Genomic DNA, 57671 nt, shown 5'->3' on the forward strand with positions numbered 1-57671 from the left:
TAATCTTCCTTTTGTTTGACTAACATTTAAAGCTACCTTAAATGTATATGAAAAAATAAAGAAACTAAATACGCCATTACTTATTAAACTTAACCAATATTTATCAGTTAATTTTCAAGTGTTTAAATTATATTTAAGTGCTGAATATAAAACAAATTCAGGAATAACACTAACAATAATTAAAAAATAAATAACAAAGTTTTGGATTGATTTTTTCTTTAATTTTATTAGACCAGCTATTGCAAGCGAATAAACAACAACTCTTATTATTAATAAACAAAAAATCGCTGAAATCGTTATTGTAAATGCTTTTAGTAACTCTTTATTTCACACATTTTGAAAACTATTTAGTGTAGGGGTTTTAATCGTAATAGAAACAACATCATTTTGGATATCAATATCATTTTTAAGAGCCGTTAATAATAAATAATAAAGTGGAAATAATATAATAATTCCAAAAAATATCAAAACAAAAACTTTAATTACTTCTTTAGTTATTAATTTCCACATATTTTTTCCTTATTAATTTTGTTTTAAAATATTTTAAAAATTTATAAACCCTTTTTAAATTTTTAATTCTAAATAAATATACAAAAAGCATTAACAAAATAGCATAAGCAAATATTAACATACTAGAAGCATAAGCTCTTGAAATATTATAGTAAAATCCTTCACCATCACCTATTCCTAAAAATCTTAAAATATAACTACTTACAGTAAAAGCTTGGTGTTTTTCATAATTAAAAGTAGATTCTAAAATTGCATTAGGATACAATAAAAAAGCAAATATAAAATTAGTGATAGTAATTGAAAATATTGTCACTTTTAATTCTTGAAAATAAACATATTTAATTTTTGATCAAGTTTTTAAATTATCTGTTTGCATTAATTTTTTATATTTTAAATTAGCTTTATTAATTGCAGCTGCAAATAAAATAATATTAAATGGTAAACTTCTTCAAACTTGAAACAAAACAAAGTATCAAACTATGTGAGTTTTTCCTGAAGTAAAACTGAATTTATTTTGAGCAAATAGTTTAAAAAAGACATTTTTTTCTCCAAACAAAAGAACAAAAGCAATACCAACTGCAAAACTAGATAAAAAAAACTGTGAATAAAATACTGTTAAAAATGCTGAACGAGCTACTTTTAAAATAAAAGACTCAATTAAAAAAGCTACAAAAAAAGAAATAATAAAACTAATAAAAGTTGCTACAAATAAAATAATTGTTGAATTTTTTATTGCTACTCAAAAATTATTGTCTTTTCAAACTCATTTAAAATTATCTAAACCTATTTTGGTAATTGTTAATTTATTTCTATAAGGGTGCGTTTCAAAAGCACCTTGCATTGATTGGATAATTGGTAAAATAGTAAACAAAATAATCAAAACAAAAAGCGGAATTAAATAAAATCAACCGACTCAATTTTCTGGATTTTTTAATCACAATTTGGTTTTACTAAACACGATTGCCTTCTTTTGAAAAGCGAAATACATCATCTTCTAAAAAGCTAATTTTTACTTCATCGTTTATTTTAAAATCTATATTTTTTGATAAAACATTGATTTCATAACCATTGAAATTAACAGTATAATTTACCGAATCTCCTAAATGTTTTGCAGAAATTATTTTAGCATTAGTTTCTTCATCAAAGGACATTGTAATTTTGTTATGACGAATATAATAATCATAATTTTCATCAGATTTTATCAAATTCACTTCTGGATAACCTATAAATTTAGCAACAAAAATATTTTGCGGGTCATTATATAAATCTTCAGGTGAAGAGTTTTGTGCTATTTTACCTTCATTCATTAAAATAATTTTATCCCCTAGCTTCATAGCATCTTGTTGATCATGAGTTACCATAATCATTGAAAGATTAAATTCTTTTTGTAATGAAACAATTCATTTAATGGTATTTTCTTTTATTTTTGCATCTAACGCACTAAAAGGTTCATCTAAAATAATAATTTTGCAATTTTTAATAATTGCTTTCGCAAATGCAACTCTTTGTTTTTGACCACCGCTTAACTGTGCTGTTTTTTTCTTTTCATAATCAAATATTTCTAATTTTGTACCTACTTCTTTTCATTGTTTTTTAAACATTTCTTTTAAGGATAAAATTTTAAAAAATGTTTTTATTTGTTTAAAATTTAAAGAAAAAGCATACAATCTCAACACAAAAAATATGTATTTAGAAAATATTTGTTGTGAATTATTAAATAAATTTATTAGTTTTTTAAATTTAATTTGGTTTTTTTCATCTAAAAAAGTTAATATTTCTTCACAAGCTTGAAGTCTTTTTTGTTTTACTCAATTCGGTGTATTTTTTGCACTAAGATAAACATTTAAAAATACCGAAATATTAGGATATACATTTTGTTCTTGCATGATATACCCAATTTCATATATTTTAGGATTATTTAGTACATCAATTATTCCTTTAGTGGGTTTTAAATAACCACTAATTAAATTTAATAATGTAGTTTTACCACTACCACTTGGTCCTAATAATACTGTAATTTTATCTTTTAAAATTTCAAGGTCATCAATATTTAAAATTGACTTTTTATCATATTTAAATTCCAAGTTTTTTATTTCAATTAAATTTTCATTTTTCATTATTTTTCTCTTAAAAATGGTGTAACTATCTTCATAAATTCTTCAAAATTTTCTTCAAACATCATATGTCCTGTTTTAGGGATATATGATGTTTTTATATTTTTTACATTGTCTTGAAAATATTTCAAACAAGTATCACGATCAATAACCCCATCTTTTTCACCTAAAACAAGTAAAGCAGGTACATTAATTGCATTTAATCCTGCTTCAATTTTATTCATTATTTGCATATTTGGCAAACTATAACCTAACTTCACAATTGTTTCATTATTAAAGTCATTTGCATCAAAAGATTCTTTGTTTTTTTTCATTCATTCTTTATCATTTGTAAATTTGCTAATATCGTAATATAATGCTTGTAAAAAATCTAAATATTGTTCAAAAGTTTTCGGAAAATAACTTTCTAAATAATCTTTTTGCTTTGCTAGAGATGTTTTATTCATAGGTGCTATATAAAGCATTTTTGAAAATAATTCTGGACGTTTTTTATATGCTAAAGAAATTGTTGCTCCACCCATACTATGACCAACTAAAATAACATTTTTTAAATTATTATCATCGATGAATTTAATTAAAATATCACTAAATGATTCAACACTTACTTCATCATAATCAAGTGGTTTTAAATTATTATTTCCAGGAAAAGAAATTGCATAATAATCATTTTCTTTTCAATTTTGTGCAAAAATATTAAATCTTGCGCAACTTGAATTAAAACCATGGACAAAAACGATTGGTTGTTCTGGTTTTTTATTATCTATAAATACATAAGGATATTTGTAATTTATCATATTTCTCCTTTTAATTATTTTTAATTTCACATATTAAAATGATATTATTTTTTTTAAAAAAAGTAAAAAAATGCCTTAAAAATAGCTAAAAATTAAGTTTTCATTTTTCTATTTTTTAAAAGATAAAAATCTATAACTTTTTTAAAAAATATGAAAATAAATTGCTATAATTTCTTAATTAATTGGAGAATACATGAAAAAAACAACAAAATTATTAATATTAACTACTAGTTTTTTAGCTTTAAGCGCAATTCCACTAATATTAACATCTTGTAAAAATGAACAAACAAATAAACCTAAAAATAATTTACAAATAAAAAAAGATACAGATAGCAATAATAAAGAAAAAAACACCGACTCAAAACAAAAAAATATTGAAAATAATAAACAAAATAATCAAATTGAAAACAAAAATACTCAACAAAATAATCAAGCTGAAAATAAAAAACCCCAACAAAATCAAGAAGAAATTGATTTTGAAAACATTTTTCAACAACTAAATTTAAGTTACAAAAATGCTCAAGATGTTTTCTTTGAAAATGTTTCTAGTGAAACAAATATAAATAGTTTATTATTTAATGAAATTGAAAATGTTAAATTAAATATTACAAACTGACAAAAAACAGAAAACTCATTGACAATAAGCTTAACATTAACAAAAAATAACCAAACTTCAAAAACATTTACAAAAGAATTTTTAAAATCTTCATTTAAACAACACACCAAATACAATTTTGAAGATTTAAATAATTTTGCAAGTTCTTTTACAGTAAAAAGTACCAAAAACACTGAAGATGCACTAACTGCTTTTAATAAACTTAAAGAAAATCCTTCAAATTTATTTTCTTATATAAATATTGGTCCTGAACTTTTTGATAAATATCAAATCCAAGCTGATTTTAAAAGTGCTAACGCAAACAATGGTCAAGGATATATAAAAAATATTTCTTTAGTGTTTACAAAACAAGAAAATCAAACTAAAAAAACCATAACCGTTAATGGTTTTAAAACAGCTAAAAAACAAACACAAACAAACTTAATTACAAAATTAGAATTAAAAGATGAAATAAAAGCACTATATCCTTCATTTGTTGGTTCGATGTTAGTTTTTAATGATAATAGTGCAAGTTTATTACCTCAACAAAAACAAGGAAACGATTTATTTAATTGAGAGTATTTTACAACTCACAGGGGACAAGGTTTATTTAAAAATAATTTAAATTTAAATTTCGCAATATTAAAAAATGAATTTTTTGAGGTAAATAAACAAAACAAAGAAAAATATGATTTTAAAATTGAAAAAGTAAAAGCTAATGATCAAAACGGAACATTAGGTATTGAATTAAAAATTACAAATATGGATGAACATAGTAATAATTACAACAAAACTCAATATGAATTCTTTGAATTTGAAGGATTAAGAACACTAAAATTAAAAGACAATAAACCTGAAGTATTTGACTTTTACATCCAGCAAGATGATTTAAAAGAAGCTTTAAATAAATATAAAATTATTGAGTTAGCTAATGAAAATAAAGAAAAATTAAACAATTTAAATCAACTAAATATAACTAATAAAATCGATAAAAATAAATTACAAGTTGTGAAAAACGCAATTTTCAATAAACTGAAATTAAGTACATTCAATTCATCAAATACTTATCAATTAACTGTAACTAATAATTATTTAAGTAACTTTAATTTCAAAAATAATAGCTCATCAATATATCCTTTATATTTAACAATTTCAAATAACATCATTAAAGACATTCAATTTAATTTAGTTAAAAATTCAAATAATTTAGTTGAATTAAAAGTTAATATAACATTATCTGTGTTTGGTTATGTTTCAAATGAATATAACGATTTAATTGAACAAGGAACAAACAATAACGAAATTACTTGAACAACTGAAAATTATGTAAATTTATAAAATAAAAGTGGCTTAGGCCACTTTTTTGATATCTATTTTTTTCCCATTTGTTCAGCAACTTCATCTGCAAAATTAACATGTTTAACTTCAATACCTTCACCAACTTCAAAACGTAGTGATGAAATTAATTCTAAGTTATTATCATGCATATATTGAGCAACTGTTTTTGAATCTTCCATTACAAATGGTTGGAAAACTAAAACATTATTTTCATTGTATGCTTTACGTAATTTACCTTGTAACATATCATTTTGTACTTTTTCAGGTAATTTATCGAATTTAGGATTTTCTTTTACTTCTGCTAATGCAGTTTCTTTTATTTTTGTTGCTAATTCTTCTGGTAATTGTGTTTCAAAATCATAAGAAGGATTTAAGGCAGCAACGTGCATTGCAACATTTCTTAATGATTCTTGATTTGAACCTTTAGCTAGAATAATTGTAGCAATTCTTTCGTTTGCGTGTGTATAAGTTGCAATAACTTCACCTTCATTTGGAGTTACTTTTTCAACTCTTCTTAAAGTAATTTTTTCACCAATTTTAGCTGTTGCATTGGTAATCATTTCTTGTAATTCTACGCCATCAACTTTTAATTTTAAAACATCTTCTAAAGTTGTAAATTCATTTTCTAATAGTAATTTTTCGATTGTAACTACTAATTCTTTAAATAAATCATTTTTAGCAACGAAGTCAGTTTCTGAATTTAATTCAAATACAACTGCATATTTATCATTGTGAGAAGCTTTTACAATACCTTCTGCAGCAATTCTTGAAGCTTTTTTAGCAGCCTTTGCTACTCCGTGTTCTTGTAGTCATTTAATTGCAGCTTCAATATCGTTATTTGTTTCTTCTAATGCTTTTTTAACATCTAAGAATCCTGAATTTGTTCTTTCACGTAATTCTTTAATTAATTTTAAATCTGCTGCCATTATTTTTCCTCTTTTTCTTCTTTAACTTCTTCAGTTCTTGGTTTTCTTACGAATCTTTTTGGTTCGTCTGAATTTTCTTTTTTAGGATCTTCAGGTAAAACTATATTTTCATCTGATTGGTATGCAAATAGTTGTTTTTCACCTCTACCTGAAGCAATAGCATCTGCTAAAACTGTTAAAATTAATGTTAATGATTTTACTGAAGCATCATTTGATGGGATTCCAAAATCAACATCATCTGGGTTTCCGTTTGTATTTAAAATTCCAAATACTTTAACACCTTTTTTTCTTGCTTCTTTAATAGCAATATCATCTACTAATGGACTTGCTACTATCATAATTTGTGGAGTTTGGTGCATGTAACGAATACCGTTTAGGTTTTTTTGTAATTTAGCGATTTTTTTATCAGCTTCTAAACCTTCTTTTTTGGTTCACCCTGGGTATCCTTGTGCTTGTCTTTGTTCTAATTCTTCTAATTTTCTAACACTTCTGAAAATTGTTTGTTGGTTTGTTAAAGTTCCACCTAATCAACGTTCACTTACGTATGGAGAATTAGTTCTTTTAGCTTGTTCTTCAATAATGTTTTTAGCTTGTTTTTTTGTTCCTACAAAAATAAATCTTGCTCCTTTTGAAGAAGCTTTTTGAATCATTTTGAATGCATATTCTAATGATTTTTGTGTTTTAGAAACATCAATAATGTGATTTCCGTTTCTTTTTCCATAAATATATGGTTTCATTTTAGGATTTCATACACTTGGACGACGTCCGAAGTATGTTCCAGCTTCTAATAATTTAGCACGTGAAATAATGTCTTGTGCTTGTTGTTTTACTTCTGTTTTTTCAACAGTTTTTTGTGTTGTTTGTTCCATGTTTTTTTCCTTTGTTTTATCGTCCTGCTGTTTCTAAATATTGGCATCATATACGACACACCCAATAAAATCCGCAACAGTGTTTAATTTCATTAATATATAAAAAGTACTTATAAATAAGTACTCTTTAATTTTAGCATATTATTTTTTTTCTTTAAGTTTTTTTATAAGTATATTAGCTAAGTTTTTATTATAGAAAAAATTATAATTGTATTTTTTTACATTGTTTTCATTGTTAATTTTTGTTTTTGAATACAGAGTAAATTTTTTATCAGTTTGGTTTTGTAATGGCTGCAACACAATAGATGAAACATTATTATCTATTGAAATTTCTTTATAAATATTTTCTATAAATGATGAAGATGAGTTAAGAATCATCAAAGTAAGTGTAATTTTTTTATATTGAGCTGAAAAATTGAAAATAATCATATGATCTAAATTATTTTCATAAAAATTTAATAAATAATTTTTAATGGTAGCATGAATATCTTCTGTTGTTATTTCAAGATCAAGAAAATAAATTCCCTGTTCGTGTAAATAACCCATGTATTCATAATTATCTTTTTTTAATCAATTTTGTAATTCAAATAGAAAATAATTATCTTCCATTGCAATATAAGAAAATCTTAATTTTTTTAAATAATCATACTTTTTGGGTCAAGTATATTGTTTAGAATTTTCAGATAAAAATTCAACTACATTTTCAAAATTATATAAATCTTCTGTAGGATAATCATTAAATGAAACTTGATATTTTCCAAATGGAGCAAGTAATTTAAAAAATGTTTTTAAACTATTTGCATAGTTAAGTGTTTCCATTGTATTATCAATAACAAAAGCTTCAAGATCATATTTTTTAGTTGTTTTGTTTAATTTTAGATCAAATTTTAAACCTTCAATAAGTTTATTGGCATCAATAGAAGCATAATCAGGAAGATAATTTTTTCTTGGTATTAAATGAACTTTAAAATTTTTATAACTATTTTCAATTCCTAATTTTATATGCATTAATAAAAGTGAATCATAAATGTTAAAATTATATTCAACTAATAATTCTCAGTTATTTTTATTTTTAAATACAGCTTTTCATTTAAGATTATCACTTCAACTAAAAGGATTTTCAAAAACAAAATCTTGTTTTATGGCAAATTTTCTTTCATATTTTTCTATTACGTTGTCATAAAATTCATTATTAATATTTTCATTAAAATTAGTAAAATCAGGAGCTGATGAAAATTTAGCAATGGTTTCTACCATTGGTAAAAAATGAATTGGTTTTTTATCTGAATTTTCAAAAATTAACTTTGAACTTTTATAAGCTTGATAATATTTATGTAAATGTAAATTATATTTTGTTAATAAATGGTAATATTCAAAATTTCTTTTATTGTATTTTTCAAAAGCATTGATTATTTTTAACATTTTTTCATCTTTTTGCATAATTTCATAAATATTAAACACAAAAGAAGCAATAAAATAAATTCCTAAAAGTTCTTCTTCAATATTATCTAAAATAATCTCTACTTCTGCATAGTTTTTAGACTTCATTAATTTTTTAATATTTGCAATGGTTTGTTCATCTAATTGAGTATATCTCTTTTGATTCATGGTTTTCCTTTTTATTAATTTTCTTCCGTTTCATCTTTATTTAATTCAATTCAACTATTTATCTTCATCATTCTATATTTTAAATAATAATCAGCTAATTTTGCATCAACGTTATTTTTTAAATATTTAGCTTTTTCTTCTGCTATTGCTTTAAATGTATTAATTGTTTGATTGTTGCATATTTCAGGTAATGGATAATCAAATAAAATACTTAAATCTTTAAATTCTGATTGTTTTGAGTAAATAATTTCTTTATTTGAAGAATTATTATATAAATTAACTTTTAATGTATTTATTTCATCATTTTGAGCACAAAAACTATTATTTAACATAGTTAATGAATCATTTCTTGCGTCAAACATTAAAACTTCAACTTGAACATGATTTTTATTTGTTTTGATATTTAAAATTTGGTAAGTTTCTTTTGAATATTCATTTACCCATTTTATGAAATTATTTTTAGTTTTTTCTACGTCATTTGTTTCAAAATCTAAATTTAAAACAACCAAGCCATTTCTATACAATAAATCAAAATAAAAATATTGATCGCTTATTTTATAAGTTTTTATAAAATTAGAAAAAATGTGTTTTTTTGTGTAGTTAAAATCTAAAATTTCACTTGAAACATCTTTTCAATCATGAATAATTTGGTTGTTTTTTAAATCGTTGAAGCTTCAAATTAAAAAATTTTGTAAACTTAGTAATTTATCGGTTTTTTTAAGATTTTCATCGTAAATTTTTATAATACTTTGATAATTTCCACATAATTTTAAATATAATGAAATGGTTTCTAAATATGCTAATTCATCTTCGTTGTTTAAATTATGATAAATTATTATTTTATGTCCGTTTATGTAATCTTTTTCATCAACATTAATTAAGATTTTTTTTAATATTTCATCTGTTGTTTGTTTGTTAACGATAGTAGGTATTGCATAAGGATTTGCAGAAATTATCATATCAATGTGATGATTTCTTAAAAAACTCTTTGCTAAATAAGTAAGTAAAATAAGTTCTCCGATTTCAAAATTAAAAGTTATTTTAGGTATTATTTGATTATTATCGTTTATTAATGAAACTTCTAAATCAGGGATTGTATTTATTGTGAAATTTAAGTGTTTATATTCTTTGTTGGTGATTTTATTTTCAAGTTCTTTTTTATAAATTTTTATTTCATTTAATAAAATTTTTGATATTTCATATATATAAGTTATAAAACTATGTCTAACATTGAAATAACTTGTAAAAGAATTATATAAACTTAATTGTGTTAAATAAAATTTATCATCTGGATAATTTTTTAATAAACGTAATAAAAAATATTTAGCGTTATAAAATTCATAATTTCGATCATATACAGCGCACATTAATTCATTATATGGTCTGTTGTTTTCAGGAACTAAATTAACAAGTGGTTCTGAATATTTTCTTGCTCTTTCTGGATAATTGTTGTTTAAACATATTCTAACCATTAAAACAACTAACTGTAAGTTGTGTTTGTATTCTTTTTCTAAAGTTTCAAAATATGCAAACAGTTTATCAAACTGTTTTTTTGTATCAAATTCCTGAATTGTTTTTTTTATCTGTTCTAAATTATTTTTATTAAATTGTTGATTCATACTAATACCTCATAATAATTAAAATTATAAGTTAAAAAATAAAAAAGCCAATTTATAAATGGCTTTTTGGTCACTTTTGTGAAATGGTGCGAACGAATGGACTTGAACCATCGACCTCACGATTATCAGTCGTGTGCTCTAACCAGCTGAGCTACGCTCGCATGTGAAAGTGGATATAATCCACTTATTATAATAATTAACGTTTTGAGAATTGTCTTGCACGACGCGCTTTACGTAATCCGTATTTTTTACGTTCTTTAACTCTTGCGTCACGTGTTAACATTCCAGCTTGTTTAAGATTTAAACGATATTCTGCATTTACTTCTAATAAAGCTCTTGCAATACCTAATCTAATTGCTCCTGCTTGTCCTGTTAAACCACCACCATTAACATTTGCTTCAATATCATATTGGTCAACTGTATCAGTTAATCCAAATGGTTGTTTAGCATCTTTTAATAAAATATCACTATTTAAATATAAATTTGCTTCTTTTTTATTAATTAGGAATTTTCCTGTACCAGGTTTAATGTATACTCTAGCCACTGAACTTTTACGACGACCTAATCCATAGTATCTAACATCTGCCATTATTTAACCTCGATTTGAACTGGTTGTTGTGCTTCATGTTTATGTTCACTTCCAGCATATACATATAAATTTTTAAATTGTTTTCTTCCTAATTTTGTGTGTGGTAACATTCCTCTAACTGCATTTTCAATTAAAGCTTCTGGTTTTTTTGTTCTTAAATCTTTAGCATTGATTTTTTTCAATCCACCAGGATATCCTGAGTGTGAGTAGTAAATTTTATCTTGTTCTTTATTTGCTGTAAGAACAACTTCTTTAGCATTTATAATGATAACATTATCTCCCATATCAACATTTGGAGTAAATGTAGGTTTATTTTTACCTCTTAGAATTGATGCAACCATTGCGCTTAAACGTCCTAAAACTTGGTCTTTAGCATCAATTACGTATCATTTTTTTTCTACTTCTAAGTGTTTTATAATTGTAGTTTGACGCATGTGCTTTTCCTTTTAATATCTTTATAATAAAATAATGCTTATTTATTATAACAAATTTTTTTAATATGTTAATAATTTTTTTAATTTTCATTTACTCTACTTAAAACATATATACAAGCTGTTTCAGCTCTTAGTATTGTTTTTGTGAGTTTTATAATTTTAAAGTTGTTTTGCAGCGCAAGGTTAACTTCAGAATCACTAAAGCCACCTTCGGGACCAATTACAAATAAACTATCACTCGGATATGATATTAAACTTGCAGCGCTAGATTTTTCGTGAGCTAGAAATTTATTTTTATATTCTAGTGATATTATTTTACCAAATTTTTCGCAATTATGCAAAAAAGGTTGTTTATTTCTAAAACTTTGTTGTGCAGCTTCAAAAATTATCTTCTCATATCTTTCTCTTTTTTTATTAAAATCTTCGACTTTATATTGACTAAACTCACTTGCAAATGGATAAATATCAGTAACTCCTAATTCAGTTGCCTTTTGTAAAACTAATTCAAAATTTTTTGGAACTATTAATGGAATTGCTAACGCTACTTGACTTTTAAATTCATGATCTAAATCAAGTGTGTCTATGATTTTAGCCATTTTATTTTCTAAAATACAAACATAAAATTTTTCTTCATATACACAAATAAATTGCTTATTAGTTTGTCTTGCAACTTTTATATGGTTTAGCGTTTCATCTGATAATATAAAATTTTTGTCATCATATTTTTTATCAACTATAAATCTCATCATGATAATAAGATTATACAAAAATCTATTATTTATCAGGTTTTTTAGTGTTTATTATTAATAATTTAAGTCATAAATTAATTACCGGAAATAAAAAATGGTGGAGATGCGGGGAGTTGAACCCCGGTCCACACATAAACTTACTTTAAAAATCTACAGTTTAGTCTATTTTTAATATTCTAATAAATATAAAATAGAACAAAATTTTTTATTAGAAGTAATATTATTTTCAATTATACCGCTATTACAAAAGCATAATCTAATCTCATATAACGACATTTACTACTGAGAATTAGTAAAGCGACTAGTATTTATTAAGCAAATAGTAGATTTTGTGATTTGTTTAACATAAAAGGTGAAACTTCTATGTTTTTGTTTTCGTTCTTTCCGTTTATTGAAAGCCTAGAAGCATTATGGTCTGCCAAACCACTGCATTTTAAAGGAGCTTATATCTGTCGAAACCATTACACCCCCAAAAGCAAAATAATTATAACATTATTTATAACTGTTAAGTATTTTTTTCATTTTCATTTCTTGTTCTTTTTTAATTATTTTTTGTCTTTTATCATGAATTTTTAAATGTTTAACTAATAAAATTTCAACTTTAATATGATTTTCTTTTCAATATATCATTGATGGAATAATTTGCAATGAAAGTTGATCTTTTTTAGACATAATGCGATAAATTTCATTTTTATGTAAAAGTAATTTTCTTGGTCTTTCTGAGTCACCTTTGACTAACATATATTGTGAAATATGCATATTATTAATTCACATTTCTGAATTTTTGATGCTACAAAAAGCATTTTTTAAATTTACATTACCTTGTCTTATGCTTTTTACTTCTCAACCTTCTAAACTAATTCCACATTCATATGTATCTAAAACATTATATTCAGATTTTTGAAACTTATTTTTTGCAATTATTTTCATAACACACCTAAACTAGTATTGCACTTATATTACCTTTTAATGGGTCTGTTTCAGTAATTTTAATTAAATAATTATTTCCTGCTAATATTTTTCTTGTTTTAGATTTAGCCTCTAAATTAGTAACTTGTATCATTTCCTCATTTTGCATATCTTCAAAACGAACTAAAATTGATGTTTTGTATTCTTGACTTTCAAAAAATATTCCAAATTTTTCAACTGAAACAACTGTTGCTTCAATTGTTTTATTGACAAATTTTTCAAAAAATTCTGATTTTTTTAAATCAACAACACTTCTTTCCACATTTAAAGCAACATTTTCTGATTCGCTATTTAATTCAGAAATAAGGTGGATTTTTTGACTTAGTATGTCTTTATCTTCTGCTTGTAGTTCTTTATTTGTAAAAATATAATTACGAATAAGTCTATGTAAAAGTAAATCAGGATATCTTCTTATCGGACTTGTAAAATGTGAGTAAAATTTACTTGCTAAACCAAAATGCCCAATATTTTGCTCAGAATATTTTGCTTTTTGTAAAGTTCTAAGTAAATACATTTTTATAAAATCATCGAATTTTACTTGTTTTAAGTTAAAAACCATTTTTGCAAATTCTCTACTATCACCTGAAAAAGGTACTTTAATATCGATATTTAAAAAGTTTAAAACTTGTTGTAAATTATAAAGTTTTTCATCAGAAGGAAGATCGTGGATTCGATAAATTGAAGGAATTTTTTTATCAAACATCATCTTAGCGACTGTTTCATTAGCTCTTACCATGAAGTCTTCAATCATTGTTTCACTAAACCCTGATTCTTTTAATTTAATATCAATTACATCACCTTCGTTATTCAAAATAATTTTAGGTTCAATAATTTCAAAATCAACATAACCTTCACTAATTTTTTGTTTTCTTATTAATATTGAAATTTCTTTTGCAACATTTAACATTTCATTAGTTTCATTATCAAAACTATGTTTGTTTTCATAAAATTCATTTACTTTTTCGTAAGTAAGTCTATGATCTGATTTGATTATTGAAGGATATATTTCAAAAGTTTTATTTAGCCCATTTTCATCTAAATCCATTTCTAAAGTTAAAGCCGCTCTTAATTCATGTGGATTTAAACTACAAATTCCATTAGATAATTCAAAAGGAAGCATAGGAATTACTTTATCGGGTAAATAAATACTTGTTCCTCTTTTTAAAGCTTCTTTGTCAATAAAACTATCTTCATGTACATAATGGCTTACATCAGCTATGTGTACTCATAACTTGTAACCTGAATTTGTTTTTATACAACTAATTGCATCATCAAAATCTTTTGTATCATTTCCGTCAATTGTAACAGTAAAAAGATTTTCTAAATTTTTTCTACCTTTATAATCTTCAATTGTTATTTCTTTAGGAAGATTTTTTGATTCATTTAATACTTCTTGTTCAAAATTAATGTCAACGTTGTTTTGTGCAATAATTTTTTTTTCAATTATTCTTTTATCGTCTGTTTTTCCAATGTATTCTAAAAATTCAAGATCTACTTTTCTTGCATTTTTTCTTGGTTTTAGTACTTTTACTTTTACAAATTGTTTTAAGTCGTAATAAAATTTTGTTGGTACATTTATAAAGAAATTTGCATTATCTTTTTCATCAGCGGCATCAAAAAATATTTGATCATTTTGATTTTTAATGAAATTACCCACAATAACTTGTTTTTTATGCTCAATAATATTTACAATATAAGCTCTATACAATATTTTTTCTTCTTGTGTGTAACTATATATTTCCACTTCAACTAAATCTCCATCTAAAACTGCATTTAGTTGAAAAGGTAATAATAATGCGGATTTATCTTCTTCAAAATCAACAAAACCTAATCTTTTAGATGAAATCGAAATATTATATGTATCTTTTATAATAAAGTTTAAAAAGAAATAAAAACCATCTTTGGTTTTTTCTATTTTATGTAAATCAGTTAGTTCAAAAATAATTTTTGATAAATCCTTGTTATCTTTTTTAGAAATATTAAGAGCTTTAGCAATTTCAATAAAATTTAATGGTTTAGATGAGTTTTTTAATAATTTTAAAATATTTTCTTTTATGTTTTCTACTTTAGTTAACATTAATTAAGGTAAGACCACTCTTAATACAATTGATAAAATTAATAACAAACTCCCTAGGGTTAACATAAAATATTTTAAAAACTTTTTAAACCCTTGTTCTTTTGAAACTTTAAATAAATCTAAATCACCGCTTCCAACTAATGCTCCACTAAATGCGTTAGAATCTGGCGACATAAGAAACGAAACAATTATTATTAAAATGCTAATTATTATTAAAATAACTAATAATGCTGCAGTCATAATATTCTCCTTATTTATTTATTTTTAAACTATATTCACTCAACTGAAATTCAGTAACTTCAGAAGGTGAATTTGATAGTAAATCAAGACCTTTTGCATTTTTTGGAAATGCTATTACATCTCTAATTGATTCACTTTTAGTAAGAATCATCAAAATTCTTTCCAACCCAAAAGCCATTCCACAGTGTGGAGGTAATCCATATTTAAATGATTTTAAGAAAAATCCAAATTTAGATTCTGTTTCCTTTGGACTTAATTTTAAGTGTTCAAACATTAGTTTTTGTAATTCATAATCATGAATTCTTACACTACCTGAACCTAATTCAAAACCGTTTAAAACAAGGTCATAACTTTGTGCTCTTACTTTATCATATTCTTTATTTTCTAAATGTGAATAAGTTGTTTTGTCAATCATTGTAAATGCATGATGTGCTGGTTCATATTCATTTAAATCTTCATTAAATTCAAACATTGGTCAATTTACAATTCAAAGGAAATTAAATTGATTATCATCAGCTAATTTAAATTCATCATTTAAATATGTTCTTATTGCACCTAATGATTTAACTACATCATTGTATTTTCCAAAACCAATAAATAAATATCCATTTTCAAAATTATTCTTAGAAAAAATATCACTTATTTTTTTATCGTCTAGTGAATTATTTAAATTGGTAATTGTTTTAATTTGTGTATCTTCAATTTCAACAACAATAAAATCTTTTGCTTGATTTTTTTTAGCTAATTCAAAAACTTTATCTATATTTAATTCAGGTTTTTTATCAAAATAAATTGCTTTATATGTATTTTGATCGCCGAAATTATCACTTATATCTTCTAAAAGATATTGATATCTTGTATCTGGCTTATCATTTCCATATTTATCTAAACTCTCAAAATAATCCATTCTTTTAAAAGGAATTTTTAATTCAAGACCAATTGAATTAAAAATATGTTTATAGTAATTTTCAACTAATTTAAATAAATCTTCTTTTTCAACAAATGACATTTCAAAATCTATTTGTGTAAATTCAGGTTGTCTGTCTTTTCTTAAATCTTCATCTCTAAATACTCTTGCTATTTGAAAGTATTTTTCAAAGCCAGAAGCCATTAAAAGTTGTTTATATAACTGAGGTGATTGTGGTAAAGCAAAAAATTTACCTTTTTTTCTTGTTGGAACAAGGTAATCTCTTGCTCCTTCTGGTGTAGATTTAGACAAAATAGGTGTTTCGATTTCTAAAAAACCTTCTTGGTCAAAAAATTTACGAGTTTCCATGGTTATTTTATGTCTTAATGCAATATTTTTTTGCATTTTTGTACTTCGTAAATCTAAAAATCTATATTGTAATCTTAAATCTTCGTTAGCAGATTCTTCTTTTGTTACTTCAAATGGAATTTGCTCTGAAGAATTTAAAATTTCATATTCAGAAACTAAGACTTCAATATCACCATTTTCAATTTCTAAATTTGCTTCTAGTCTTTTTTGTACTTTACCAGTTATTTTTAGTGCTGATTCTTTTGTTAATTTAGGATCTGAAACATTTTGGAAAATTATTTGAATAATCCCAGATCTATCACGCAAATCAACAAATAATTGTGATTTAAATTTTCTTTTTGTTGCTATTCATCCATATAATGTAACTTCAGAACCTTCCATTTGAGAAGTGACTTGATTATTAAAAATTGTTTTCATTGATTACCTCATTTATTTTTGTTTTAAAACTTTCAATATTTGTAAATGATAATTCTAATTCTTTATTTAAAGTTAAAAATTTAATTTTTATTTCATTAAATTGAGAACCTAATTCTTTGAATATTAACATTTTGGGTTTTAATCTATCTGACTTTTTAAACATTTTTTTAAGATTTAAATTTTCATAGTGAAGTTCAACTGAATATTCTTTTCTCAATTCCAGTGCAATGTTAATAATTTCATCTTTTTCATTTTCATTTAAATAACAAATAAGGATATCTAATTCATCGTCTAAGTTATATTTTTCTTGATTAAATAAAATAATTTCAACTAATCTTTCAACACCGAAAGCAAATCCTATACTACTTAAATCTGGTCCTGAAAATTGTTTTACCATTCCATCATATCTTCCACCAGCTAAAATGGTGCTTTTTGAACCTAAAGCTTCAGAAGTAGAAACAAATTCAAAAACAACATCATTATAATAATCAAGACCTCTTACAAGTGAAGGGTTTATTTCAAAATTAATATTATGTTGTTTTAATAAATTTTGTAATTTTTGAAAATCTGCTTGTTCTTGTTCTGATAAAAAATCAATTATTTGTGGTGCTTCAATAATAAATTTTTCGTTTGCTTGTTCTTTATCATCTAAAATACGTAAAACATTATTTTGTAGTCTATTTTTATTTATTTCGCTTAATTTGTCTTCGTGTTTTTTAAAATACTTAACCAATTCTTCATTGTATTTTTTTCTAGTTAAATCATTTCCTAAATTATTTATTTGTAAAATATAATTTTTAATTTGTAGTTGTTGTAAAAATGAATTAGCTAAAAACAGTATTTCAAAGTTTAGTTCTGGTGTTTTTGGTAACAAGTTTTCAACCCCACCTTGTCTAAATTCACGATAGCGACCTTTTTGTGGTCTTTCATAACGATAAATATTTCCATAATAAAATACTTTATGCACATGGTTTTGAGTTAATTTATTTTCAATAATAGCTCTTATTGCAGGTGCTGTTGCTTCAGGTCTTAATGCAATTGATTTACCACTTTTTGAATTAAAAACATACATTTCTTTATTAACAATATCACTAAATTCTCCGCTAGTTCTAACAAAAAGATCAGTAGTTTCAATTATTGGTGTTTCTAAATATTTGTAATTATATTTTTTTACTATATCAAAAAAAGTATTTTTAATAAACTCATAAGCTTTAGCTTCTTTTAAAAATATGTCTTTTGTTCCTTTTAATCTTTGATACATATGCATTCCTTACTTATTAAAATCATTAATTGACAAGAATTCTTGTTCTTCAATTTTTGAATCATTTCAATAAAATTCTTTTATTCTTCTATCTTTATTATGATATTTTCTTTGAATTAATAATTTTCAAATTACTGAAGTAAATGTAACATCTATAGTAAATAAACCAATAAGACCAATTAAGAATCCAGCTGGAATTAATAAATTGCTTTCACCAAATAAAATTAATGGTGGTATTGATGCTAATGTTGAAATAAAAATAATTACATAAAATTCATTAATTCTTTTTGCAAAAATTTTATTAAACATTTTTATTATTTCATCATTTGAAAAAATGTAGTTTCTTAATTGCGCATCTTTATGAGTGTATAAATTAATTTCAGATGAAGTGTTTAAGTGTGAAACAATTGTAATTATTGTTACTATGAAATAAACTACTACTAAATACTCATCGATTTGAACACGTAATGCAAATAAAGCTAACGTTGTAAATACTAACATAAAAATTTCTTTTATAAATAGGATAAAAGCACTGATTAGATCGTGTCTTATTGTTAAGTAAATTGCGATTAATATAAATGATGAAACAATTGGAATAAAACTTCAACCTAAGGAATTTAAAAATCCTCATGATGATCATTGATATGAAGCAACAGACACTGAATTCACATCAAAATTATTAATTGTTGCTAAAGTATCAAGAATTTGGTTTGTTGTGAAATTAAAATTGGTAGTAAATGAAACTAAAAATAGATTATTTAATTTTTGAGTTTCTAAAATAGTTGATTGAATATTTAAATTACTATTTTGTATTTTTTCATTAATAAGTGTTGCTGTGTTAAGATCAAATCCTAAATTATTGTTAGTTGTTAATATGTATGTTGCTTTATCAGAAATTGAATCTGATAATTTAATATTATTTAAAATATTTCTATTTGGAATAAATAATATAACAATAAATACAACTAAAACTACTGCAAACATTACAATTCTTCATTTTCAATGTTTAAAAATATCTGGATTATTATTTTTAAATAAAATATTTTTTGATTTTGCTGAAATTAATCATTTATATTTATCAAATGTTTCAATTCTAGTTATTAAATAGATAAATAAATTACCTAATAAAATTGTAATTACAGTTGTAAGAACCATAACTAAAAATAAAATACTTGAAAATGTTATAACAGGCAAAACACTTAAATAAATTGAGAATATTGATAAAACAACTAAAGTTGCAACAGTATCTAAGTTACTTAAAAATGTGATTTTTTGTCCTTTAGAAGCAGCTTTTACGACAGTTGAACCTTTATTTATTTCTCTTTTTATTTTTGACAATGTACGATTAATTAAAACAAATGAAATAATTATTGAAAGCACTATTCCAAACACTATTGATGGTGTTAAAACAGCTGAAAATGCAAAGATTATTGAAATTAATAAAATCGTCAATAAACTAATAAGCACAAAAATTATTGCACCTAATAAACGATATTTAATTGATAAAAATGCACCAATTAAAGCTAAAGTAACTGCAATAACAGTTGCTAAAATAAAGCTCCCTTTTGATGATACTTCATTAGGTACATAATCACTGACCGTTGATTTTACGTAATAACTGTTTACTAACGTTAAAGTAAATGGATTATAAGCAAAATTTATTTTAGAACTTAATTGTTTATCAGTATATGCTAAATGGTTATTTATTAAATAAATTTGTTTTGAACCTGCTTTTGGATTTGATAATGCAAAAGGAGTAATTGAAGTTAATAAATACTTAGATGCATTTATTTGATTTAACTTCAACACAGGTTCAGCTGCAGGAGTTTGATTGTTTGCATTTGGTGAAGGATTTACTGAATTTCCTATATATGCAAAATTAACAGGGTTTTGGTTTGCTCTGTTTCAGTCATCATTAAATTTTGTTTGTGCTATATTTACAAATTCTTCTAAATTAATTCAAATGTAAACTTTTTCACTGGAATTATAAAGATAGTAATCTAATAAATTTTTTCATTCTTTATTACCTTGTTCAGAAAATTCTAAACTAACTCTACCAGATCCAGAACCTGTATTTCAATTTGCAGGATTTGTAATAAAAGAAGGAGAAAAATTTTCTGATGAATTATCAGATATTAATCTTTCTAAACTTACACCACTATCAGAACCCGGTATAACAAACTTTCCTTTGTAAAATAATGGTGTTCCGTTTCGATCAGTAAAAGTTATAAATTGTTTTTTTGTTAATGTATTAATTAATTGATTTTTTTCATCATCAGTTTTTACATTATTATCAGTTACAGATATTAAATCTTGTGTGTAATTAATATCGTAGTTATGTAATGAACGCGAGAAAGTTAAAAAATCCTCAGTTTTTTTTATAACTTGTTGAGTTGAAATATTTTCCTCATGTTTATTTTGAGGATTATCTATTTTTAAAACAACTTTTGCACCATTATCAAATTGATTTGAATAATGAGCTGGATTTTTTAAACCAACAAATATACCGACGATTAATAAAATGAAAACGCTAAACATTGAAAAAAATGTAGCGAATCATCTTAATTTGTTATGTTGTTTTTTATTGTTGCTTGTTTTCATGTTTTAAATTATACAATATAAGCAAGATTTAAATATATAATATTTATTATTTCAAATGGTATTCATTTAAATAATTAACACCTTTTTCAGTAATTAATCTTCCTCTTGCTGTTTTTATTATAAATTTATGAAGAAGCAAGTAAGGTTCAACATCATTTATAATCGTTTGCCTATTTTCTTTTAAAATATTAGAAATACTATCTAAAGACACTGCTTTTTGTTCAAAAATATCTGCTAAAATCTTTAAATAATTAATTTGTAAATCATTTAAACCTAAATTGTACACCCCTAAATATTTAAAAGCTTGATTAACGATTTCTAAATTAATTTTTTCTTTATTTTCATATAAACAAAAATCATGAACTCTTTTTAATAAGTTATTTGCAATTCTAGGTGTTTGTCTTGCATTTTTTGCTATTTTTTTAATTGAAATATTATCAATTTTTATTGCATATTTCTTAGCGTTATTAATCAAAATTTGCTCAATTTCTTCAATTTTATACATATTCAATCTACCAATAAAACCAAATCTATCTTTTAATGGTTGTGATAACATATCAAAGTTAGTTGTTGCAGAAATTAAAGTAAATTTAGGTAATTTTAATCTCATGATTTTTTTGTCACCATCAACACCTAAAACAATATCAATACTTTGATTTTCCATAGCAGAATACAATAATTCAAACAAATTTTTATTAATACTGTGTATTTCATCTATGAAAATAATATTATTATCTTCTATACTAGAAAATAAAGTAATTAAGTCAGACTTTTTTTCTAAAAGTGGACCTTGAGCATAGACTATTTTTTGGTTTGTAGTATTAGCTATTATTTTTGCGAGTGAGGTTTTACCCAATCCTGGCGGACCATAAAAAAGAAGGTGATCTATAATTCTTTTTTGTTTGCTTGCAGCATCTATCATAACCATTATTGTCTTTTTTATATGATTTTGTCCAATAAAATCATCAAAAGTTTCAACATTAAATGACTGCATCGTGACTTGCTTGTGAAATTATTTTAATTGCTTCTTCAACTGATTTTTCCAAATCATTAACTGGATTTATTTTATCGATTGCATATTTAATTTGTTTTTGTTTAAATCCTAAAACTTTTAAGCTTTTTTCTAAATTTTTTAAATTTTCTGAAACGATAGGAGTTTCATTTTTATTAAAATTAAACTCGTTGTTTTGAGTATTATCATCTGTATTTTGAGTATTTTTTTCTAGTTTTTGTAAAATTCCTTCATATTTTAATTGAAATTCAAAAACTATTTGTCTTGCAGTTTTTGTACTTAAATAAGGTATCTCTGACAATTTTTCAATATTTGCAGTCGATATATAAATCATAATATTTTTTCAACCAACTGACAATATATTAATAGCTGTTTTTGGTCCTATACCTTGCACTGATAATAAATCCTCAAAAACAATTAATTCTCGGAAATTCCCAAAACCATATGTTGTTTTAAAATATTCAGAACTATATTCATGAATAAAAATTTTTGCAAATTCATCTTTTTTAAATTTTTCTACGTTAGGCATATAGATAATTTCACCAACACCGTTATTTTCTAAAATTAAATAATTTTTATTAATGTGAACAATTTTTCCATAAATGTATATTTTCATATTCCCTCCACCTATATTAAATAAGTATTTTTGGAGTTTTTTAAAACAAAGGAAAAAAATTAACACAATTTTAGGAATTTTTTTTAAAATTAAACAAAAGTGTAAAAAAAAGCAGCCGTAGCTACTTAAAGTTGATTATAATTGGAATTTTCAGTTTTTAACTTCATCCATATCTGTTCCATTTTCACGGATAAATTCTTTATGTGCAGATAATTTTTTATCCATTTCTTCAATGAAATCATCAGCTTTTTTACCATATACTGCAGCTGCTGCGGTTTTTGAAATATTAAATCTATCCATTTGACTCATTACTCTAATATCAAAACTAGTTGTTATATCTCCATTTTCACGATATCCATGAGCAAATAAATTGTGATTGTGACGACTGAAGAAAATATCTCTTAATAATCCTTCATAACCATGGAAAGCAAATACAACTGGTTTGTCTTTAGTAAAAATTTCATCAAATTCTTCATCACTTAATCCTCTTGGATCGATGCTTGGGTGTCTTAATTTTAATAAATCAACAACATTTACGTATCTTATTTTTAAGTTAGGATATTTTTTATTTAAATATGTAATTGATGCAAGTGCTTCAATTGTTGGTTCAGTTCCGCTTGATACCATCACTAAATCTACTTGGTTGTCTTTTGAAGTTGAAGCTCAATCAATAACTTTTAAACCTTTTTCTACTAATTCTTTTGCTTCTTCTACATTAAAGAATTGTTGTCTTGGTTGTTTAGATGCAACAATTAAATTAATTACATTTCTTTCTTTAAATGATTTATCTATTACTGCTAATAATGAGTTAGTATCAGCTGGTAAATATTCTCTTATGTAACGAGCATCTTTATCAGCTAAATGTCCTAATATTCCTGGATCTTGGTGTGTATATCCATTGTGATCTTGTTGGAATGCTGTACTAGTTGCCATAACATTTAAAGAAGGATAATCATTTCTTCATTCTAATTTATTAGCTTGTTTGATTCATTTCTGGTGTTGTGTTAACATTGAATCAACAACTCTTAAAAATGATTCATAACTTGCAAATATTCCGTGTCTTCCAGTTAAAACATAAGACTCTAAAAATCCTTCAGCTTGGTGTTCTGATAATTGACTGTCAATAATTCTTCCAGCTGGTGACATAAATTCATCAAGATCTTTATCTATTTTTTCAAGTCATTGACGACTTGTTACTTCAAAAGTTTTTCATAATCTGTTTGATTTTGTTTCATCTGGTCCAAAAATTCTGAAATTATCAGGATTTAATTTAATAATTTCTGCAAAATATTTACCTAATTCAATCATATCTTGTGCTTGTAATTCTGATGGTTTTTCAATATTTAAAGCATATTTTGTTCAATCAGGTAAGTTTAATAATCTAGGATTAATTCCCCCGTTTGTAACTTTATGTGTACTCATTTTTTTATCTTTTACAGGTGAAAGAACTTTAAATTCTTCTTTAAATTTTCCATCTTCAGTAAATAATTCTTCAGGTTTATATGATTTTAGTCATTTTTCTAAATCTGCTAATTTTTCTAAATTATTTGCATTAACAGGAATAGGAACTTGATGACTTCTAAAACTTCCTTCTAATGTTTCATTATTATATGTTTTAGGACCTGTTCATCCTTTTGGTAATCTAGCAATTAAAACAGGTCATTTAGGTCTTTTTGCTTGTTCAGCTGGATATTTACGAGCTTCTTTTTGAATTGATAAAATCTTTTCTATTGCTTCATCCATTTTTTTAGCCATAATTGGATGTAATTTTAGTGAGTCATTTCCTTCAACAAAAATTGGATCTCAACCTAGTCCTTCAAAATACATTTTTAGTTCTTTATCTGTTTTACGAGCTAAAATTGTTGGGTTAGAAATTTTACCTCCATTTAAATATAAAATAGGTAAAACTGCTCCGTCATTTACTGGATTTATAAATGAATTTGAAAATCATGATGCTGCTAGTGGTCCCGTTTCTGCTTCACCATCTCCTATAACTGTTGCAGCAATTAAATTAGGATTATCTAAAATTGCTCCTGTTGCATGTGCTAGTGCGTAACCTAATTCTCCACCTTCATGAATTGATCCTGGTGTTTCAGGTGCTGCGTGACTTGCTGTTCCACCTGGGAATGAAAAGTTTTTAAATAAATATTTTAACCCCTCAATATCTTGTGATGCGTTTTTGTATATTTCTGAATAAGATCCATCTAAATATGAATTAGAAATCATTACTTGTCCACCGTGTCCTGGTCCTTCGATATAAAACATATCTAAATCATATTTATTAATAACTCTATTTAAATGCGCGTAAATAAAATTTTGTCCTGGTATTGTTCCTCAGTGGCCAATTGGATAAACTTTGATATCTTCTGAAGTTAATGGTTTTAAAAGTAATGGATTGTTTCTTAAATAAATTTGACCAACTGATAAATAATTAGCCGCTCTAAATCAAGCATCCATTTTTAAAAAATATTCTTTTGTTGAAAAGTTATCTTTGCTCATATTTCTCCTTTATTTTTTATGTTGTTATTTTGTATTTTAATTTTATATGAAAAAGCTAAATTTATAAGTTTATTTTTTTATTTTTTTTATTTGTTAAAATATTTTTATGAAAATAAACATACAAGATTTAAAAGATAAACTTAAATATTCATACAGTCCATATTCAAATTTTAAAGTCGCAGCTTTAGCAATTGATGAAAACAATAATAAATACTACGGTGTAAATTGTGAAAATATTGCTTTTCCAAGCGGTTTATGTGCAGAAAGATCAGCTTTATTTTCAAGCGTTGTACATGGTGCAAAAGTAGGAACATTTAAAGAAATACATATTATAAGTAGTGGTAAAGATACTATTTTTCCATGTTCAGGTTGTAGACAAGTTATGCTAGAATTTATGGAACCTGAATCAATGGTTTATTGCTATGATAACGAAGGTAATTTGAACTTAGAAATAAGTTTAGAACAACTAAATCCATTTGGTGTTTGACCAAATACATTAGAGATAAATGAAAAGTAAATTTTTAAAAACACTTTTAATAAGTGGAATTTTAATACCTTCAGCAATACTTACAATATCATGTTCAACAAATACGGCCAACACAAAAGAAATTAAAGAAGATAATAAACAAGAAGAAACAAATAAACCAGCAACAATAACTAAAGAAATTAAAGAATTTATTGAGCAAATTGAATTAGCAATTAAAAATTCCAATGAATTTTCTTCAGAACAAAAAGAAGAATTAAATAAATTTTTAAATGAATATAAAAACAATCCAGATGAAAATGCAAAACAATTATTAGAACAAAAAACAATTAATTTTATTTTGCAAAACTTTAGTCAAACTAGACAAATCTTTTTACTTGCAAGTATTTTAGTTAGATTTGCAAACATAAAAAAAGATCCTGAATTTTTTGCTCGCCTTCAAAATGTTACAAAAAATTTCGATTCATTACAAAGCATAATTTCAATCATCAAAGAACCAAAATTAGAAATTAGTGAAGAGGATGCAAAAACATTTAATAATTTATATAAAACTGTTTTAGAAGAAATACAACTAAATCAATATATTTTAAATGATTCAACCATAAATCAATTAGTATTTAAACAAAATCCTAATTTTTCGTTATTTACTTTAACTGAAAAAGAAATAAAAGATATACAAGAAAGTGCAATATTTAATTTAGAAGACAATAATTTAAATTTTGAAGTATCACAAATTGTTGCAAAAAGCGATAATACAATAAAAAATCAACTTTCATTAAATATTAATCTAGAACGTGATTTAGAGATTTCAAAAATAAAGGATAATATTTTAGTTTATTCTGAATTTAAAACAATAGATGATGAATTTATTGAAGATAAAAATGATAATATCCAACTATCTCATTTTTATAATCAAGAATTTTTTAACAATAAATTTTTAATGTATTTAAGTATTAACGCTACTATATTAACTACACAAGATAAATTATTTACAATATATGAAGTACCATTTTCTATTGAAAACAACCAAATTATTAAAAAAACTAGATATATTTTTGACTCATATAATTTAAAAGACCTTCAAGGAATTGAATCTGATAAAGTATTAAGAGCATTAAAAGGAATTTATTTAGAATTTTCTAAAGATACAAATATTGATTCAATAATTGAATAAAATAAAAACAACTGCAAAGTAATTTTAGCGGTTGTTTTTTAAATAATTTTTTGATTTATAATTATTATACAAAGTTAAAAAAGGATGGCATAGTGAAAAAAAGTAAATTACTATCATGCGTGTTAATTACTCATCTTGTTTTTTTACCTGCTTTTGTTGTTTCTTGTTCATCTAATGAAAGTACAAAAAATTCAGAAAAACCACAGTTATTAAATAGTACTCAAATAGAACAAATTAAAACAAGTTTTCAATTTGATTTAACAACAGAAGGCAAAGTTTATTTGCAAGATAAAGGTATTAATGAATTAAATAAAATAATAGAAAATCTTAACAAACAATACAAAAGCGATGAAAACGCTAAATATAACAATAGTGGAAATAAAATTCAAAATGATGATACATTTAAAAAATATTTTTATTTACAAGTTGTTGATATAAAAAAAATAAGCAAAAGTCATGATATTGAATTTCACTTTATTATAAATAATCAAACAAAATTAATAGTTTTAGAATATACAGTTGTTTGTTATGATTTCCCTGCTCCTGAAATTAAAAACGAACAAAAACCATTAGAACTTGACTAACTTTATTCAATATTTTCAAAAATTTTATCATCAAAATTAAGACTTAAAATTTCAAACATTACATTGAAATCATTATCTAAATTTGTGTGATTTATATTATCGTAAATATTAGTTTTTGCTTCATTATATGCAGATTGAAAAATCTGTATTTTATTTTGATTTGCTAATTCATTTATTTTTAATAATCTTATTTTTATTTCATTAATAAGATTGATAATAGGAATTTTAGAATAACTAAAAAGATCGGTGTTTAAATTTTTATTTTCAATATTTTCTAAGTAAAATTGTTCAATTTCTTGTTTTTCTTGTTCGATGTTATCTGAAAATACTTTATTTTCTAAGTAAAAATTTATATCCGATAGTGTTGTTCTTGTTTTATCATATAAAAAAACAAATTCTCATAAATATTTGGAAATATTTTCCTTATTAACTTCTTCAAAATACTCATTATAAAATTCTTGTAGGTTTTGTTTTAAATTAGCTAAACTTTGTTCTTCGATTAATGCACTTAAGTTTTCACTTACATAGTGATATTTACTTGCTAATAAAAAATATTTTTCATTAAAAATTCTCATTGCATCTTTTATTTTTAGAGTTTTTTTAACGACTTTATTTTCAAAATATTCTTCTAAATTATCATTATTTTTAGCTAAAGTAGCAGTGTTTTGTGTATAACTTAAACCACTTATAGTTGCAATGCTAGCTAAAACCACAAAAGAACTTCAAATTATTTTTTTAATCATTTTTTAATACCTACTAACTTTATTTATTGTTTTGAAAATTTTTAAAACCTGTTAATTTTATGTTAAATGTATAAAAAGGTTGTTCGTTTTCAGTTTTAAAATCAAAGTCTTGTTCGTTTATAAATTTATACATTCCAAATGTTAAATTAATTACACCATTTTCTTGTTTATTAATATCTATTAATTCAATTTTTTTTATTCCACTATTTATTTGATTAAAATCATTTTCAAGAGCATATTCTAAAAGATAATTATTTAAATATGCTGTTAAAATTTTTAAATTAAAGTTGTTTATATCAAGATCATTTACATCTACTTCGTGCATGTTTTTTCAAAATAAACGTGTTTTTTCAATTGCGTGTGCAACTAAATCATTAAATAAAGGAGTTTTTATAAATTCCTGAATAGAAATACCAGTAAATTCAGGTGAATTTTGTTCTCTGAAAATAAAATAATCTTTACTTTCTAGTTGATTTATAGGTGCATTTTTTATCGCTAAACCTTTTAATAAATGACCATGATCATCAAAATTTGAACTTAAAAGAACATAATTTTTAGTTGTTTTATCTTTTTTTGTAACCTTAATTATTGCTTTTACAATCTGACCTGTTTTATAATAATCACTAAATTTAACATCAACTACTTCGTATTTTTCATCTTGCTCTTTATAAACATCAGGAACTTCTAATATAATTTTTTGCTTTATATTATTAAATAAATAAACTATTCCTCTTGAATTTCAAAACTCTAAACTATCATAACCTTTAATAAATGCATTTATATCAGTACCTAAATTAAAATCATCATCAACTTTAATTCTTAGATAAGGATTTTGAACATAATCATTAAATAAAGGCAGTGATTCATTTAAACCACTTTCACCGACTCCAAATTTTAAATTGGTTGCATAATTTCTAAAATTATTAATATAAAATTTCTTATTTTTAATTAAATCATTTATGATACTTGTATTATCAAATGTAATGATATCTTCAATTGAAAATTCAATGAAATCAAATGCATTTGCACCATTTTTTTTAATTTTTGCTTTTGATCAATCTATTTTTATTTTTTTTATATTTAAATTAAATTTATTAACATACAAAGTTAAAAAATTAACAAATGCATCGCGAAATTCTTTGTGATCATCATCTAATCAACTTGAGGCTTGAATATATTCGTTTTTAAAAAGAAAATTTAATAAATATGGTTGTGAATCTTGATTTTCAAGTGATTGAGATCTTAAAAAACCTCTATTTTTTGATAAATCATCTACCATTCTAAAAATAACAGTTTGAAAATCAAAAAAGTAAGGATCTCTTATTCGATAAAAATCATTATGTGTATATTTATTTGCTAGAAAATAAAATCAATAATCATTGTATCCACCAATATTTTTAATGTCATTAAAATCATATTCAGTAAAAAAAGGATCAATTAATCTAGGATTATATTTATTTTGTTCATTAATTTTTATGTTATTGAATTTTGTTGTTTCTTGCTTTCAAATTTTTGAAGTTTCAAAACTTGGAATGTATTCGCTTTTTAAATTAGAAAAAACTAACCCGCTGTAATTATCATTGGGTTTTGCATCTTTTAAATATATTTTTTTACCATTTTTATATGTAAATAAAAAGGGTTTAAAATTTTGTAAATTTGCTATCTGAGTTAAATTTAACCTTTGAAGATATTTATTTGTAGTTATTTTTTCATTTATTTCTACTTTATTTGAAGCACAAGAAATTAAAGAAATTGATGCAAAAGGACTAATAAGTGTTGTTAATAATAAATACTTCTTTATCATATTATTCCAATTATGAATTTAAAAATATTTCTCCACTACCTTCAGTTTGTCTACCGTCTAAACATTTAATTTTGTAATAAAAATATATGTCTCTTTTTTCTTCACTAAAAGCAAAATAACAAAAAACGTTATGATTTCCAATAAAATACTCTAAATTAGGAATATAAACATTTAATTTTTTTTGAAATTCAGGATTTTGTAATGTTAAAGGGGTAAAACTATAGTGTTCTTGACCTTTTATTTTATAATCAACAAATCATTCTCTGATTTTTTGTCATAAATTGTGAATATATTTATCTTTTTCAATTACACTAAGACTTTCATATTTCTGTCTTGCTTCTTTACTCATTGTTAAAGTAGAATTTGTTTTAACTTCAGCAACTCTTTGAACTAATTCTTCACCAATTAATCCTTCATCACGGTTAACATCATCATTGTTAATAATGTTTTTATTTACAACTGGTTCTGAAGTCTTTTTTTCATTATTACAACTAATTGTAACTAACGAAACTGACGCAATAGAACTCAATGCAACTGCACAAAGTAAAAATTTCTTTTTCAACATAATTTGCCTACTTTCAATTAAATTATACTTTTTTTAAGCCTGATTTACTCCTAAATTGCACGTTCGCTATTGAAATGCTAAATTTTATATATTATAATTAAGGTATATGTTATAGATTTTTTTGTGTCTATAATGTATTTTTAAACACCATAATAAGGAAAATAAAAATGAAGAAAAAAGTTAAAATTTTATTATCACTTGCAGCATTAACTCCATTAATGACTGTGCCAGTAGTTGCAGCATCATGTGATAACAATACAAATAAAACAAATACAGAAAATAAACAAGATACAGAAATTACAAATAATTACATGAAATATGAAACAACAAAACAATTTAGAGATTTTTTAGAAGGTACACACGGTAGAAAAGCTGGTAACATATATAATTTTCAAGAAGATTCTCTAAGAAAAGAAACAGTACAAGCTTGACTATATGATAGAGAAACCAAAAAATTTGGTGCTAAAGATCAAGAAGCAATAACGGGTTTTAAATTAGAAGATAATCAATCATTAACTAGTGAAATTTTTAAACCTCGTTTCAGTATAAACTCTGAAGCAGATAAAAATGTTGATATTTACGGAAGTTGAAGAGCTTATGAATATTTAGCAAAAACAATTAGTGACATGGGTTATACAAACCACACAGGTAATGTTATTACTTATCCAGATCAAAACGTTCGTTCTGATACAAATAAAGGAACAAAATGAAACGCTGCTGAACATACACACCAAGATGGAGCAGTTACAACATTTAAAAATGAAGATAAATATGCTGATTTAGTAACAAAAATGAATGAAGATATTACAAAAGATGGTTTTATAGTACAAGGATTCTTATACAATAACCAAAGCAAAAGTATTAATAATATAGGAAATAATATAATTGTTACAATTAATCCAACACAAGAAACACTAAAAGCTAACGAAAATAAAACAAAACAAATTAAAGATTTTTACATTGTTTCACACTATGACTCAATAAACAATGTAGGTCCAACAGGAATTTCATGAGGAGCAACTGATAATGGTTCAGGAGTATCAGTAAACTTATCATTATTAAAACATTTTTCAGATGTAAAAAATAGAGAACCATTAGCAGTAAGATTACACATTATTTTTGTAGACGCTGAAGAATTAGGTAAATATGGTTCAATAGCATTTGTAAATCAATTTTTAACACCTAATAGAGAAGGAACTGATTTATTAAGAAATTCTGTGGGAATGATTAACATGGATACAGTAGCTGGTGGAGATAGAATGTATGTTCACTCAGCCGATTCTCGTGAAACTAATGCAAATACAGCAACAACAATTAGAGATCAAATAAATGCACTTTCAAGAATCAGAAGTTTAAACTTAAATGATCCATCACAAGAATTAGAAATTCACCCTCAATTTACAGCAGGTGAATATAAACCAGGTGAAACAGGGGACTGATCAGACCACGCACCATTTTACCAAAAAGCTAACTTGCCAATAGCATATATAGAATCAACAAACTTTGCAGTTAAAGCTAAAACAGGAAGTTATGATGGTTATGCACAAACAACAAATCCAAAAGCTTGAATTAAAAAATCTGATCATAAACCTATTGAAAGTTTAGTTCCTAGATTTTTAAATAATGGATTAATTGAAGTTTATGATTGACCAGAGGGAATGAAAAAAAATGACTTTGAAATAGCAGGTGATATTTGACATAGTGATTTAGATAGATTAGACTGAGTAGATAAAAACTTAGGAGCTAAATTCTATAACCAATTAGATACAGTATATCAAACTCTTGTAGCATACTTAACATCAATGTATGAATCAAATGATGATGGAATTGAATATTTCATTTAATAAATAATAAAAATCCACAACAACGTGGATTTTTATATTACTTTTGTATTTTTATATCTTGAAAATAATTTAAATCATTTCAAGCAATCGGTTTTGTAATATGTTTTTGATAAACTACTTTATAAAAACTGTTTACATCAATGTAATTATCTTCGCTAATTGTATAACTTAATAAGTTGTTTATTTCATTTAATAAATTGATTTGGCTTTCTGTATTTAAATTTTGAAGATATTGTTTAAATAATGGATTTTGGTTGTTGATTTTATTTGAAATTAAAAAATTACCAAGTTTTTTTATTTCAAAATATGTATTAGAATTTTTAAATTCAAAACTAGCTATTTTTAAGATTAGGCTATATAGATTATTATCAGAATTTTTAATAATATTTTCTAAATATTCAACTGAATTTCCTTCAAAAATATCAAAATCATTGAATTTATAAATTGTATTATTTTGTTGCAATAAAATTTTATATTTTTCATAATCATCAATTACTACAAATTCTACTTTTAGCTTCTTATGAATGGTATTAAATATTTCTTTAATTAAAGGTAGTTTAGTTTTTATAAATTCATGATTTTTGGTTGCATTTATTGGTATTGTAGCAAAAATATCATCACTAGATTTTGTATTTAAATAAAAGTTATCTATTATTTTATTAAGCTGTGTTTTAATTTTATCAATCCATGCAGATTTTAATTTATTAATTGTCTTTATATCGGTAATTTTAGTTAATTTATCTTTATTTTGAAATTGTAAAGTATTTTTAAATGCGCTTTTATCGAAGCTAAAAATTATTGGTTTTGATAAGCGAATATAAGCATCCTTTAAATCTTCATAATTAATCGCACTATCTATTGCTTTAAATACAAGATTCTGTGGAGCTTGTGAAAGTCAAACATCTTTATTGTCATTTATTAATGCATATTGGTTAATAATGTTGTTAAATAAACTTTGAAAAACTAAATTTTCTGACCTAAAATTAAATTCTTTTTCTTCTAATCCATAATATAATTTCATAAAATTTTTATTCATATATTGTGTATTAATGTTTGGATTTTGATTAATTATTATTTTGTTATTTAAAATGTATCTATTGAAATTTTTTTGATATGAAAAGTTATATTTTTCAAAATTATTTAAAATTTGTTCTTTATCTTCTAATGATAAAAAATCATAATCTATTTTAGAAACTATATTTTGTTTAAAAGCATTTAAAATTTGAGTTGAAAAAGTATTTTGTGAAATTGTAAACGGATTAAATTCAAGTTTGATTTTTTGCAAACTTTTTTCATTATTTTTTATATAAAAATCATTTTTTTCTAAAATTACATTATTAGAATTTAATTCATTTATGTAATAAGGTGAAGCATATAATCTATTTTGAAAAGTTTTTCCATAATTATAAAATCACTTTATATTTTGAAAAGGGTTATTATAATTTGCTTTAATGTATTCATAAGGTAGAGCATCTGTGTAATTTTGAATTATAAAAAGTATTTCAAATAAAGAACTTAAATCCTTGTAACTGTTGTCGTTTGTTTTTATAATTAAATTACTTGTATTTAATGTAAGAAGTTCTTTGATATCTATGTTATAACTTGTTAAAAAATTATATAAATCAAAACCATTAAAATATTCATCATTAACATGATTTTGTCATTTTTGTTCAAGACTTTTATCAACAATATATTTATTTCTAAATTCCTTATTTTTGAGTAAATTTGCAAATATACCTAATTTAAATGAATTTGCATTAATTTGATTATTATCGGTGATTTTTCCTTTACTATCTACTCAAACATTTTCTTTTTCAGGAATAGTTATTTTTATTTGATTTGTAGATTTTAAAACATTTTTAAAAAGAGAATTGTTTATTGAATTTAATTTATTAGATGGCACAAATAAAAATGGATTATTAAAACCGTTTCCCTTATCTTTTTTAGGATGAAAATTATTATCATTTTCATCATTTTCATAATCTACTATTTGTGTATCATCACTATCAAAAACATAATTTTTATCATCAGAAACAACCATTATTTGTGATACTCATTCAAAAGTATATAAGAGTTCAGAAGGTTTTAAAACGATATTATCTCTAAAATCAATAACAGGTTGATTTTTAGATTTTAATCTTATTAATTTTGCAGATGTTGCAAGGTTAATTTTTCTAATATTTTCACTAATAAAATTACTATTTAAATAAGAAAATTCTTTATAATCATTTGCTTTATTATTTTTTTCAACATAATAAAAACTATCATTATTAAAATTATTTACTTGACAAGAAACTAAAAAATAAGGTGTTATGAATAAAATTAGACTTAAAAATAATAATGATTTTTTCATAATTTTCCTTTTTAAAAGTTTTAACTAACTTAACTTATAGTATTTCTATAATATAATTTTATTATATATCACTTATGGTTTATAACATTAACGAAAATAATGTGATTGTTTAAATTATGAAAAAATGATACTTAATAAATGCAATTATGTTTTCTACAATTATATCTGCACCCGTTTTTACAATAAGTTGTAGTTTTGAAAATAAAAATAAAAAGGAAGTTTATCTGGACATAAACAAAATATCCAGAGTATTTTTAAATCGTCTTTCTTTAAATCAAATTGCTTCACTTGAAAAAGATGAAAACATTTTTTATTATTTTGATTATGAAGGTAAACATAAATTCAATAATGTTAAAATTGAAAACAATAAATTATTGCTTCAAAAACAAAATAAATGAATTGAATATGTTCCTGATTTTCCTTACAAAAATAACTGAAAACAAATAGATTCAAATAATGCAAATATTCGGATTTTTGATTCAAATGAAAAAAGCAATATAAATGATTTTTTAACAGAATATAATTTTGATGTAATTGATTCAGCAGGAACCGTAAATGATGATTGGTACACTAGTTTATCAATATTAAATAAAAAAGATTATAGCAGGATTGGTGATCCATATTTTGAAGACCTTCAAACAATTATTTTTAGATTAAATAGTGACATAAGAATTAATTATTCAATTATGAATTCAAAATATTTAATTAACACACACAACACAAAAACTTTATTTAATAACTGAATTCAGACTCAATATATTCAAGCATCTAGTTTTTTAAGTAAAGATAATAAAAATATGCGTGATGATTTTGCAAAAATTTTAAAGTTATATATAAATAAATTTAATGTAGATATTGCTAATATCGATATTGATTGATCTGATTCAAAAATAATTCATTCTTATTCTGATAATGGTGATTATGTAACTTTTAAAATAAAAAGCATAAGAGATTGAAATAATGAGGAATTATTAACTAAGGAAAATCAAAATAAAATTTTTTATTTAAACGGTTTTAGAAATTATGCAACTGATGGTAAATTTGGTGTAGGTGTTAAAGGTTTAAAAGAAGATTTACCACTTTTTACTGATTATATACAAAATCCACTTTTAAAAATGGATGGAAAAAACTACATAACTATTATTGATAACATTAATAATTTTATAAAATCATCAACATCTATTGAGTATTGAAACACAAAAGGTCTTATGAATTTACTTTCAACATTTAAAGATGATATTCTTTCACTAGATATTCCAAAACATAAACAAAATGAAGATTTAGAATACAAAATAATTGATTTCCAATTTACTAATTATTTAGATACAAATCAAATTTTTAAAGCAATAGTTCGCGTTACAAAAAAAGATAAAACATTTAAAGATTATGTTCTTTTAAGTTCTAATTTTGATGATCACGGGCACAGATTAAAAGGACTTATTTTAAAAAATGCTCCAAGTTACTTATTAAAACCTGGAGACATTTATTCATATAAACCAAGTAATAAGGGTATAAAAAAAGGGATTAAATTAGAAGATTTTATTACTGATGATAAGCAATCTGCATTTATGGAAGCTTTAAATAATGCAGCAGATAAAATAGATAATTTATACAAATATTGAAATAATGATTCAAGACAAAATTTTGATCCATTGATGCTAACAAATGATTCTTATCAAATAAAAATTTTTAATGCATATTTAAATAATTATTTACTGGCTTATGCTTTAGAAAACAATGAAAATGAAACACTAAGTGGAATAAAGAAAATAAAAATAAATGTTATTCCAAGCAAAAGTACAGTAGGAAGACTATATTTTGAGTTAAATTTTATCCCATTTGAAAATCAAAATGATTTAAATTATGAAAATGAAAATGAAAAATCAATAGCAACTGTATCAATGTATTGAAACAAATTTAAAGGTTATTCTAATAATAAAGATAGTAACTTTAATTTAGTTAAATTTGAAAGGAAAAATAATAATGTCTAAAAAAATACTTAAATATTTCATTTTTATTTCACCAATTATTTTTAGCCCTTTAGTTGTTTCTTGCATTAAATATCCTAATGATAATGAAGATTTAGAATTTCATGAGAACATTTTAAATAACAAACAAAAAGAAGAAATTGTTATAAAAAACAAAGATACACAAAAAATCAAGACTTTATATGAAGAAAATGTCTTAAATATTTTCATCGAAGTAAAAGCTATTTATAGACAATTTAGAAACCAATATTATAAATTAATAAAAAAAGCGCAAAGTCTTAAAAATAAACTTCCAGAACTTGTTTTAGACCAAGGAGATGAAGAAAATAAAACTCAAATTCAAAAATTTTATGATAAGTGGTTTCAAACAAATGAAAGTAACCCAAAACTAGCAACTACTTTAAAAAAATATGAACTTATTTTTGTTGATGTTGATGTAGTTTTAAGTGATGTTAATTTAGTATTTGACAATCTACAATTTTTAAAATCTTTAAAAATAATTGATCAAAGATTAAGTGGAATTGATATTACATTAGGACAAGAACAATCAGAAATAATTGCTGCATGAAATTTTTTAAAACTTAATTTATTTAACAAAAATAAAATAACAACATTAAATGATTTACAAAATGTCAATATTGAATCAGAAAAAAATTCACATAACCATTCACACGCAATAATTAATTTAATTTATGAATTAAGTTTATGACATAATATTTTAAAAAAAGAAATTACAAATGAAATAAATTTATTTGTAAATGATTTTGAAATAATGAAACAAAATGTAATTGATAATATCGGTCAAAAAAACTTTCAAAATGACTATGATGAAATAATAAAAATATTTAACCTCATAAAAAATTCAGACCAAGAAAACTCTTTAATAAATCAAGAATTAATTAATAAAACTGAAGAAACAATTAACAAAATAAAAACGTTATTAAATAAAATCGCACAAGAACAAGGAATTTTAAATCAAGTTAATTTAGATTAAAATCCTTTGTGCGATTTTTAATATTTTGGATTATAAGCACTTGCTAAATTTATTGATAAAAGTTTTAAAATTAAAGAAAATAACACTATGTAAACACTGATAATCAATAAATAAGAAGGGTTTTCTGAAAATAATGTTATTGCTTCACGTAAAACAGTTCCAATATTTAAATTATTAGTTTCAGATAAAAAATCTAAAAACGCCAATGATGAAAGCATCAAAATATTAATTGAAAATCTTTCCACTAATAAAATTAAAAGATTTGGTGTTACATGTTTAAAAATATGACTATAAGCAAGACGAATATTAGAAACCCCTATTGATTTTATTGCAATTATAAATTCACTATTTAATAAAATATTTATTTCTTGTTTTAATAAATTGTAATAAGACATCCAACAAACCAATGTTAAAATAAATAAAAGTGAATATCAATAAGTTCCTAAAAAAACAGATAATAAAAATATTCAAATTATTTCAGGGATAATAGTTAAAGAAGTTAAGGTTTTATCAATAAATTTAACAATAATATTGTGAGGATATAAATTAACTAATAATGCTAAATTAAAAGCTAAAAATATATTAATAAAAATAGCAAAAATAATTGATAAAAATGTTATTCATAATGTAACTATAATTCTTGAAAAAATATCAATTCCCTGAGAATTAGTTCCTAAATATAACCCTTTAGGAATGTTTATACTAGCATCATTTAGATAATTTATAGCTTTAAGTAAATTATATGGATTATATTTTAAAGTCACAATATCAGTGTAAATTGTTTGATTTCCACCTACATCTTTTGAAGAGTCAAAAATTATTGAAAAAATTACATCTCTGTGCTCATTTAATGCGTTTTTTTGATCTAATTCAGCTACATTTCTTATAAAATCTAACTCAGTACTTCTGTGAAAATTCTTTGTTATTTCTTGTGAAAATACTGAAGGCAAATTGTTTACTAAATTAGTATTTTCATCAATTGAAATAAATGAATTATTTTTTATAAAAAATGTACTTATTATCAAAGTAAATAATAAAACTAAAAATAACACAAATAAAATTTTGTTAATCTTTAACTTAAAAAACCTTTTTCAATACAGTCTAAATGAATTTGTAGGTATAAATAAACTATTGGTGTTTTGAGTTTGTTGGGTACTAAAAGTAAATAAATTAGACATTTATTTCCTTTCTTTTTTTAAAACTAAAATAAATATTGTTTTGTTTTAAAGAAGGATTTAATTTTAATAATATTAAGTGATTTATAAATAATAAAAAAGACAACAAAATAAAATTAAATGTAAAATAAAACATAATTATATCTATCTCACCTTTTTGAAATGCAAATGAAATTAAAATGCTTTGACCTGGTATTGAAAAAATTCTTTCAATAAGTAATGAAGAAGTAAATAAGAAAATATAAATGGTAAAAAATAAATTTAATTGTCCTAAGATAATATCTTTAATAATTATTTTTTTTAATAATCTAAAATCATTTATTCCTAAAGTTTTTGAAAAAAGATAATAATTAGAATTTAAAGTTTCAGAAGTTATTTTGCGAGATTTTGAAAAAAATATTGCAATTGTAGGAAATGAACAAATTAATATTGGAACAATTAAAGAAATATAACTTAATTTATTATTTGCAATAAATTGTGATGGATAACCTATAAAAGTTGAACTAACTAATGACAAAACACCAACAATTAATATAGGTAAAGCCGCTAAAAAAGAAATTAAAATAGAAACAACTCAATCATAAATTTTATTTAATTTATAAGCTGAATAAATTCCTAAAATATTTCCTAATAAAAAGCTAAATATAAATATTAAAAATGTAAATAGTAATGTTCATTTAAATTGTTGTAAATACAAATTTAAAATATTAGGTTCACTGGAACTTAGTTCATATGAATAAATTTTTCCGGGGTTAAAAGTAAATAAATTTGTAAAAAATATTGAAATTCTTGTGCTAAAATTTGTGGGAATTTGTTGATAAACACTAATATTTTTTTTGACTTGTGGTTCGATAAGAACATTTATTAAGCTAAAAATAATTATCAATATAACAAAAAAAATCGCAATATTAAAAAATATATTTTTCAAAACAAAATATAAATTTTTTGTTTGAGTATTTAATTTAATCATCAAAATCTTCAGCATCCTCTATTTTTTTAAATCCAATTAAAGTAAATGAATCAGTTGCTATTAAATTATCTTTATCTTTTACATTAATTCTTAAATGAATTATTCCTGTTTTATCGTGTGCATGAGTAGATTCTTCTACAGATAATGTTCATGAATTTGGAATTTCTGATTCAAAATAATTTATTGCATACTTTTGAAATATATTTTTTATGTCATTTCAACTAATTTGTTTTTTTAAATCCGCAACTACTTCAGATGCTTTTATATTAGTTTGGTTAAAAACATATTTTTCAATTTCTAAGCCATGTTTTAGTTGTTTATTCATGTCATTAATATTAGAAATTACAACACTCATTTGCGATGAAATTTTGTTTATATTTTCTATATCTGTATCATAATTTATAACATTTATTGTTTCATTTAAATCATCAAGTTCTTTTTTTATTCCTAATTCTTCTGCAAAAACATTAAATTTATAAATTTTTTCAAAATCGTCTTTGATTTGTTTAATTTTTGTTGATTTTTCAGTGTTTTCTTGGCTTTGTTTGCATGAAATTGCTGTAATTGGTAAAATTATAATTGAAAAAGATAATGCTGTTAAAAGTGTAAAAATTTTAATTTTTTTCATAAAATGCCTCACATTATATTTAAAAAAATTATAACAAAAAACAAGCACCATAGTTAAAAACTATGTAGTGCTTGTTATAAAATTACTCTTCATCTTTTATTTCGTAAACTGAAGCGTATTTTCTATTACGTCTTTTTTCAAATTTAACGATACCATCTACTAAAGCATATAGTGTATCATCTGATCCTTTACCAACATTTTTTCCTGGAAAAATTTTTGTTCCTCTTTGACGATAAATAATTCCTCCAGCTAATGTAAATTGTCCGTCTGCTAATTTAGCACCTAATCTTCTACCAGCGGAATCACGTCCGTTATGGGTACTACCCCCAGCTTTCGTATGTGCCATTTCTTACCCCTTAATTTCTTTAATTAATACTCTTGTATAAGGTTGACGGTGACCTAATTTACGTTTGTGTGTTGATTTTGGATTATGACGGTAAACAACGATTTTTTTTGCTTTACCTTGTTTTTCGATAACTCCTGTTACAGTAGCACCATTTACATATGGTGTTCCTATTTTTGAATCTAAAACAACGATTTTATCAAAAGTTATTTCTTGTCCAGCTTCACCATCAATTTTTTCAATAAAAATTGTGTCTCCTGCTTTAACAAGTAGTTGTTTTCCACCAGTTTCAATAATTGCGAACATATGTCCTCCTTATTTAGTGGCTCACCCTTAAGGTGCTATGCTTAAAAACCTTTTTGGAATGGTTACAACAAGTAACATTACTATTATACAAAAAAAATACTTTTTTTTAAGAATTAATCAATATTTAAAATATAAAAAAATTCAAATTTGTCAATATTTTTTAAATTAATTATTATATTTTATAATTTAGGTATGAAAAATTGAAAAGAAATTAAAAAATGAGCAACTATATCAATAGTTATTTCATCAACTATTGCAGTTGCATCAGTTCTGTTGCTTGTTTCATTTATTGCTGTTATTGTTATTGTTTTAACTAAAGAAACAAACATTTTGCAACCTTGATGAGAATTTTTATTATTTGCTATTGCATCACTAGCATTACTGATTTTTGTTTTATTATTTTACATTTCACCAATGCAAACAATTAGAAAATCAGCAAGAAAAAATACCATTACAAAATTAGAAGTAAAAGCAATTAAATATCATTCTTCACGACTAAAATTTGTAAGTCTTATTTATCATCTAAAAATTAAAAAATTGCTAACAGATAATGTTTTTAAAAATTAAAATTGAACAAATGTTCAATTTTTTTATTGCTTTAGTAATTTTATTTCCTTATCTGTTAGTTTTCTTGATTTTCCTACTTCTAATAAAGGGTCTAATTTTAAAAAACCAAATTCAATTCTTTTTAAATAGATTACTTCAAGATCAAAAAACTTCATCATTCGCTTGACTTGGTGAAATAAACCATTATAAATTGTTAAATAACAACTATATTCATCTATTTTTGTAAATTCATATTCTTTTATAATGTCTTTTTCATTTAACACAATCGGCTTATTATATTCAAAAACTAAATCAGGTATTTTTATATTTGTTTTTAAAAAATACTTTTTAGGTACATGATTTTTTAAACTAAGAAGCTTATGTGATAAATTACCATCATTTGAAATAATTAATAAGCCTTCAGTATCTTTATCTAATCTTCCATAACTAAAAAATTTATCTCTATTTAAATTCATTAAATCAAAAATAGTTTTATGTTCATTGTCATAATTTGCACACACATATCCTTGTGGTTTATGTAACATATAATAAGAATATTGTTCATAAATTATTTGTTTATCATCAATAAAAACGAGGTCATTTTCAGTAACTTGAATTGATTTTTTTATTATTTCATTATTTACTTTAATTCGTTTTTGGTTAATTAATTTCTTTATTTCTGTTCTTGAAATATTTAAAGAATCTGCAATAAATTTTTCTATTCTCATTAAATTTTAGGTCCTTTAGGAATTGATACTAATTTATGAATATTTTTGTTGTGTTGGTGTTGAATTTTTTGTCTTGTTTGTTTAGAAACACTGTTTTTATCTTCATAATAAGACTCAAAATCATCGTAACTAAAACCTAATTCATCTTCATCGTTTTGATTATCTCATAAATCTGCACTTGGTTTTTTTAAGATAATTGATTCCGGCACTTTTAATATTTTTGCCATAATATAAATATCAGATTTTTTTATATTAGCAAAAGGTAATAAATCACATCCACCATCACCAAATTTTGTAAAATATCCTAAATAAAATTCATTTAAATTATCAGTACCTAAAACTAAACTGTTTTTTTCCTGTGCTTTTGCATATAAAAAAGTCATTCTCATTCTTGCTTTTAAATTTGCAAGAACAAATGTTTTGGAAATATTTGTTGCTTTTTTATATTCTAAAAAAGTTTTAGATAAATTTGTATTATTAAAATCTACATTTAATTTTTCAAAAACTTCTTGAGCGTATTTATTTATCTTTAAATCATTTACATCATCTTGAATAGAAATTGAATAAAGGTGTAAATTATCTTTAAATACACCATGAGCAATAAAAGCTAATGTAGCTGAATCAATTCCGCCACTTACTCCTAAAACAAGTCCTGAAGCTTTTGCTTTTTTAACTTTATTTAGCAATCAATTTTGAATATTTTCAATTAATTTGTAATATTTTTCAAGATCATATTCTTTTTTTATTTCTTCTAAATTCTTTGTTTGTATTTTCATATCTTAATAATTTTAATAAATACTGAAAAAATGCATACAAAAAACTGTTATTTTATTATAATTTATATATTAAGTTTGAAACATTTTAAGGAGAAAATATGTCAGGACATTCAAAATGAGCGACAACAAAACATCATAAAGCAGCAATGGATGCAGCTAGAAGTAAAATTTTTCAAAAATTTTCAAAAGAAATTATGGTTGCTGCATCTTTAGGTGGGCCTGATCCAGACGCTAACCCTGCTCTTAGACTAGCAATAGCAAAAGCAAAAGCTCGTTCTATGCCAAAAGCAAATATTGAAAAAGCTGTACAAAAAGGTTCAGGAACTTCTAAAGAAGGAGCAGACTTTAAATCATATTTATATACAGCAACAGCTTTTGGGGGTACTAATTTTATTGTTACATGTTTAACTGATAACTTTAACCGTTTAGCTTCAAATATTCAATATTACTTCAATAAAGTTAATGGTCAAATGGGTAAAGGAACTATTCCATATACATTTGATGAACGTGGAGTATTAGCAATTAAAAAAGAAGATCTAAAAAATGATTGAGATGATGTATTAATGATTGCTATGGATAATGGTGCTGTTGATTTCAAAGAAGATGAAGAAGAATACACAATTTATTCAGAACCTTCAAGTTTTACTGAACTAAAAAAAGCACTTGAAACTGAAGCTAATATAGAAAATTTTTCAATCGCTGAAATTTCTTATATATCAAATACAGAAGTTGTGATTTCAGGCGATAAAATTGAAAAATTTGAAAACTTCTTAGATCTTTTAGAAGATGATGATGATATCCAAGAAGTTTACCACAACGCAGTTTTTGATGAAGAATAAATTTTTATTAATTTTGAGTAATTAACCTAATTAGTGCCTAAAAGGTACTTTTTTAATTTTTATAAATTAAATAACAAAAAAGTATTGAAGTAGTTTGCAAATTTGTAAATAAACCATATATGATGTATTGGAATTTTTGCAGTTTTATAACACAATTACACCCATAAACACAAATATAAAAAATAAAATTTCATAAATAAGTATAAATAGTTATTAATTTATAGTACGAATATGTTTTTTAAATAAAGTTTAACATTTACGCGCTTGTATTTTATTACTATTTTAAAATTAGTACTTGTTTTTTTCACGACAATAATGCACAATTCCACATATACATAGTTAAAAATCATAGTAATACTTATTTTTATTAGGTTGTGTAGATAATATTTTTCAATTTCTAATCACTTTTTGTAAGATATTTTTTGCCTTTAAGTAATTTATTAATATAATAAGCATAAATATGTTTATTTTTAAGATAACGATTTTTTAATTTTGTTTTAATTTATAATTTATATATTCTATAGAATAGATAATAATTTACAAATTGATATACACTGTAAATAGTAAGGAGATGGATAACTATGAAAATAGCTTCTATAAAACTTAAGAATTTTAGAGGATATAGCAATGAAGTAGAGTTTAACTTGAATGACATCACAGCAATAATTGGAAAAAATGACACAGGAAAATCAACTATTTTAGAAGCACTTGATATTTTTTTTAATGATGGAAAGGGACTTATTAAATTAGATAAAAATGATATAAATAAAAGCGAATATAAAAAGAATAATAATGAGATTTCTATAACTGTTTGTTTTAAAGATTTACCAAAAAATATTACTATAGATTCCTCGTTTGTAACGAAATTAGAAGATGAATATTTATTAAACAGTAACGGACAATTGGAAATTATAAAGAAATATTCAAATGCTAGTTCAAATAAAACTTATATAAAAGCAAAACACCCTCAAAACCCCAAATGTAATAATTTATTTTATAAGAAAAATCAAGATTTAAAAAAAATAATAACTGACGAAGATATAAAATGTAATAATTTAGCGATAAATTCATCACTAAGAAAAGCTATATGAAATTATTATAAAAATGAATTAGATTTAAAGGAGTGCGAAATTGATTTAAGCAAAGAAGAAACAAAAAAAATTTGAGAAAGTCTTCAAAAATTTTTGCCTGTATTTTCATTGTTTCAATCTGATAGAAAAAATAGTGACGCTGATAGCGAAGTCCAAGACCCACTAAAAGAAGCTATAAAACAAATTTTTAAAGACGAAAATATACAAAACAAATTATCAGAAATTTCAAAACTTGTTAAAACTAAAATCAGTGAAGTCGCTGAAAGGACATTACAAAAAATTAAGGAAATGGATTTGGAACTTGCAAATAGCTTAAATCCTAATATACCCGAATCCAAAGATTTAAAATGACAAGATGTATTTAAAAATGTTTCTATAACTGGTGACGAAGACATACCAATAAACAAAAGAGGTAGTGGAGTTAGAAGACTCATTTTACTAAATTTTTTTCGTGCTGAAGCAGAAAGAAGAAGAGAAAATCGTGAAAACACAAATATTATATATGCAATAGAAGAACCAGAAACTTCGCAACATACTAGCAATCAAATTAAGTTAATAGATTCTTTGAAAGAATTATCAAAATCAACTAAAACTCAAATTTTATTAACCACTCATAGCCCTAACATAGTAAAACAAATCGGTATTAAAAATCTAAGATTAGTGAGTGAAAACAACGGAGTTAAAGTAGTGAATACTGTAAAGCCAATAGTTCTAAATTCACTAAATGAAGTTAACTACCTTGCATTTGGTGAAATCAGCGAAGAATATCACAACGAACTATATGGTTATATAGAATCTGATAATTTGCTTAATAAATTTGAAGAACATAAAACTTTAAGAGAATATAAAAAACTTAAAAACAATTCTATAAAATTTGAAAAAGTAACGCTAAGCAAATATATTAGACACCAAATACATCACCCTGAAAATAAATTAAATACAAGATTTACAAAGTGCGAATTAAAAAATTCAATTGAAATGATGATAAATTTTTTAAAAGAAAATAGTGATAAGTCTAACATCTCTAAAAACCAAAAGGATTCATAACAAAATAAACATAACGCTTTTGAACGTTATGTTTATTTTGAAGTGATGTGTCAAACATAAGATTTATGCTTGATATTTTTATTATAAATAAATTGATTTTACTTTGTTTAAGGGGTTTTAAAAACCTTTTTTAAATCCTAAATTAAAGGTATAAATTCTTTTTAATTTTTTGTAACCTTTGCGCAATAGAATTTTCTTCTTTTGTAATTTCCTTATATTTTACTAATGCGCAATTCATATAGTTAGCTCATGCTTAAGGGAAACTTTTTTAACAACAAATCAAGTGCTCTACAATTTAATTTTTATTAATTGCATTGACTATAAATTACATAATTTAATATATCTTAATAAAAACGTTTTTTTAAAATAGGTAAATTTAATCTTTTATTGTCGAATTATAAATTCATCAAAATATATATTAAATTCAAATTTAATTATTAATTCATTATAAAATGGTACTTCTCATATTTTATATTTATTATCATCATCAAACTTAACAATAAGAACACCTTTTTCAGATAAACTTAGTAATAAGTTATTTTCATTTGTCTTTTTCAAATAAATGTTATCCTTTAGGCTTAATAAACACACAAACATATAAACCAATATTTGTGCTTATATCTTTATCTCTACTTAAAATCAACATAGTCTGGTTCAAACTTAGAATCATCTTCAAAAGCATAAATTCCGCTTGTATTTCATTTTTTATTAAAAAACACTTTCAAATACAGTTTTTAGCTGTTCTATCATTATAATATTATTCAAATATAATTGATACTCTGATTTAGCCAAAGTGTCAATCTAGAGTGTCTCCACTTCTCAATATTCATCACTTTTTTCGCGATTTAAATTTTTTATTTTATCAGCAAAAATTTCTTTATGTGTTTGTTATAGAATTTGTCTGCTAGCATTTATAATACTGGTTTTTTAAACTTGTTTATAATTGAATTCTCTAGTATAAATATTTTTTATATGTATTTATTAGATACTCACTATATTTATTAATTCATTTATATTTATTTTTTACATCTTTATAGTTGCTTTGGTTACATAATTTTTTTAAATATTTGTTATGCAAACAAATGTATTTAAATATCTTTTTAGTCATATAGATTCAATAATGATTCTATTTTTCTGTTTCTGTATTCTTTTGATCACCCGGAACAGGTAACCCAAATTTATATAAAGGTATATATTCAAAATAATAATCACATCCCACACTATGAATATAATCTAAAACGTCTTTATATCTTGGTTGCATAAATCAACTAGAAAGTAAATACATATATTCAACATCAATATTTGCTTTTGCTAATAATTTTTTGTATTGTTTCTTTTTAAAGTCACAGGTTTGAAGTTTTTCATCTGTAGAACCTGGAACATTTTGAAATTTACACTCAATAATATATATTGTATTTTTTATAATCACAAATATACTATCGTCTGGTAATATGCGTTGTGAAATTATATTTTTTCATTCAATTTTATATTCTTTTAAAAATTCATAAAAACCATATTTTCTAAAAATTCTAGCAACTTGTTCATTTTTATAAAAAACAGAATCTATGTTTTTACTTTGGGAAACAATTTTATAATCTTTTTGTGCACTGATAAATGTTGCTAAATCTGTCTTACCTTCAAAAACTAATCCAGTTTTTGTGTTTGCTCCACCCATACCATTTTTAATCATAAGTACTCCTTAATTTTTAAAATTTGTTACTAATATTTCATTAATATCACCACGTTTTTTACCATTTGAATTAATATATCTTTTTACTTTTATTCTATTTATATTAAATCCTGAATATAAATCATCAAAAAAATTATCATTTATATCTACATTTTTTGGGTCTGAATTACTTAATATAGCTTTTGCTTTTTTGTTATTAACTTTTTTAAAATAATTAGCTAATTCAATTTGTTCTAAATCCCCAAATGATGATGTGTTATATGAAATAAAGTTAGATGTTTTATTTAAGGGTCTATATGGGGGGTCAAAATAGACTAAAGTATTTTCATCTATAAAATCTATAGAACTTGAATATGAATCATTTATAATTTTTACTTTTTCAAGTTTTTTTGAAATATTTCTTAAATTTTCTTCATCATATATTTCAGGATTTTTATATCTTCCGGCCGGTGTATTGAATAAACCCTTACTATTTACTCTATATAAACCATTAAAACAGGTCTTATTTATAAAAATAAATAATGCAGAACCATAAATTTTATTTTTAATTTTATTTTGAATATATTCGTTAAATTCATTGCGCTTCACATAAAAATATTTATCTCTTTGTGTAATAGAAAGTTTCATGTACTCAGTTTTTAGCTTTTTTAGTTCATTAATTAACTCTTCAATATTGTATTTTATAGTTATATATGTATTTATAAGTTCTTTATTTAAATCGCTTATTAAAACATCTTCTACATTATAATTTGATAAAATATCAAATAATACAGCACCACCACCGACAAATGGCTCACAATATTTATTAATTGTTTCGGGATAATATTGTTTAATATATTTAAGAGCAAATGACTTTCCACCAACCCATTTTACAAAAGGTTTAATTTTGCCACTTTGTGTATTTTTTTTATTTAAATCAATAAGAACTTCGCCAGGAAGTATTGTATTGTTTTCATAAGATAATTCATTAAGTTCTTGAATACATTTTGTCATATACACTCTTTCTATTTATGATTTTATCACATTATTACATATTGAATATAAATTAGAAATTATACCAAAATGAAATAATAACTATAATAAATAAGTGTTGCATTTTAAACTACAATTTAATATTATTGTTAATATATTACAATGTTAATTTTTTATTAAGATAAACCAACATTAACATAAAAGTTAAAATATTTTTAACAAATAATCCAATTGTATTTAAACAAAAGTAGTAAATACGCATTTATTTTAAAAGTAATTATTAAATTCTTTACGTAATGTTATAATATATATAAAAACATTTAATAAAAATGCGTATTTACAACATATTATAAAATATGGAGGATATATGGAAGTACAAAGACCAAGATATTTAAATCAACTTATTGAAAAAAAGGATAATGGAAGAGTAAAAATTATAACTGGCATTAGAAGATCTGGAAAATCTTTTCTTTTGTTTGAACTATATAGAAAATATTTACTTTCTAATAATGTAAATGAAGATCAAATTATAATGATTGCACTAGATAGTATTGAAAATATTAAATACAGAAATCCAATAGAATTAAACAACTTCTTAAAAGAAAAAACTGAAAATAAAGAGCACAAATATTATATTTTCATTGATGAAATTCAATTTGTAAAAGAAATTTCTAATCCTTATTTAGAAGATTCTGATTCTATGATAACATTTGTAGATCTTGTATTAGGTCTTGTAAAAATACCAAATGTAGATATTTATATTACGGGTAGCAATTCTAAAATGCTTTCATCAGATATATTAACTCAATTTAGAGATCGTGGTGATGAAATAAGAGTATTCCCTTTTTCATTTGCAGAATTTCTTTCATTTTATCAAGGTAATAGAAATAAAGCATTTGATGAATATTGTATGTATGGTGGAATGCCTTATGTTACAAAACTAAACAGCCATGAACAAAAAAGTAATTATTTAAAAGATATTTTTACAGGAACATATATTAAAGATGTACTTGAACGCAATAAAATTCTTAAAGACGCATCAATAATAAATGATTTATTAAACATAATATCTTCATCTATTGGTTCTTTAACTAATCCAACAAAATTAGCAAATACTTTTATGTCTAAAAAAAATATAAAGATATCACAATTTACAATAAGTAATTACTTAGATTATTTTATAGATGCTTTTTTAATTGAAAAAGCAACAAGATATGATGTTAAAGGTAAAAAATACATATCATCTCCATATAAATATTATTTTTCAGATATTGGACTTAGAAATGCAAGATTAAATTTTCGCCAAAATGAACAATCACACATTATGGAAAATGTAATATATAATGAGCTCAGAATGAGAGGATTTAATGTAGATATTGGAGTTGTAGAATACAATTACAAAGATGAAAATAATAAAAGCATAAGAAAAAAATTAGAAGTAGATTTTATTATTAATAGAGGAAGTAATCGCTACTACATTCAATCAGCATTAAATGTTGATACAAAAGAAAAACAAACTCAAGAAACTGAATCATTAAGAAGAACGGGCGATTCTTTTAAAAAAATTGTTATAGTTAAAAATAACATTGTACCAAGATTTGATGATGATGGAATTTTATATATTGGTGTTGAAGATTTTTTATTAGATGAAAAAATATTAGACTTCTAATTAAAGTTAGATTTAATAAAAATGCGTATTTATACAATAATTTTAATAGCTCTTTTTTAAATAAAAAAACACCACTTTTTTGTGGTGTTTTTGACTATTAGAACATTTATTTTAAAATTTAAAACCTTGACCCTCGTGATAATATAAGTGTTCATTTACTTTTGTACTGTTAGCATTATCGCCTTTTGCATCTCACATTATTAGTTGTTTATACTCGTTATCATTAGCTTTGACATATAAATCTATAACTTCAAAATAATCTTTAATTAAATCATTTATTTTACTTTGATGTTCTTTATAATCTCTGTGAGGATAATTATCATAAGAAAAGCGATCTTCTTTAGGTAATTTATCTGCTTTTTCTTTAAATTTTCGATAAACAAAATTGTGTCTATTATCATCTTTTAAACCTTGCGGTAATTTATAAATTAATGAGTACACCATTTTTCTTACATATTCATTAAACACATAAGCTTTACCACTTTTATCACCTTTAAGTTGTATTTTGTTTCATTGATAATTTTTTCAATAATATTGTGAAAAATCTTTTAAAGGTCAATAACCACTATAATTTGCTGATGTTAAATTACCCATTTGTTTTTCAATATCATCCATAAATTTATAAATACTTCCTTCAGGTTTCGTTGTTTTAGTTTCAAAATTTGATTTTTGAAGTTCTACTATATTTTTATATAATTCCTTAAATCAAATAGTATGAGTTTCATTTGATAATATGTATTGAAAATTATCAAATTGTTTATACATATATGTACCTTTTAGTAAATTTTGATAAAAGGAATCTAATTTATCATTTCAAGGTTTATAGCTTGCTAATAATGGTAAATATCCATATAACTCTCTAAATGCTTTTACATATTCACCAGGTGTTTGATCATCTTTATATTCAACATATTTTTTTAATATATCTTTTAGTTTGTACATTTCTTGCTCATAAGAATTTATTGAGTTATAAAACATATTTCTTTGTTTTACATAATCTTCGATTGTTACTTCGTTATTATTATCTTTATATTTATTAACAAAAGCATTAAGATTACCATATAAATTTTTTGTTGAGTCTGAACGGGTAAATCCCTTTATAGCATTGAAGTTATTTGTTCTGTTGTTAAATCCATTTTCTGAATCGTTTAAACCTGCTTGTGTAATAAACTTTTCAGCATCTTCAGACAAGTCACTTAAATTTTTAGCAAAAAAAGTGCTATCAATTTTTGTTATATTTGATAATTCTTGATTTTTTACTTCTTTATTTTGTTTAATAGATTTATTACTGGCTTTGGCTTCTAGTTTTGCAATCTCATCTGCAATAGTTTGTTGTTTTGAATTAAAATGTTCTTTATCAGTTTTTAATGCATAATCATTACCTAAAACTTTGTCATTAATACTTGCTAAACTCTTTCCTCATGTTGGCAAAACGTCAACTAAATTTTTAACAGCCATATCAAATTGTTCTTTATACTTTTTTTGATTATTTATATTATTAATCGCTAATTCATGTTCTTTTTTATATTCTTGTTTATCATCATTAATTTTTTTAATGTTTTCTTTTACTTCATTGTAAAAATTTTGTATGTTAATTTGATATTTTTGATCTTCATAATTTATTTTTGAAAGATTGTCTTTTAATTCTTTTAATTTAGAATAGCTGTCTTTACTTTCTTCTATTCTATCGTTTTCAAATTCAGACAATAATTTATCAATAGCAACTATTATTTCTTTTGCTACTTTTTCAAATGAATCTTTTAATAATTTGCTATAAGAATTTCTAGCATCTATAAATAATTCATTGCTTAAAGTTTTATTAGTTTGAGAATGATGTTCAGATGCTTGTGATAATTTATTTTCAATAGTGTTTGATTCGTATTCTATAAATTTAATTACTTCTTTTATTGTTTCCAAATCACTAAAATTTTTTGTTATATTTGATTTTGCTGAGTTAAAAATATCTCTTGATATTTGCAGTTGTTTAATTACACGAAGGCGACTAACAAATAATTCATTTTTTACTTTATTATACTTTGTATTTAAAACATCAAACGAAGATTCAATCTTACTAATTGTTGGATTATGTTTTGGTAAAGCTACGCTATCTTGTGTATTTTTAGCAATAGCTAATTCCAATTTTAAATCTTTGTAGTTAGGGTCACTTAAAGTTTTATTAACATATTGACCAACTTCATCACTTAATTTTACATACTTATTATATGATTTTATTGATTCACTAGCAACATCTAATATTTTTTTAGCTTCTGCATATTTAGCAGGTGTTTTAGGATCAACTAATGTTTTATCAGCTTCTGATTTAGCTTTGTTAAATTCTTCATTATATTTTTGTTTTTGTTCTTCATCTTTGACATCAGAAATTTGTTTTTGAATTTCTTCAAATATTTTAAGTGATTCATCATAAAATAATTTTTCATTGTTAAATTCTTCTGCTTTTTTAGCATCTAAAGTTTCATTTAATGTTTCAATTGTTTTTTTAGCTGTATCATATGCTTCTTTTTGTTTTTGTTTATCTTCTCTTGCTTCTTGAAGACTAGTTGTTAATTGTTTATCAATTTCTGATAGTTCATTATCATAATATTCTTTTGTTTTAGGGTATTGGTCTTTTAATTCTGTGTCAGACTTAATTGTTGATTCAGATTTTACTTTTTCATACTCTTTTTTTGATTTATCTGATTCTGCTTTTCTTATTACTAATTCTAAGTTTTGTCTTTGAGTATTGTAATCTTCAATTGTTATAGAAGATGGATTGGTATTTTTCTTTTTATCTATAACATCATTTGCGGCTTCTTTTTCTTTATCTAGTGAATCAATTATTGCTTTATCATTTACATCATTGCTTTTTAATTTTTCTTTTAATTTATCTAATTTATCGATAGTATTTAAATAATCTTCTTCAGCTTTATTTAAAGCAATGTTATATTTTGCTTGTTTTAGAGCTTCTGTTGCATTGTCATATGCTTGTTTAATTTTTTCAGGATCATTATTTGCAGTAGCTAAAGCTTGTTTTAGTGAACCATTGTCACCTGTAATTGTTTCTATAACATCTTGATATTTTTTTAATGATTTTGGATAGTTATTAAACTCTGAATCTGCTACAATGCTATCTTTTTCAGTTTTGTAATTATTTTTAGAAGTTTCTACTGCCTTAGCATTATTAATTGCTTCTTGAAGTTTATCTTTAAATTCTTTATATTTTGTTGGGTTTAAAATATTGGCATCTTGAATGTTTTTTTGATCATAATTTTTTAAAGCATCATCTAATATTTTTTTAGCTTCTGTTTGGTAATCTGCTAAACTTTTATTATATTCTGATGCCTCATCATATTTATTTATATATCCATCAAATTTATCTTTTATTAAATTAAATTGTGGAATTTGTGATTTTATTATTTCAGTTGCATTTTCAATTTCTTGAGATGTAGAAGCAGGATTTTCTTTATCTCTTATATCTTTATGTGCTTTTAATTTACTTATTACAACTTCTTTAAGTTTTGTATATTTTGAAGCATTTTTATTATCTGTAAATTTATTTAAAATATCTCCATAAACTTTATCAAAATCTGATTTTGATTTAGCTAAGATTGCAGCATCATATGCTTGTTGTAATTTTGGAAGTGATTCTTTTATAATTTCAATTGTTGGTTTTGAGTTTGAACTTGAAAGCGCTTTTGGATCTTCTTGATCTTTTATGTCTTTTAATGCTTTTGCAATTTCTGGATATTCGGTATGTTTATTTATATTATCTTCATTATTTTCATCTAATTTATTTAATAATTCATTTGCTTTTCTAGATAAATTATCATAAGCATTTTGGAAAATATTGAATTCTTTAGTTTTTGCATCATTTAATGCATTTGTTAAATCTTCTTTTGCTTGGTTTATTGATTCTTGAGTTGCATCTTGTTTTGTTTTATTTGATTTTTGTAATTCAATAGCAGAATCTAGGTTTGCTTTTATATCATTTACTAATGATTTTTGTAATTCACTTGTATTTTCTTTTGAGTTATTTGCAAGCGCTTCAAAAAATTCAGTAGCTTGTTTTGCTATTTTGTCAAATTCAACTGATTGGTTTAAAATTTCTTGTTCTTGTATTAATGTATCTAGAGCATCTTCTAGTTGTTTTTCAGTTGAACCATTGCTTTCTTTTACACCTTTTGCAATTTGTAGTTTTAGTAACATTCTAGAAACTGAATCTTCATGTTCAGGTTTTGTAGTATAAGTTGAATTATTGTTTTCTTGTAAGTTATTTTTAATATAATCTTCAATTTCTTTAATTTTTGTTTGTAAATTTGTTTTACTTTCTTCTCTTTTTGCTTTGTTTGCTTTATATTTTGTATCAGCAGACTCCATTGCTTCTTCTAAAATATTTGTCTTTGTTTCAAAATTTTCAGATGTTTTATTATTATCTTTAAAAAATGTTTCTGTAGTATTAATAATATTTTCTAATGCGTCATATAATTCTTTATCATCAGGATTTTTTACTGGATTTACGATTTCTAATAGTTTAGTTTTTACTGCATTCAGAGCGTCATCATATTTATCTTTTCTGTTTTTTAGATCTTTGGCTTTTTCAAAGTCTGACTTTAACTTTGTAATTGATTCTTCAATTGTTGGAGCATCAATATCATCTTTTAATTCTACTGAATTAGTGTTAGAAGTTTTTTCCACAAGTTTAGACTCTTCATCTATAGAAGTGTTTAATGGGTCTTGAATAAATTTAAAATCAACAATATCTTTTAAATTTTGTTTTATAAAGTTTGTAGCTTCATTTTTTATTGCTTCAAATTCTTCAAATTTGCGGTCTTTTTCTTCTTTTGCTTTTTCAATTTTTGCATTGCTTAAAGCTTTTTGAATCGCTGAAATAGCTACTTGATAAGCTTGCAATTTTTCTTTGTCAGATAAATTATTGTTATGAAAAATATCATTAAGATTTGCCTCAATTGTGGTTATGTCACTTTCTAAATTTTGTTTGATATCATAGTATTCACCTAAAGTATTTTTATATGCATCAACTTCATCTAATCTTTTTTTGTATTCTTTAGTTACTTTTTCTAAATCAATTTGATCTTTTCTAGCAGTTACTTCATCTAGTTTAGTTTTTAATTCTTCTTTTGCTTGTTTGATTTCTTCACTTGTTGATTTAGTATCTTTTTTAGCAACAACTTCATAAGTTGCTTGTTTTTTTGTATTTAATTCATTAGATAAAGCTAAATATAAAGTATTTTTATTATCTAATTGTCTTAATAAATTATTAACTAAATTCACAACTTTATTGTAAGAATTGCTTTCGGATTCACGTTTTTCTTTTGTTTGTTCTACTCTTTCTTTTGTTTCTTCAAATTTAGCGTTTAATTCATTTGCTAATTTTTGTAATTCTGAAGCTTTTGTTAGATTTTCAACTTGTTTTTGAATATCATCCAATTTTGTTTGTAATTCTTGAATTGACCCTATGTCTTCTTGGTGTTTATGTTTGCTGATATAATCTTCAATATTTTCAATTGAAACATTAATATCTTTTTTTGCTTGTTTTTTGTTTTCAATTTTTGCTTCGTAATTTTTTAGAGCTTCTGTTGCATCTAAAATTTGTCTTGTAGTAGAATTAATGTTATTTTTTATTTTATTTTGTTTATTTATTAATTCTAAAATTTCTGTTACAATTAATCTAAAATTATGATAAGATAACTCATTACTTATTTTATCCAATTTTGTTACTTGAGCATCATAACCAGCTAGCGCTTCTGCTTTTTTAGCTTCTAAAGCTTCTATTATTTTATTTGCTGATTCGTATATTTTGTCAAATGTTTTTAAATCAGTATCTTGACTTTCGGTTGCTAAAATATCAGATACATATTTTTTAATTTCAGGATATTTACCATCACTAAAACTTTCTATAAATTCTTCAGCTAGTTTTTTACATATTTCAAGTGAATTAATTGCATTAGTTCTAAATGTATCATTTACTTGTTTTTGAATTTTTGTAGCATTTACATAATCTAAAATATTATTTATGCTTGCATATACAACTTCAAAATCTTCATTATTCATTCCAGTATCATATTGTTGTTTTGAATGTTCTAATAATAAATCTTTAGTTTTTACATCATCTGGAGTGGTTAATGTTTCATTTGCATATTTTGTAGCTTGGTCATAAACTCTTTGAAGTTCTTGTTTTGAAATTTCATGTGCTTTTTTAGTTGCGTCTTCAAGTTCTTGAATTAATTTATATTTAGACTCTAAAATATCACCTACGGAAGAGGTATTTATATTAATATCTTTTGTAATTTGATCGCGATTCATTATTTCGCCATCATACAAACTTTTATAAAATGTATGTATTGCAAGGGGATTTTTAATAAAATCATTTAATTTTCTTAAAGCTGTTTCGTAATCAGCATAAGCAATTTGTCTAATATCATTATCTTTAATTGCTTTATCTTTTTTTACTTTTTCATATGCCTCTTGAAGTATTTTTACTTGTTCATCAATCTCTTCTTGAGTTGATTCATAATTAACATGTCTATCAGTTTGTGATTTTGTATCTTCAAGTGAATTTTTTAAATCTTCATATTCTTTATATTTTAAATTGTTACTTATATATGTTTCGACTTCTTGATTTAAAGTTTTATACTTTTCAAAATTCAATTGTTTTGCTTTATTTATTATTTCCTTAAATTTATTTAAAGCAAACTTGAGATTATTAATTTTTGCTTGAACTTTTGAAAAATTGTCTTCAAAAAGATTTAAAACCGGATTATCATCTAAAATATTTTGAGCGATTCTTGTTAAAAAGTCATCATGACTTAAATTATTTACCTTAAAATTATTTAATTCTTTTCATAATTTATCTTGTTCTTTTATTAAGTTGCTTAATTTTTGTTCTTGAATAATAAAAGTACTAGATGTAGCAGCTAATGTCGTGGTAGCTACTGCTAAAAATGCAAGCATTAATTGCTTGTGTTTTTTATTCATATTTCTCCTAAATATTACTTTTTGTAATTAAATTTTTATATTAAATATGACCTGGAATATATATATATATATATATATATATATAAAATTGGCATACTTATGACATATTATTATACACTCTTTTTTAAGGTATTATTTTAAAAAAATATAAAAATTTGCAAAAAATAACATTTTTTTGCCTTTATTTAGCTTTTTTTTATTTTTTTAAAAAATATGAATTATTGCAAATAAAAAATGAAAATGGAAACTCTT

46 protein-coding genes, 1 tRNA gene and 1 other RNA gene (1 of these 48 running past the window's edge) are annotated in these 57671 nt (G+C 23.5%); 11 read left to right on the forward strand and 37 right to left on the reverse strand.

Going from position 1 to position 57671, the window contains the following annotated elements; translation table 4 throughout:
• The 4 genes in view from N8G13_RS01860 to N8G13_RS01875 are tightly spaced (at most 10 nt apart) and all read right to left on the reverse strand, a layout consistent with a single transcriptional unit that may run on beyond the window.
• Positions 1-510 carry the 5' portion of a glycerol transporter subunit C gene (locus N8G13_RS01860; protein WP_262289240.1) on the reverse strand. The gene continues 306 nt to the left of window position 1, outside the view, so the window shows 510 of its 816 coding nt (coding positions 1-510); it begins with the start codon at positions 508-510; its stop codon lies off the left edge, out of view.
• The gene (locus N8G13_RS01865; RefSeq protein WP_262289241.1) at positions 491-1450 is read right to left on the reverse strand and encodes a carbohydrate ABC transporter permease; all 960 of its coding nucleotides are present in this window, start codon (positions 1448-1450) and stop codon (positions 491-493) included. The genes N8G13_RS01860 and N8G13_RS01865 overlap by 20 nt, the downstream gene beginning before the upstream one ends.
• 10 nt (positions 1451-1460) lie before the next feature.
• A complete protein-coding gene (locus N8G13_RS01870) occupies positions 1461-2627 on the reverse strand; it encodes an ABC transporter ATP-binding protein (RefSeq protein WP_262289242.1) in 1167 nt (388 codons plus the stop codon).
• On the reverse strand, positions 2627-3418 hold the full coding sequence (locus N8G13_RS01875; RefSeq protein ID WP_262289243.1) for an alpha/beta fold hydrolase: 792 nt from the start codon (positions 3416-3418) through the stop codon (positions 2627-2629). Before N8G13_RS01875 ends, N8G13_RS01870 begins: the two co-directional genes overlap by 1 nt.
• A 193-nt stretch (positions 3419-3611) precedes the next feature.
• Here N8G13_RS01875 and N8G13_RS01880 point away from each other — a divergent pair, with 193 nt between their 5' ends.
• On the forward strand, positions 3612-5351 hold the full coding sequence (locus N8G13_RS01880) for an LppA-related lipoprotein (protein WP_262289244.1): 1740 nt from the start codon (positions 3612-3614) through the stop codon (positions 5349-5351).
• A gap of 32 nt (positions 5352-5383) precedes the next feature.
• On the opposite strand, the gene tsf is transcribed toward N8G13_RS01880, so the two are convergent.
• The 18 genes from tsf to N8G13_RS01970 all read right to left on the reverse strand — a co-directional run bounded on the left by tsf (position 5384) and on the right by N8G13_RS01970 (position 25113).
• Positions 5384-6277, reverse strand: a complete 894-nt coding sequence (gene tsf / locus N8G13_RS01885) for a translation elongation factor Ts (protein ID WP_216535759.1) — start codon at positions 6275-6277, stop codon at positions 5384-5386.
• Positions 6277-7146, reverse strand: a complete 870-nt coding sequence (rpsB, locus tag N8G13_RS01890) for a 30S ribosomal protein S2 (protein ID WP_262289245.1) — start codon at positions 7144-7146, stop codon at positions 6277-6279. Before rpsB ends, tsf begins: the two co-directional genes overlap by 1 nt.
• Before the next feature lie 141 nt (positions 7147-7287).
• Positions 7288-8754, reverse strand: a complete 1467-nt coding sequence (locus N8G13_RS01895; RefSeq protein WP_262289246.1) for a hypothetical protein — start codon at positions 8752-8754, stop codon at positions 7288-7290.
• 14 nt (positions 8755-8768) lie between these two features.
• The gene (locus N8G13_RS01900) at positions 8769-10373 is read right to left on the reverse strand and encodes a hypothetical protein (RefSeq protein WP_262289247.1); all 1605 of its coding nucleotides are present in this window, start codon (positions 10371-10373) and stop codon (positions 8769-8771) included.
• 84 nt (positions 10374-10457) lie between these two features.
• Positions 10458-10534, reverse strand: a tRNA-Ile gene (locus N8G13_RS01905).
• A 35-nt stretch (positions 10535-10569) separates the two neighbouring features.
• Positions 10570-10962, reverse strand: coding sequence for a 30S ribosomal protein S9 (rpsI, locus tag N8G13_RS01910; RefSeq protein ID WP_262289248.1), 393 nt, complete (start codon positions 10960-10962; stop codon positions 10570-10572).
• On the reverse strand, positions 10962-11396 hold the full coding sequence (gene rplM / locus N8G13_RS01915; protein WP_262289249.1) for a 50S ribosomal protein L13: 435 nt from the start codon (positions 11394-11396) through the stop codon (positions 10962-10964). Before rplM ends, rpsI begins: the two co-directional genes overlap by 1 nt.
• Positions 11397-11476: 80 nt before the next feature.
• Positions 11477-12163 carry a 16S rRNA (uracil(1498)-N(3))-methyltransferase gene (locus N8G13_RS01920; RefSeq protein ID WP_262289250.1) on the reverse strand — a complete coding sequence of 229 codons (687 nt, stop codon included), beginning with the start codon at positions 12161-12163 and terminating at the stop codon, positions 11477-11479.
• A gap of 77 nt (positions 12164-12240) precedes the next feature.
• Positions 12241-12616, reverse strand: a transfer-messenger RNA (tmRNA) gene (gene ssrA / locus N8G13_RS01925).
• A gap of 21 nt (positions 12617-12637) precedes the next feature.
• Positions 12638-13075 carry an SsrA-binding protein gene (gene smpB / locus N8G13_RS01930; RefSeq protein WP_216488782.1) on the reverse strand — a complete coding sequence of 146 codons (438 nt, stop codon included), beginning with the start codon at positions 13073-13075 and terminating at the stop codon, positions 12638-12640.
• A gap of 7 nt (positions 13076-13082) precedes the next feature.
• Entirely contained in the window at positions 13083-15191 is a 2109-nt protein-coding gene (gene rnr, locus N8G13_RS01935; protein ID WP_262289251.1) for a ribonuclease R, read from the reverse strand.
• Positions 15192-15194: 3 nt separating this feature from the next.
• Entirely contained in the window at positions 15195-15431 is a 237-nt protein-coding gene (gene secG / locus N8G13_RS01940; RefSeq protein ID WP_262289252.1) for a preprotein translocase subunit SecG, read from the reverse strand.
• A 10-nt stretch (positions 15432-15441) separates the two neighbouring features.
• The gene (gene aspS, locus N8G13_RS01945; protein WP_262289253.1) at positions 15442-17124 is read right to left on the reverse strand and encodes an aspartate--tRNA ligase; all 1683 of its coding nucleotides are present in this window, start codon (positions 17122-17124) and stop codon (positions 15442-15444) included.
• Complete coding sequence (hisS, locus tag N8G13_RS01950) at positions 17108-18385, reverse strand: histidine--tRNA ligase (RefSeq protein WP_262289254.1); 1278 nt, start codon at positions 18383-18385, stop codon at positions 17108-17110. Before hisS ends, aspS begins: the two co-directional genes overlap by 17 nt.
• Before the next feature lie 9 nt (positions 18386-18394).
• Positions 18395-20986, reverse strand: coding sequence for a protein translocase subunit SecDF (gene secDF, locus N8G13_RS01955; RefSeq protein ID WP_262289255.1), 2592 nt, complete (start codon positions 20984-20986; stop codon positions 18395-18397).
• 46 nt (positions 20987-21032) lie between these two features.
• Entirely contained in the window at positions 21033-21980 is a 948-nt protein-coding gene (gene ruvB / locus N8G13_RS01960; RefSeq protein WP_262289256.1) for a Holliday junction branch migration DNA helicase RuvB, read from the reverse strand.
• Positions 21967-22614: a Holliday junction branch migration protein RuvA gene (gene ruvA, locus N8G13_RS01965; RefSeq protein ID WP_262289257.1), complete on the reverse strand. Its 648-nt coding sequence runs from the start codon at positions 22612-22614 to the stop codon at positions 21967-21969. Before ruvA ends, ruvB begins: the two co-directional genes overlap by 14 nt.
• Positions 22615-22749: 135 nt before the next feature.
• On the reverse strand, positions 22750-25113 hold the full coding sequence (locus N8G13_RS01970) for a phosphoketolase family protein (RefSeq protein ID WP_262289258.1): 2364 nt from the start codon (positions 25111-25113) through the stop codon (positions 22750-22752).
• A gap of 106 nt (positions 25114-25219) precedes the next feature.
• On the opposite strand from N8G13_RS01970, the gene cdd reads away from it, so the two are divergent.
• The 3 genes from cdd (at position 25220) to N8G13_RS01985 (ending at position 27355) form a co-directional block, all read left to right on the forward strand.
• Complete coding sequence (cdd, locus tag N8G13_RS01975) at positions 25220-25630, forward strand: cytidine deaminase (protein WP_391510158.1); 411 nt, start codon at positions 25220-25222, stop codon at positions 25628-25630.
• On the forward strand, positions 25620-26771 hold the full coding sequence (locus N8G13_RS01980) for a hypothetical protein (protein ID WP_262289259.1): 1152 nt from the start codon (positions 25620-25622) through the stop codon (positions 26769-26771). Before cdd ends, N8G13_RS01980 begins: the two co-directional genes overlap by 11 nt.
• A gap of 92 nt (positions 26772-26863) precedes the next feature.
• Positions 26864-27355, forward strand: coding sequence for a hypothetical protein (locus tag N8G13_RS01985; RefSeq protein WP_262289260.1), 492 nt, complete (start codon positions 26864-26866; stop codon positions 27353-27355).
• Between the two features lie 2 nt (positions 27356-27357).
• Here the strand turns inward: N8G13_RS01985 and N8G13_RS01990 are convergent, their stop codons facing one another.
• The 3 genes from N8G13_RS01990 to N8G13_RS02000 are packed head-to-tail and all read right to left on the reverse strand — an operon-like array spanning position 27358 to position 30467.
• Entirely contained in the window at positions 27358-28098 is a 741-nt protein-coding gene (locus N8G13_RS01990) for a hypothetical protein (protein WP_262289261.1), read from the reverse strand.
• A gap of 19 nt (positions 28099-28117) precedes the next feature.
• Positions 28118-29902, reverse strand: a complete 1785-nt coding sequence (locus N8G13_RS01995) for an MAG3240 family lipoprotein (RefSeq protein ID WP_262289262.1) — start codon at positions 29900-29902, stop codon at positions 28118-28120.
• A 10-nt stretch (positions 29903-29912) separates the two neighbouring features.
• The gene (locus tag N8G13_RS02000) at positions 29913-30467 is read right to left on the reverse strand and encodes a hypothetical protein (protein ID WP_262289263.1); all 555 of its coding nucleotides are present in this window, start codon (positions 30465-30467) and stop codon (positions 29913-29915) included.
• Between the two features lie 167 nt (positions 30468-30634).
• On the opposite strand from N8G13_RS02000, the gene N8G13_RS02005 reads away from it, so the two are divergent.
• Positions 30635-32311, forward strand: coding sequence for a M28 family peptidase (locus tag N8G13_RS02005; RefSeq protein ID WP_262289264.1), 1677 nt, complete (start codon positions 30635-30637; stop codon positions 32309-32311).
• 37 nt (positions 32312-32348) lie between these two features.
• On the opposite strand, the gene N8G13_RS02010 is transcribed toward N8G13_RS02005, so the two are convergent.
• On the reverse strand, positions 32349-34664 hold the full coding sequence (locus tag N8G13_RS02010) for an OppA family ABC transporter substrate-binding lipoprotein (RefSeq protein WP_262289265.1): 2316 nt from the start codon (positions 34662-34664) through the stop codon (positions 32349-32351).
• A gap of 116 nt (positions 34665-34780) precedes the next feature.
• On the opposite strand from N8G13_RS02010, the gene N8G13_RS02015 reads away from it, so the two are divergent.
• Both N8G13_RS02015 and N8G13_RS02020 read left to right on the forward strand, forming a co-directional pair.
• Complete coding sequence (locus N8G13_RS02015) at positions 34781-36655, forward strand: MAG3240 family lipoprotein (protein WP_262289266.1); 1875 nt, start codon at positions 34781-34783, stop codon at positions 36653-36655.
• The gene (locus tag N8G13_RS02020; RefSeq protein WP_262289267.1) at positions 36648-37646 is read left to right on the forward strand and encodes an HxHSH motif-containing lipoprotein; all 999 of its coding nucleotides are present in this window, start codon (positions 36648-36650) and stop codon (positions 37644-37646) included. The genes N8G13_RS02015 and N8G13_RS02020 overlap by 8 nt, the downstream gene beginning before the upstream one ends.
• A 17-nt stretch (positions 37647-37663) precedes the next feature.
• Here the strand turns inward: N8G13_RS02020 and N8G13_RS02025 are convergent, their stop codons facing one another.
• From N8G13_RS02025 to rplU, 5 genes are all read right to left on the reverse strand, one after another.
• Positions 37664-38824 (reverse strand): peptide ABC transporter permease, encoded by a 1161-nt coding sequence (locus tag N8G13_RS02025; RefSeq protein WP_262289268.1) that lies wholly within the window; start codon positions 38822-38824, stop codon positions 37664-37666.
• Positions 38817-39791 carry an ABC transporter permease subunit gene (locus tag N8G13_RS02030; RefSeq protein ID WP_262289269.1) on the reverse strand — a complete coding sequence of 325 codons (975 nt, stop codon included), beginning with the start codon at positions 39789-39791 and terminating at the stop codon, positions 38817-38819. The genes N8G13_RS02025 and N8G13_RS02030 overlap by 8 nt, the downstream gene beginning before the upstream one ends.
• Positions 39784-40419, reverse strand: a complete 636-nt coding sequence (locus tag N8G13_RS02035; protein WP_262289270.1) for a hypothetical protein — start codon at positions 40417-40419, stop codon at positions 39784-39786. The genes N8G13_RS02030 and N8G13_RS02035 overlap by 8 nt, the downstream gene beginning before the upstream one ends.
• Before the next feature lie 82 nt (positions 40420-40501).
• Complete coding sequence (gene rpmA / locus N8G13_RS02040) at positions 40502-40765, reverse strand: 50S ribosomal protein L27 (protein ID WP_216488752.1); 264 nt, start codon at positions 40763-40765, stop codon at positions 40502-40504.
• Positions 40766-40768: 3 nt separating this feature from the next.
• Positions 40769-41068 (reverse strand): 50S ribosomal protein L21, encoded by a 300-nt coding sequence (gene rplU / locus N8G13_RS02045; protein ID WP_216488750.1) that lies wholly within the window; start codon positions 41066-41068, stop codon positions 40769-40771.
• A gap of 192 nt (positions 41069-41260) precedes the next feature.
• Between rplU and N8G13_RS02050 the strand changes: the two genes are divergently transcribed.
• On the forward strand, positions 41261-41635 hold the full coding sequence (locus N8G13_RS02050) for a hypothetical protein (protein WP_262289271.1): 375 nt from the start codon (positions 41261-41263) through the stop codon (positions 41633-41635).
• 23 nt (positions 41636-41658) lie between these two features.
• Here the strand turns inward: N8G13_RS02050 and N8G13_RS02055 are convergent, their stop codons facing one another.
• Both N8G13_RS02055 and nadE read right to left on the reverse strand, forming a co-directional pair.
• Entirely contained in the window at positions 41659-42342 is a 684-nt protein-coding gene (locus N8G13_RS02055; RefSeq protein WP_262289272.1) for a pseudouridine synthase, read from the reverse strand.
• On the reverse strand, positions 42342-43118 hold the full coding sequence (gene nadE / locus N8G13_RS02060) for an NAD(+) synthase (RefSeq protein WP_262289273.1): 777 nt from the start codon (positions 43116-43118) through the stop codon (positions 42342-42344). The genes N8G13_RS02055 and nadE overlap by 1 nt, the downstream gene beginning before the upstream one ends.
• A 98-nt stretch (positions 43119-43216) precedes the next feature.
• Here nadE and N8G13_RS02065 point away from each other — a divergent pair, with 98 nt between their 5' ends.
• Complete coding sequence (locus N8G13_RS02065; protein ID WP_262289274.1) at positions 43217-43957, forward strand: YebC/PmpR family DNA-binding transcriptional regulator; 741 nt, start codon at positions 43217-43219, stop codon at positions 43955-43957.
• A 581-nt stretch (positions 43958-44538) separates the two neighbouring features.
• Positions 44539-46095: an ATP-binding protein gene (locus tag N8G13_RS02070; RefSeq protein ID WP_262289275.1), complete on the forward strand. Its 1557-nt coding sequence runs from the start codon at positions 44539-44541 to the stop codon at positions 46093-46095.
• A gap of 384 nt (positions 46096-46479) precedes the next feature.
• Here N8G13_RS02070 and N8G13_RS02075 read toward each other — a convergent pair whose 3' ends face one another.
• The 3 genes from N8G13_RS02075 to N8G13_RS02085 all read right to left on the reverse strand — a co-directional run bounded on the left by N8G13_RS02075 (position 46480) and on the right by N8G13_RS02085 (position 48778).
• Positions 46480-46653, reverse strand: a complete 174-nt coding sequence (locus N8G13_RS02075) for a hypothetical protein (protein ID WP_216488738.1) — start codon at positions 46651-46653, stop codon at positions 46480-46482.
• A 568-nt stretch (positions 46654-47221) separates the two neighbouring features.
• The gene (locus tag N8G13_RS02080; RefSeq protein ID WP_216488736.1) at positions 47222-47785 is read right to left on the reverse strand and encodes a PD-(D/E)XK nuclease superfamily protein; all 564 of its coding nucleotides are present in this window, start codon (positions 47783-47785) and stop codon (positions 47222-47224) included.
• A gap of 9 nt (positions 47786-47794) precedes the next feature.
• Positions 47795-48778, reverse strand: coding sequence for a DNA adenine methylase (locus N8G13_RS02085; protein ID WP_216488728.1), 984 nt, complete (start codon positions 48776-48778; stop codon positions 47795-47797).
• 346 nt (positions 48779-49124) lie between these two features.
• Here N8G13_RS02085 and N8G13_RS02090 point away from each other — a divergent pair, with 346 nt between their 5' ends.
• Positions 49125-50426, forward strand: a complete 1302-nt coding sequence (locus N8G13_RS02090; RefSeq protein WP_262289276.1) for an ATP-binding protein — start codon at positions 49125-49127, stop codon at positions 50424-50426.
• A 111-nt stretch (positions 50427-50537) separates the two neighbouring features.
• Here N8G13_RS02090 and N8G13_RS02095 read toward each other — a convergent pair whose 3' ends face one another.
• The gene (locus N8G13_RS02095) at positions 50538-57419 is read right to left on the reverse strand and encodes a hypothetical protein (RefSeq protein WP_262289277.1); all 6882 of its coding nucleotides are present in this window, start codon (positions 57417-57419) and stop codon (positions 50538-50540) included.
• Positions 57420-57671: the final 252 nt, after the last annotated feature.

It is taken from the genome of Mycoplasma zalophi (genome assembly GCF_025486335.1).
GTDB lineage: Bacteria > Bacillota_I > Bacilli_A > Mycoplasmatales > Metamycoplasmataceae > Metamycoplasma > Metamycoplasma zalophi.